Genomic DNA, 56,507 nt, shown 5'->3' with positions numbered 1-56,507 from the left:
GGCGGGGGCAGTTCCCCGGGCGGCGGCAGCGTGAAGTCCGGCTGGGTCGGCGTCGGGGACGTCTGCGGAGCCGGCGGGCCCGCCTCGGGGGCGGGCGGCACCTGCGGCGCACCGGCCGCGGGGTCGCCCGGCAGCCGCGTGCCCGGCACGGGCGGCGGGGGCGGGGGCGGCGGAACGGGCGCGGGCATCGACGGCAGCGTCGGTGACGGCGGGACGGGCAGCGGCGGTTGCGGGCCACCACCCTCCGGCGCGGGTCCGGTGGACGGCGGGTGCGCGGGCGGCGGCGGCACGTCGATGCCGTTGATGGCGAGAGTCGGCCGGTCCTCCCCCGCGGGATCCGTCCCCGAGGCGGCGGCCAGGTCGATGCCGCAGGCACCGCAGAAGCGGTCCCCCGCCTCCAGCGGCTCCTCGCACCGGGGGCAGGCGGACAGTTGGTCGAGCTGTGGCATCGTCACACCCACGTCCTGGGGCGGAACCGGTTGGCCCGTTCCACCAGTTCGATCCTCTCGGTACCCGACTGCGCGAGACGTGCGAGCAGCCGGTACGAGCGCTCCAGGCCGAAGCGCAGTCCTTCCTCGTCCAGCCGGCTGCCCAGCAGCGCGGGCGTGCCCGGCACCGTCTGTGCGCCCGGTGGCGCTCCGGATGGTACGCCAGCGGGTTCGCCGTTCCGTCCGGCAAGTACCCAGTCAAGGGCGCTGCCCAGCACCTCGGCCGTCAACTCCTCACGTCGCAGGGCGTCGAGGCCGACCTCGCGCAGCTGTTCCGTTTGCCGTGCGGCAGCGTACAGGTCGTCCAGCAGCGGCTCCTGCGGGGAGCGTTGCCGCAGGCGCGCGCGGATGGCGGCGACCCGGGCCGCCGTGTAGTGGATCGACACCTCCGGCACCGACTCCAGTGTCTCCACCGCGCCCTGCCGGTCGCCGCCCGCCAGTCGTACGCGGGCGAGCCCGAAGGCCGCGCTGACGTACGACGGGTCGGCGGTCCACACGAGGCGGTAGTACTCGGCGGCGTTGTCCAACTGGCCCAGCACTTCGGCACAGACACCGAGCGCCAGCTTCGGCGCGGCCTCCCCCGGGAAAGCGTCGTACACCGCGTCGAAGGCGTGCGCCGCTGTCTCGCGGTCCCCCGTCACCAGCGCGGACAGTCCGCGATACCAGACCACACGCCAGTCGTCCGGGTGGCCGGACTCCAGCGCGGCGAGGGCCTGTTCGGCGGCGAAACGGTCGTCCGCCGTGTCGAGCTCCAGACGGGCGCGCAGTTCGCGCAGCCTCCGTTCGACGGAGTCGGCGGGCGCCAGGCGGAGCGCGCCGAGGACCTCGGCGGGGGCCGACGTCATCAGCCCCGCGAGGAAACCGGCGTTGGGGTCCGCCGGGTCGGCGTGCGGCACGGGCAGCGCGAGCGCGGTGGCCCGCGCGTGCAGCGGCGCGAGCTGTACGGGCGGTGCGGCGGGCGGTGCGGTCCCCTCGGCGGCGGGCTGCCCGGAAGCCGGCTGAACGGTCGCGGGCGGTGCGGTCGTTGCCTCGGCGGCGGCCCCGTGCGCGGTGCCGGTCTGGCCGGGGAGCAGCACATGGGCCGGCGTACTGCCCGACGCCCCGTACTGTCCGGCAGCTCGGCTCTGTGCCGCCAGGGTGGTCGCCGGCGGGCCGACCGTCAGCGGTGCACCCGTTTGCTGTGCGCTCTTCCGCGTACGCCGTGACGTCCGCGGCGGCCGGGCCCCGAGCACCGACGCGTCGCCGCGCGTCTGCGCGAGCAGCTCCGTGTCCACCACCCGCGCCTCCGTGCCGAAGAGTGTCGACAGGGCGGGGCGGGGCCGTCCCGTCTGCAGGGCGACCACTTCCCGCAGGACGCCCAGCAGTTGCTCGGCCATCTCCTGCGCCGAGGCGAACCTGCGCTGCGGATCGGGGTCGGTGGCGCGGACCAGGAAGCGGTAGAAGGACTCGTACTGCCGGAAGACCTCGATGTTCCCCGGGTCGGGCAGGCTGTCCACGAAGACGTTGGTGTAGCCCTGGAAGTCGAAGGTGAGCACGGCCAGCGTGCGCGCCACCGTGTACAGGTCGGAGGACACGGAGGCGCCCTCTTCGGCGACTTCGGGTGCCTGATAGCCGACGGTGCCGTAGATGGCGCTGTCGACGTCGTCCATCCTGCGGACCGCGCCCATGTCGATCAGCTTCAACTGGTCGTCCTGCTGTATGGCATTGTCGACCTTGAAGTCGCAGTAGAGCAGATTGCGGCTGTGCAGATGGCCGAGCGCCTCCAGCGCCTCCAGCCCGTACGCGCAGGCCTGTTCGACGGGCAGCGGGTCGCGCTTGCCCGTGGGGGTGCGCCGCTCGTTGGCGATCTGCTTGAGCGACTTGCCGCCGACGTACTCCATGACGATGTAGCCGTCGAGACTGCCCGTACGGCGGTCGAGGTGCTCGACGAAGTTGTAGATGCGCACGATGTTGGAGTGCTCGATCTCCGCGAGGAAACGGCGCTCGGAGATGGCGGCGGCCATCGCGTCCTCGTCGCCGGTGTCCAGCAGCCCCTTGAGCACCACCCAGCGGTCGGACACCGCGCGGTCGACGGCCAGATAGACCCAGCCGAGCCCGCCGTGCGCGAGGCAGCCGGCCACCTCGTACTGGCCGTGCACGATGTCGCCGGGCTGGAGCTTCGGCACGAAGGAGTACGGGTGGCCGCACTTGGTGCAGTAGCCCTCCGTACGGCCCGGCCTGTCCCCCCGGGCACGGCCCACGGGCGCACCGCATTCGCCGTGGCTGCAGAATCGCTTCCGCTCGGGGACCTCCGGCTTCTCCTGCACGACTGTGCCCGGGTCGGCCTTCGGTACGTCCGGCACGCGCACCAGACCGGCGCCCAGCCTGCTCCTGCCCGAACGGTCGCCCGCGGTACGGGACGAACTGCGCACGGACACCGCGCGGCCCGCCGTCCCGCTCCCGGACAGCTCACGGGACAGCCGGCCGGAGACCGAACGGCGGGAGGACTGCGAACGCGCCGACGTGCGCGACGACGCACGCGAGGACCGCGCACTGTCCGAACCCTGCCCCGCTCCCGATGACTTGCTGTCGCGCCCCGGGCTGGTCATGCCCGTCGGCGCGGCGCCGAGCAGTCCGTCCGAGGCGACGACGGGAGCGAGCCCGCAGGTGTCGCAGTACAGCTCGCCGTCGCCCATGTCCGCGTAGTGCCCCTCGCAGGACGGGCGTTGGCACGGCTTGTGCAGGGCTCCCTCGCCCTCCGGACCGTTCTGCGTGCTCACGAATCCCCCTTGTGCTCAGCGCCCCCGAATTCGACGCCCCTGTGCTCACCGTCGCCGTGCTCGCCGTCCCCGTGTCCGGGGTCCCCCTGTCCGGCACCTGTCTGCTGATCCGGTGCGAGCACCTGCTGTGCGGCCTGCTGGAAGCGCAGTACGGCCTCCTCGGCGGCCTGCAGGTCGCACGGGGCGCTCCACAGCCTGCGGCGCGCCACGTCGTACCGCTCCATCAGCAGCCGGTCCTCCGCCTTCCCGTGCTGGGCCACCTTCGCCTTGTAGGCGTCCAGCCTGCCGCGGAGCTCCGCCCGTACGGCCAACGGCGCCGTCACGGCCGACAGTTCCGCGCGCGCCCTGTCCAACTCGTCCTCCGCGCGCTGCTCCAGGCTCTCCAGCAGCGGCGACAGCCGGTGCCACTGTCCGTGCCTGCGGTAGTCGGCGGCGGCCCGCACCTGCTCGTGGAGCGCGCTGGGCGGCCCGCTCACGGCGGGCACCTCGGACGCGGCGATCTTCGCCAGCACCTCACCGCGCGCCTCCCGGGCCTCGGCCAGCGTGCGGTCCGCGCGGGACAGTACGTCGCGCAGCCTCATGAGGCGCTGTTCGGAGTCCTGACGGACGTTCAGCACGGCGTCGATCTCGCGCTGTACGTCCTCCAGGGCGCGCGCCTCCCTGTCGTACCGCGAGGTGTCCGTGCTGCCGCCGCCCGGGGCACTGCTGCCGCCCGCCGGCGTCCAGAAGGCGAGCGGATCGGATATCACCTCGGCGCGCAGGGCTGTCAGTTCGGCCGTGATGCGTTCCAGGTCGTCACCCGCCGGGTGCTCCCCCGGGCGTACGCCCACGGAGTGCGCCCGGGAACGCACCCTGCCCAGCTCGGCGGCGAGCATGTCGATCCGGGCGGGCAGCGCCGACCAGACGGAGTCCGCGACGGCGACGACGTCGAGCGCCTGCGCGTACCAGCCGTTCATCCGCTCGACGAGGTCGCCGAGCGTCACCTCCTCGGTCAGCCGGGCGCCGGAGGGCGAACCGGCCGTACCGGCCAGGGCGTTGCCCGCGACGGTCAGCGTGCCGCGCAGCAGGCCGGTCAGCTCCGCCAGGTCGTCACGGCTGGGCCAGCGGCGGCGGGCACGCGTCTCCCGTGCCTGCTCCAGGGTGCGGGAGTAGACCTCGAAGTCGTTCCACAGCCGGGTGATGGCCTGTTCGGCGTCCGCCCAGCGCTGCGCGGTGGCACCGCTCAGCTCGGCGCCCTCGAGCAGCCGGCGGCCGGCGTGGTCCTGGAGTGCGAACAGCGAGGACTCGACGGCCTCGTACTCGGCGCCGAGCCGCTCCAGCGCACGGTCCACCTCCTCCCGGCTCATCACCGGTCCGGTGGGTCCCGCGGGGCCCATCGATCACCTCACTGCTCTCGGTCGGCGGCGGCCGGGCCGGTCGTGCCCGCCCGCCGGGCTCGTCAGTCGCGGTATTTCGGTTTCGGTGGTGCCGTGTCCATCATGTCGTCGGCAAGCCACTTGTCGAACGATGCCCGCCACTTGCTGCCCTTGCCGCCCGAACGGTAGTCGTCCAGCACCTTGTTGACTCTGCTGACGAGGTCCTTGTCCTTCAGGTTCATCGCCACGCCGTACGGCTCCGATGTCACCGGGCTGCCGATGAGCCGTACGGACGGGTCCTGTGCCGCCTGTCCCGCGCCCAGCGCGCTGTCGGTGAGCACCGCGTCGGCCTCGTCCAGCTGCAGCCGTACGAGACAGTCGAGCTGGTTGGGGACGACCACGGGGCGTGCGCCCAGCGCGCGGTAGTCGTCGGTGCGCATCAGCTCCTGCGCGGTCGAACCCTCCGCGTAGCACAGCCGTTTGCCCCGCAGCGAGCCGTTGAATCCCGTCACCCGGGCGTTCTCCTTCGGGGCCAGCAGCTGCTGGCCCGCCTCGAAGTAGGCCGTGGAGAAGGCGACGTCCTTGATGCGGTCGCAGTTGACGGTCATGGTGCGCACGACCATGTCGACATCGCCCGACTGGACGGCGGGGATGCGCTGGTCGGTGGGGATGGTCTTGTAGGTGACCTTGGCGTCCGACCCCAGCAGGTCCTTGGCGATCGCCCGCACGAGGTCGATGTCGAAGCCGTCGATGCTGCCCGTGGCCGGATCGCGGTAACCCCACAGGTAGCTGTTCTGGTCGACCCCCACGACCAGCCGGCCCTTCGAACCGTCGCTGTTCTTGCGGCCCTTGATGCGGTCGACCGCCGGACCCGAATCGCCGGACGGCTTGAGGCTCGCCGCCGGGTCCTTGCCGTCCTCGCACTTCTCCGGGCGCGGCTCGGCGAACTGCCGGGCGGGCGCCTGGCCCGCGGCAGCGGTGTGCGTACGGCCGCCGGTGACACGGTCCCCGCCCGTGCCGCCGTTCTGCGGGCCGCTCACCGACAGCACGGTGGACACCAGCACGGCCGCGACCACACCCAGCCCGCCGGCCGCCACGGCCAGCGGCCTGCTGTGCCGCCGCAGCTCCGCGCGCAGCGGCGGCCTCCGCCCGCGGCTCTCCCCGGACGCACGCTTCCGTCCCGGTGTGGCCGGCTGCTCCCCGCCGCTCAATTCCGTCCGCCCCCTCATCGGTACTCCGAGAGCCTGCGCCCGATGCCCAGCACCGCGGCGGCCGCACCGAGCACGGCAAGCACGCCGGCACCCACCGCCAGGCCCGTCAGCGCGGACCGGCCGTCACCCGCGGCCTGGTCGAACTCGGCCTGCTCGTGCTGCCGCGCCTTCTCCAGCCCGGCCTCGACGCTGTCGAAGCACTCGCCCGTGCTGCCCGAACGGCCGATCACGTCCCGCACCGCGGTCTCGTAGTCCCCGTTGTCGTCCTCGGCACGTACGTGCTTGTGCCGCTTCTGCCAGACGCCGACGGCGTCCTTGGCGTCCCGCACGGGAGCGCTCCCCGCCGTGTCGTCGGCGAGGGCCAGCGCGTCGTCGAGCTGACCGTTCTCCACACGCCCGGGGCCGCGCCCCGCGACGTCGCCCATCTGCTTCTTGTAGCTGTCCTCGTACGCGCTGCCCGCGCCCCGCGCGACGAGCGTCATGTTCTCGTCGCCGCGGGCCTGCAGGGCGCCGATCCACGCCTCGTTGAGCGCGTGCAGGGAACGGGCGCCCTTGTCGTCGGACTCGTCGAGGTTCACCACTGCCAGCGCGTGCCCGCCCACCAGCCATACGGTCGCGGCCAGCGCCACCGCGGTGGCGCCGAGCAGACCGGGGTTGAACACCCGGTTCGTACGGTCGTAGTTGCGCCGCTGCGCCCAGCCCAGGGCGGCCAGCGCGAGCACGCCCGCGCCGGTCGCGAGCCAGGGCCAGGAGCTCGCCGCGTCGTAGTCCTCGCGCAGCCGCTCCGTCTCCGCGGTGTACAGCGCCTTCGCCGCGGGCAGCAGGTCCGTGCGCATCTGCTCGTTGGCGTAGCGCAGATAGGCGCCGCCCAGCGGCAGCCCCTGGCGGTTGTGGGCACGCGCCGACTCCACCAGGCCCGTGTAGCGCGGGAGTTCACGGTTCAGCCGGGCGATCTGCAGCTGCGCCGAGGGGGAACTGCCGGAGTTCGCCGCGGCCTTGGCCAGCAGCGACGACGCCGCGTCGATGTCCTTCTCGTACCGCTCCCGGACGCTCCGCGGTTCGTCGCCGCCCGCCAGGAACCCGCTGGACGCCGTCGTGTCCGCGTCCGCCAGCGAACGGTAGATACGGGCCGCGTCCGCACTGAGCACCTGGCTGTGCTCGGTCACCGCGTCGGCCGCCGTCTGCCGGGCCGACACCTGCCACGCCGTCACCAGGCCGAACAGCAGGACCAGCGCGGCCAGTACGGCTCCGATGATGCGCAGCCTGCCCGGCTCCGTGGTGGCGGCGGCGCGCACCCGGTGCACGCCTTCGGACCAGGCCGTACGGCGCGGGCCCACGGGCGGCGTTCCGCCGGGCTGCGGTGCGGCGGGCGGGAGACCCGAGGGCTGCGGAGGCACGGGCGTACCCGGCCGGCCGGGCGGCGGCGACGCCGGTCGCACGCTCGGCGGCTGTGTCACGGTCGGGACCTCCCCCTGGTCGCTGAGGGCCCAGACCGCACGGCACCCGTGCGGATCCCGCGCTCCGGGCGGCACTGCCGGGACGCGGAACTGAAGCCCACGGCAAGCAGTATGGCCTCAAGGACCGACAGAGGCACCGATTTGGCCGGGATCTTGTTCGGATCGCGATCTGGGGAACGCTCTTCTCCCCGTCATCACGCGGCAGTTGGACAGCCCAGTTCCCTGCCCGCTCCCCGTACGGGCCCCGCTCACTCCCCGTGCGCCTCCGCGGCGCCCCGTTCGCCCAGCGGCCACACGTGCTCGCCGTCGGGGTCGTCGAGCCAGCCCCACTGCTGCGCACCGCGCACCGTCACGCCGTACCGCTGACGCGCGGGCCGGCCGGCGTCGTGCCACAGTGTGTACGCCTCGTACGCGCCCAACCGGCCGCCGCTGAGCGCCAGCAGGAAGCGGAACGAGTCGTCCCTCCGCACCCACCTCGGCACCTTCGTCTCCGGCCCCGGTATGCCCGGTGACCCGTGTGCGGGTGCGCCTCCGCGCAGCGGCACGAAGAACGCGGGCGTCGACAGGAAGTGCCCGCTCGCGTGCGCTCCGTCCGTCACCCGGAGGGACAGCAGTCCTGTCGCGAGGGGCAGCAGGACAAGCGCTCCCTCCGTGCACTGCGGCAGCCAGGCCGATGGCACCTCGGTCAGCGCGCAGGTGGCGATGATCCGGTCGTACGGGGCGTGTGCCGGACAGCCGAGCGCCCCGTTCCCCGTGACGACCCGCGGGCGGTATCCGGCCTCGGTCAGATGGCGTTGCGCGGACTCCGTGATGTCCGGATCGAGGTCCATGGTGGTCACCCGCTCGCCGCCCAACCGGTGTGCCAGCAGAGCCGCGTTGTAGCCGGTTCCGGTGCCGATCTCCAGCACCGTCATACCGTTCCGCACGTCCAGGGCCTCCAGCATGCGGGCCATCAGTGACGGCTGGCTGCTGGAGGAGATGAGCTCCCCGTCGCGCATCCGCGTGGCCAGCGGCATGTCGTCGTACACGCCTTCCAGCCAGCGCTCCCTGCGGCGCGGATCGGTGTCGTCGCGCCACAGCCGTTCGTCGCCGCCGCCCGTTCCGGACACGTAGTAGTAGGGGACGAACAGTTCGCGGGGCACCTCTTCGAACGCCGCCCGCCAGGCGGGGTCGGTGAGCGCGCCGCCCGCGACGATCTCCCGTACGAGGTCCGCCGCTGCACCCATGCCCCCACTGTCCTGCGCACAGCCCCGGGAAGCGAGCGCCGCCGCGACAGGCCGGGCTCCGGCGTACATCTGCGACCATGGACGGGTGATGGAGATTCCGCGCGGCAGCTTGCAAACGCAGACCTTCTACGAGCAGGTCGGCGGGGAAGAGACGTTCCGGCGCCTGGTGCACCGCTTCTACCAGGGCGTCGCGGAGGACCCGCTGCTGCGGCCGATGTACCCGGAAGAGGACCTCGGCCCCGCCGAGGAGCGGCTGGCGCTGTTCCTGATGCAGTACTGGGGCGGCCCCCGCACGTACAGCGACAACCGCGGCCACCCGCGGCTGCGGATGCGGCACGCGCCGTTCAAGGTCGACCAGGCGGCGCACGACGCGTGGCTGAAGCACATGCGGGAGGCCGTGGAGAGCCTGGAGCTCGCCCCCGAACACGAGCGGCAGCTGTGGGACTACCTGGTCTACGCCGCCGCCTCCATGGTCAACTCGGCGGACTGAGCCGACTCTGCGGGCTGGGCCAACTCGGCGGACCGGCCCGCCCGTACAGCGCGACGGCGAAGGGCGCCGGGGTGTCCGCCCCGGCGCCCTTCGCCGTTCTCGCACTTCCGTCCCGGCCGCACCGGGAGTCACTCGCTACACCGGGGTCACGCTGAGGCCCTGCCCCGAGTCGCCCTTGCCGCGCACCGCCACCGAGCCGTAGGGCGTCCGCAGCCGCAGCCAGGAACCGGCGCGCAGCAGCACGACGGGCTCGTCGCCGCGCAGGAAACCCAGCGCGTGCGCCGCGTGCGCGGCGCGCAGCGGCAGTTCGGTACGGCCCAGCGGCCGCGACCAGATCTCCTCGGCGAGCGCGTCCAGCGTCTCCCGGGTGCGCTTCTGCTTGTCCAACCGCTCGGCGCGCTCGCGGAATTCACCCACGGCCGCCGCCGCGACGGAGCGGACCGCGTCCGGCGGCACCTCCCCGAACGCCTGCCAGCCGCCGCGCGGCGGAAGCACTCCCGCCCACGGCGGTCCGGTCACCGCGCCCGGCACGGTCACCGACTCGGTCTCCTCCTCGATGCCCTCGAGGAGCTCGCCCGCGGAGACCGTGACGTCCACCTCGGCACCGGCCGGCTCCAGCAGCCGACCGGTACGCACCGCGAGCACCTCGAAGCGCGCCGGCTTGGCGAACACGGCGGCCACGCCACCGCCCGCCCGGATCCGGACAGCCGCGTTCTTCTCCCAGCCCAGCAGCCGCCCCAGGAAGGCGGAGAGGCCCGCCGCCTCCCCCGGGTCAGCGAAGGTCAGGCGCTGTCGCACCGGCTGCTGCGGCACTGTCATCGAAGTAGTCCTCCAGGAACGCCCGTTCGACGGCGGTCAGCCGCCGCGGCCGCTCCGACTCCAGGTCGTACGGCACGACGAGAGTCGCGGCGCGCGCGTACACCGTGCCCGTCTCCGGGTCCTTCACCTCGTACGCGAACGTCACCGACGCCGCGCCGAGTTTGGTCACCCACGTCTCTATGGTGACCGGGGCATGCCGGTGCACCAGCGGACGCAGATAGTCGATCTCGTGGCGTGCCACGACGGAGCCGCCCGTGAAGGCGCCGGCGTCCGCCTGCCGCGCCAGCCGGAACATGAAGTCTATCCGCGCCTCCTCCAGATACCGGAGGTAGACGACGTTGTTGACGTGCCCGAAGGCATCCATGTCCGACCAGCGCAGCGGGCACTCGTAGCTGTGACGCACTGCCGCTCCGCTCTCAGCCGCGAGTCAGCTTCTTGTATGTCGCACGGTGCGGACGGGCCGCGTCCGGACCCAGCCGCTCGATCTTGTTCTTCTCGTACGACTCGAAGTTGCCCTCGAACCAGAACCACTTGGACTCGCCCTCGTAGGCGAGGATGTGGGTGGCGACGCGGTCCAGGAACCAGCGGTCGTGGGAGACGACCACGGCGCAGCCGGGGAATTCCAGCAGGGCGTTCTCCAGCGAGGAGAGCGTCTCCACGTCGAGGTCGTTGGTCGGCTCGTCGAGGAGCAGCATGTTGCCGCCCTGCTTCAGGGTGAGCGCCAGGTTGAGGCGGTTGCGCTCACCGCCGGAGAGCACACCGGCCGGCTTCTGCTGGTCCGGGCCCTTGAATCCGAACGCCGAGACGTACGCGCGCGACGGCATCTCGACCTGGCCGACGTTGATGTAGTCCAGCTCGTCGGAGACGACGGCCCACAGCGTCTTCTTCGGGTCGATGTTCGCGCGGTTCTGGTCGACGTAGGAGATCTTGACCGTGTCGCCGACCTTGATGGTGCCGGCGTCCGGCTCCTCCAGGCCCTGGATCATCTTGAACAGCGTGGTCTTGCCCGCGCCGTTCGGACCGATCACTCCGACGATGCCGTTGCGCGGCAGCGTGAAGGAGAGGTCGTCGATCAGGACCTTGTCGCCGAAGGCCTTGCTGAGGTTCTCGACCTCGACGACGACGTTGCCCAGCCGCGGGCCCGGCGGGATCTGGATCTCCTCGAAGTCCAGCTTCCGGGTCTTCTCCGCCTCGGCGGCCATCTCCTCGTAACGGCTCAGCCGGGACTTGGACTTGGCCTGCCGGCCCTTGGCGTTGGAGCGCACCCACTCCAGCTCGTCCTTGAGCCGCTTCTGCCGCTTGGCGTCCTTCTGGCCCTCGACCTTGAGCCGGGTCTGCTTCTTCTCCAGGTACGTGGAGTAGTTGCCCTCGTAGCCGACGGCGCGGCCGCGGTCGAGCTCCATGATCCACTCGGCGACGTTGTCCAGGAAGTACCTGTCATGGGTGATGGCCACGACGGTGCCCGGGTACTGCGCCAGGTGCTGCTCCAGCCACTGCACGGACTCGGCGTCCAGGTGGTTGGTGGGCTCGTCGAGCAGCAGCAGGTCGGGCTGCTCCAGCAGCAGCTTGCACAGCGCGACGCGGCGCTTCTCACCACCGGAGAGGTTGACCACGGGCCAGTCGCCGGGCGGGCAGCCCAGCGCGTCCATGGCCTGCTCCAGCTGCGACTGGAGGTCCCACGCGTTGGCGTGGTCCAGCTGCTCCTGGAGCTTGCCCATCTCCTCGAGCAGCTCGTCCGAGTAGTCGGTCGCCATCTGCTCGGCGATCTCGTTGAACCGGTCGAGCTTCGCCTTGGTCTCGCCCGCGCCGTCCTCGACGTTCTGCAGCACGGTCTTCGACTCGTCCAGCGGCGGTTCCTGCAGCAGGATGCCGACGCTGTATCCCGGCGAGAGGAAGGCGTCGCCGTTGGACGGCTGCTCGAGCCCGGCCATGATCTTGAGCACGGTCGACTTGCCGGCGCCGTTGGGTCCTACGACACCGATCTTCGCGCCGGGCAGGAAGCTCAGGGTGACGTCGTCGAGGATCACCTTGTCGCCGTGCGCCTTGCGCGCCTTGCGCATGGTGTAGATGTACTCAGCCAAGAGGAACCGTCCGGCAATCTGTAGGTGTCGAAAAGCGGCTGCGCAGCGTCGCTGTGCTGGGTCGCCGAGCGGAGGCACCGCAGCCGCGTGGAGGCATACGCACCCCATCTTGCCGCACGCCCCCGCCGGGCCCGAAATGGGGCGGCGGCCGGCGGCCCCCGTGCCGCCCCTCCCGGCCGCCCTCGCCCCTCTGCGGCTACTCCTCGCCGTCCGTCCCGCCCGGCTCCGGGGAACCGGCCTCGTGCCGGCGCACCAGCAGCACCGCGCCCGCGCCGACGACGACCAGCGCGATGGCCACGCCGATGACCATCGGCGTACTGCCGGAACTGCCCGTCTGCGCGAGGTCGGCGGAGTCCTCCGCCGGGTGCGCCGCACCCGCGCCGCCGACCGTGGCCGGCCGGGTCAGCTGCGGAACGGCACCTCCCGCGCCGCTGCTCTGCTCCGCCTCGCCCTGGGTGGAGCTCAGCGTCGCGCAGTCGAGCACGCCGCTGAAGGCGCGGCGGAAGCCGTGCGGCCCGGTGATGCCTATCCGGTACGCCTGGTCCTCCCGCACCGCGACCGGCACCGTCTTCGTCCCGCCCGGGGCGACCTCGTGCTTCTGTCCGGCCAGCCCGAAGGTGAACGGGCGGTCGCCGCCGTTGCGGACGGTGGTGTCCACGACGCCCTTCGCGCAGTCCTTCCGCGCGGTGACCGCGGGGATCGCGCCGTGCGCGGCCCACTGCGCGGTCGCCGTGGCGGAGACCGTGGACCAGCTGGCCCCGGCGAGTATCTGGGTGGGGCTGCGCACTTCACCGCCGGCCGCGGAGAGGACCCGGCCGACGGGCACCTCGGTGGCCGCCTGCACCGTTAGCGAGGTGCTGCCGGGAGGGGCGTCCCCGGGCACGGCGAAGTACAGCTTGCTGCCGTTGCGCACCTGGTCGACGGGCTTCCCGCCGCTGTCGACGACCTTGACGCCGCGGGTGGCGGCGCCGGGTGCGGAGGAGACGGACACGCTCCGCTCGCGGGTGTGGACGGTCACCGGGCCCAGCAGGCCGCCCGCCTTCCCGGCGACGGCCGACCGGTCGAGGGTGAGGGAGGCGGCGGGCTCGGCGGCATCGCGCGCCGCCTTCACGAGCTGGTCCGCGAGCTTCTCCGCCGACGGGTCCGCCGCCTCGACGGAGCCGCCCTTCCCGCCGCGGAAGCGCGGGTCGGAGAACCGCCAGATCGCGACCTGCGTGCCGGCCGCCGCGGCGCCGGGGGTGAGCTGCTTCGCGCCCGCGCGCTTCGCCAGCTTCTGCAGGTCGTCCAGCTGCGGGTAGGAGTGCCGGAGGATCCAGCGGATCTTCCCGGCGTTCCGGTTGCCGTGCAGCGACGAGGCCGCTGCCGGGGACTCCTCGTAACGGGCCTGCGCCTGCGTGGGGTTGTCGATGTCCACCGAATACGTCTGGAAGGTGCCGCCGCCGTCGACCGCCATCTGGAAGAGGCCGGCTCCGGTTCTGCGTGTGGTCGTGCCGCTCCCTGCCGTGTCGCTGCTCCCGGCCGCGCCGTCCGTCGCGCTGCCGCTTCTTCCGGCGCCGCTCTCCGCCCCGTTCCGGGCACCGCTCTCCGCGCCGCCTCCCGTGGCGGGCTCGCGGACGACGGCCTCGCCGTACGTTCTCAGGCCGTCCAGGGTGGCGGTGGCGCCGCCCGGGGGCTGTGCGTCCTGGCCGGACGGCCCGGCCGCTGCCGCCGCCGGCGCGGCACCCGCCAGCGCACCCGCGGTGAGCAGCCCGCAGGCCACTGCCGCGGCGGCACGACGGGCTGCACCCCGCCTGCGTACAAAGGTCATGGTCTTCCCCTCTGGACGGGGCGGACAGACTGGTGGTCGAGCGATCGCGACGACCTGCGCGGTCCGTGCGATCGGTGTGGTCGGTGTCTGGCCGTCCCGCCGGTCGAGCTCTCAACCCCCGTCAGCTACGCGGAGGATGGTAGAGAGCAGGCGTCACACCTTCCCCATCAACCCCGCCGCACAAGCGTTCTGACGCTGAATCGTTATCACCGAATCCGGCGGACCGGGATGATCAAGGCGGGTGCTGGTCCGCGCCGTTCTGCGGACCGAGGGGGTCCGGTTCCGCGGCGAGAGCGGTCCGGGACGCGGCTCTCCCGGCACCTCCCCGGACGAACGCGGCGGTGCCCCGGGAGAGATCGTGGCCGACCGTCGCGGCGATCAGATCGGCCGAGAAGAACTTCCGCCCGTCCCGCTCCCCCTCCTTGAGGCGCAACTGCCCCTGCACCACGACCGGCTGACCGACCATCACCGACGCGGCGACGTTCGTGGCGAGCGTCCGCCACGCCCAGACGGTGTAGAAGCTCGTGGAACCGTCCACCCACGCCTCGCGCTTGGCGTCGTAGCGGCGGACGGTGCTGGCCAGCCGGAAGCGGGCCAGCGGATGCCCGTTCGCCGAGAGGCCGCAGGTGACATCGGTGGCGACATTCCCGACGACCGTCATGTGCGCCTCGTGCATACGGCTCGCCTCCCCCTCACACGGATCTGCCGGCGGGAAGTCCGCCCCGCCGGCCCGGGCACTGCCGCCCCGGAGACACCAGCGTGCACTGCCCTTGCGGATCCCGCTCGGACGCGCTCAGATCCGTGGATAACCCAGCGGTTGTGGACAACTCCGCCACTCACAAGGGGGAGTTGACGGCCGTACGGAGCGCCGGCCGGCCTGCCGCGGCGCCGGGCCGGGCCGGGCAGCCGTCCACGTCCCCGCCTCTGCCGCGCGTCGCCCCGCCCCGCGCCGCCCGCGCCCCGCTACACGCCCGGTCCGCTACGCCCGGTCCGGGCCGCCCGCGGCGATGACGTACTGCTCCCGCACCTCGCGGTAGCGCAGCAGTTCGGCCGCCACGGGCTCCAGTACCCGCGCTCTGCCGCACCCCGCGGCCAGCCGCCGCAGCCGCTGCTCCTTCTGCAGCCCGTACGCGCGTGCCGGTCCGCGCGCGGCGGTCCGGCACGCCCAGGCCAGCAACGGCGCGCCGGCCGCGCAGCCCACCGCGAGCACCACCGGCAGCCGGCCCACTCCCCCGCCCAGGCCCAGCAGTTCCGCCAACGTCCAGAGCACGCCCACCACTTGCAGCGCGAACAGCAGTCCCTGTACGGCCGCCGTCACGCCCCACCACGTCGGCCTCGGCAGCTGTGCCCCTTCGCCGCCCCGCGCCGTGTCCTCGGCCACCGCGTCGTCCAGCGCCTCCGGGAGCCCCTCGGCCCCGCGCCGTGCCGCGTCGCGCACCGTCCTCCCCCACGCCTCCGGCAGCCCGTCCGACGCCTGTTCGGTCAGCTCCCGTACGGCGCGGTCCACCACGGGCCGCGCCACGTGCCGTTCCTCCGGCCCCGCGCTGTCGGGCCCGCCGGGCCGGACCGCCACGCCCGTGCCCCGGAACCCCGGGAGGCCGCGGAGTCCACGGGGCGCCCTGGCGCCGAGAGCACCGCGGAGCCCGCCGGCGGCGCCCGGTCCGGCGGTCCTGCCGGCCCCGACTGCCCCGGCAGGAGCGGACGTTCCGGCTGCCGACGACTCCGCCGCTTCCGCCCGCATGCCGAGCAGCGTCTCTCCCGCCGGCTCCGTCTCCCCCGTACGCCGGGCCGCGCGCCATCGTGCGAGCCGCGCCCAGGTCGTCCCGCACGCGTGCTCCGCGTGCCGCAGCCAGGCCCGTTCGGCCGACTGTCCGGCCGCCGCGGCGCCGGCCGCCGACGCCAGCCGCTCCTCGAAGTCCTCGCGTGCGTGCTCCGTCAGCCCCACGGGGCCGTCGGCCGTGGCGTCGGGGCCCGGTTCCGCGTACACGGGGCGCAGCCGCCGTACGGCGCCGTCCAGGTCGGCGGTCAACCGCAACGCGGCTGCCCGCCTGCCGGCCACGAAGTCGCCGAGTTCCTCGCGCAGTCCGGCCACACCGTCCCCGGTGACGGCCGAGGCGCCGAGAACACGTGCGCCGGGTTCGCCGTGCTCGCCGAGCGCCATGCCGTCCTCGTCCAGCAGCCGCCGCAGGTCGTCGAGCACCGTGTCGGCCGCCTCGCCGGGCAGCCTGTCCGTCTGGTTGAGGACGACGAAGGTGACCTCCGCGTAGTCGGCGAGGGGCCGCAGATAGCGGTCGTGCAACACGGCGTCCGCGTACTTCTCCGGGTCGGCGACCCACACGACGGCGTCGACGAGACGCAGCAGCCGGTCGACGTGTTCCCGGTGTTCCACCGCGACGGAGTCGTGATCGGGCAGGTCGATCAGTACGAGCCCGCCCAGTTCACCGTCGTGCACGCCGCCGTCGCGCTCACCGTCCTCGTACGGTCCGCCCGCCGTCCGGCCTGCCCCCTCGCGGCCTCCTTCGTACCGGCCGCCGTTCTGTCCGCCGTCCGGCTGTGCGCCGGGGGCCCGCAGCCGGCGGCGGGCGGCCGGCGGGATGCCGAGCCGGTCCAGCAGTCCTCCGGCGCCGCCCTCCGCGGAACCGGCCTCCCATGTGCACGCGACGGGTGCCGCCGTGGTCGGCCGGCGCATGCCGGTCTCGGAAAGACGTGCGCCCGCAAGGGCGTTGAAGAGGGACGACTTGCCGCTGCCGGTGGCCCCGGCGATCGCCACCGTCGTGTACGCGCGCGGCAGCCGCCCGCGGGCGCTCGCCTCGTCGAGCACCTGCCCGGCCTCGGTAAGGGTCTGTCCGTCCAGCCGGGTGCGTGACAGTGCGACGAGTTCGCGCAGTGCGCCCAGCCGCTGCCGCAGTCCGTCGTCCGCGGGGTCCGTCGCCTGTGCGGCTGTGTGGCCCGTCGCACCGGCCGGCACGGTCGCCGGTCCGCGTGTGCCGCAAGACCCGCCTGCCGCGTGCCTGTTGCCCGCACCGGCCGTCTGTTCCGGCACACCGGACGGACCGTTCTGCTCGTCGTCCGTGCCACAGGCCGGCCAGGTTTCCGTCTCCTCTGTGAGCAGTCCGCCCCTGCCGCCGTCCGGCCGGGACTGTCCGTCCCGCTCCGGTGCGCGGCGTGCGATGAGTCCGTCTCCCCAGAGGGCGCGCTGCCTGTCCCGGCTGTCGTCCCCGCCGGTTCCTCCGGCCGCCGGGACGGCCGCGTCGTCTGCCGTGTGCTCCTCGTCCGCGGGCGGCATCCCGGTCACCTCTCCGTCTGCTGGTGGGTCAATTCCCGTACGTCCCGCCCCTGCTGGACACGGAGCAGCCCGGAGTACGCGGCGATCATCTCCACCTGCGGATCGGGCTCCGCCTCCAGCCGCTCCAGCGGCAGCAGCAGCCGGTCCCGCTCGCTGTACAGCACCCGTTCGACATAGGTACCGAGCAGCCGCTGCCCGCGGGCCCGCAGCCGCTTCGCGGCACGTGCGCCCAGGACGCCGGTCAGTGCCGCGCGTGCGTCCCCCGTACGGTCGCCGCCGAGCAGGGAGGCGGCGAGCAGTCCTGTGAGGCCGTCCACGTCGGCGGCGGAGTGCCGTTCGGCCGCGCGGGCCTCCTCCTCGGCGAGCTCCTCCAGGCAACGCCGCCAGCGCCGCACCAGCACGCCCGCACGGCCGTGCTCTTCGTCGGCCCCGTCGCCGTCCGCGCCGTGCGGCTCGCCGGCCATGGTCAACGGGCCGCCCGGAGCGCCCGGTTCGCCCTGCCAGGCGGTGCCCGCACGCTCGTCGGCCTCCGCGACCGCCTCGCCGAGCAGCGCGGTCAGTCCGTCCTCGAAAGCGTCCAGCAGTTCGTCCACGCTGCTGTCCACGGGGAAGCCGTGCCAGTGTGCGGCCGCGTCACCGGCGAGCAGTTCACCGGCCGCGATGCGCCTCCGTACGTCCTCGCCCGCCGTCTCGTACGCCTCTTCGACGTGCAGCATCAGCCGCTGTGCGGCCGCGTACTGTGCGGACGCCGCGTTCGCCAGAGCGGCGACCCGCGGACGGAGCGACACGAGCGCACCTGCTGCCGTACGGGCCGCGGCGACCGACCGTGCGACGGGATCCTGGGCCCGCCGGGTCAGCCAGTCCCGCAGTCCGGCCACGGCGGTGAGCGGCAGCAGCCCCGACCCGCCCGCGGATTCGGGCAGTTCGGGGATGGTGAAACGGGGCACCTCCGACAGTCCCTCGCTGTCCAGCAGCAGTCCGTACTGCCGTGCGACGTCCGGTGCGATCTGGTGCGGCACCCGGTCGAGCACGGTGGCGAGGGTGACGTCGTACTCCTTCGCGGTACGCAGCAGGTGCCACGGCACGGCGTCCCCGTACCGCGCCGCTGTCGTGACGAGCACCCAGATGTCCGCCGCGCAGATGAGTTCGGCCGCCAGGTCGCGGTTGCGGGCGACGAGGGAGTCGATGTCGGGGGCGTCCAGCAGGGCGAGGCCGACCGGCAGCGAGGAGTCCGTCTCGATCCGCAGCGCCTGTACGGCGCCGGCCTCTCCGTCCTCCTCGCCGAACGGATCGTCCTCCGTGCCCTCTCCGTCCGGTACGCCGTCGTCCGGCGCACTGCCCGACGTGCCCTCCTGACGGGGCATCCAGACCCGGCCGAGCCGGGGCAGCACACGCTGTCCCCCGAACCAGTGATGGTCTTCCGGATGGCACACCAGCACCGGGATGCGGGTCGTCGGGCGCAGCACGCCCGCCTCGCTGATCCGGCGCCCCACGAGGGAATTGACGAGTGTCGACTTCCCCGCACCCGTCGATCCGCCGACGACCGCGAGCAGCGGTGCCTCGGGCGAACGCAGCCGCGGCAGCAGATAGTCGTCGAACTGTGCCAGCAGTTCCTCGCGAGAACGGCGCGCCCGTTCGGCGCCCGGCAGCGGCAGCGGAAAGCGTGCGGCAGCGACGCGGCCGCGCAGAGCGGTCAGCGCGTCGAGTGCTTCGGGCCGTACGTCCAAGATCGCCACATGGGAAGAATGCCCAATTCTGTTGGCTTTTTGAAGCGCATTCGGGGTCCTTCGCGCGGAAAACGGTGGCATTCGCTCGCCATTCGCCCCATTCACCCCATCTGGCCCACACAACGAGGCCGCCGCAGGGGCCGCAGCCATAACGACTGCGCAACACCATCCGCCGACACGGCCAAAACCGCTGCACAAATCGCACCCGCCTGCGATTATCGGGACCGCTTCACTGAACCTCCACATGGTGTCGCGGACGTGAAGCAGGGGAAGCGTGCCGACCGGGCCCCTATCCTTGACCGGGCCGAGGTCACCGGAAGACGCGCCCGCCCCTCTCCGCGACCGAGAGACCGGCCCCCGTAGCTCAGTGGATAGAGCAGGCGCCTTCTAAGCGCTTGGCCGCAGGTTCGAGTCCTGCCGGGGGCACCTTCCCTCCCCCTGTCGGCCCCTCCCCCGCGGAGGGGTCTTTTTGTTGGTCAGGGCGGGTGACACGCGACACGACGTAACCCCGGCCGCTCCCCTCATGATCAAGGGAAGGGTCCGGGACTGTCCGGCTATCACCGGGTTTTCGCGGGTGGCCGTGTCGAATACGTGTCGAAGCTTCCAGCAGGAAGGTCAACCAGCGTCAGGGTGCTCGGGCAGGTCCCCAGCAGCTTCGAGCCGCTTCTTCAGGTCCGGGAGCTGCCCCTCGACACACCGGGCGTAGGTGGCCAGCAGAACGAGCACGCTGTTCCCTGCCCACTCCGCTACCTGCGCCGGCGGGATCCCGTCGTTCAGCCACTTGGTCAGGCGAGTGTGCCGGTTGTCGTACACGCGCTTCCCCGTGGGGGATTCGACCACGTGCGCGGGCAGTACAGCCTTCCGGGCGTTCCGCCACGCCCGCCTGATGACGGAGCCGGCGAGGATGCCGCCGTTCTCGCCCTGGAACAACAGGTCACCAGGCTTGAGCTGTTCCTCCTTGATGTGCCGCCGCAGGATGCGCGTCAGAGCCGGATGCCCCGGCACAGTGCGCGTGTCCCCTTCAGCACGGCCTTTCAGGTTCCGTTCTTCGTGAACCTCTCCGGTGTCGGTCCACTGCTTGCCGACCTCAGGGGTCGCCGTGTGGATCAGCAACTCAGACCACTGGTCACTCGCGTCAGGCTCCGGCAGCCTCACGTCCCGCACGCGCATGGCCACGACTTCCTCGGGACGCGGCCCGCAGTAGTACAGCGTGGCGAAGAAGGCATGCAGCCTCACGCCCCCGCGAGGACGCCGGCGGATGCAGTCGAGGATCGCCGCCGCCTGCTCGGGGTTCATCAGGCAGCGCTTGTCCACCGCGTTGGTGGTCTTGGTGGCCGTCGACAGCTCCTTGCCCTTGGGCAGAGGGTTGGTCCGCAAGATGCGCTGTCGGATCGCGTACTTCATCGCGACATTGAGAATCCGGCGATGGCGTTTCCGTGACCAGGCAGCCGCCTGCTTGCCATCGAGCCGCATATCGATGGCTTGCAGCACCTCATCAACCTTCTCCGGAGCTTCCCAGGCCGAGACCGGAAGGGAGTTCCGCTCAACCCACTTGAGGATGACCGCCACGTCCCGCGGCGCTTTCTCTCTGCGGTTCGCGTTGAACGCCCATTCGCGAAGTGCCGTGCGAACCGCCATGGGATCGAACAGGGAGGGCTGTACGCGGAGCAGCGCGATGGTCACTGCCGTGAGGGTCTTGGCCACGTTCTTACGGCTGTTGCCGCCGAGTTGGGCCCAACGGGCGTCCACGTACTGAGTGGCGAATTTGTACCAGCTCATCGCGGCCGACTTGGACCGATGGGAGACCGGCAGCCCAGTCGCCACGACGAACGCCTCTCCCTTGCTCATGGCCTGGATGAGGCTGGAGCGGAACCCTTCAGCCAGCGCGGCTGTTTCGAAGGGCTCACGCCAGCGCTTGCCTGCGGCCACCCAGCGCACGGTGTACGTGGTCTTCCGCGAACCCTTGTACGTCAGGATCTTGTAGACCTTGACGTCGTAAGTCGTCTCCATCAGGCAGCCTCCTCACGGTCGTCAAGCCAGTGATCCAAGTCGCTGCGCCTGATCCTGAGATCACCGTTCGGAAGCTTGATGCAGCGCGGCGCACGCCTCTTGGCCCGCCACTCGTAGAAGGTCGAACGCGAGATGTTCAGCTCTTCGCAGACCTCAGGAAGGGTGAGCATCCGGGGCGAGCCGACGGCCGTGGTCATGCTGAGCTCCCTTCGTATTGCAGGGCTTCGCGTGCGGTGTCGCGGTTGATCTGGAGGTCGCGGGCGATGCCGGCGACGAGGGCGGATTCACCCGGTGTGTGGCCGTGGCCGGCGTAGTGCCAGTCGGCGAGGACCAGCACGGTGTCCGGGTCGGTGTCCTCCAGGCCGAGAGCTGCGGCCTGTTCAGCGGCGCGGTAGTCGGCTCGTACCTGACGCAGGGCGCCCAGGGTTGTCGAGTACCGGCGCGACTTCGTGGAGAAGTGGTCGCGGAAGCCGAGCATGTGCGCCCACGCCCACAACCGCCGCTCCGGGTAGTGAGGGTCCAGATCCCAGCAGGCGCGGATGAGCCGGCGGGCGTGGTCGGGCACGTGGTGCGTGTCGAGTTCGGCCAACTCACCGATCTTCCGATCCAGAGTCCCCGTGTTCTCTGCTGCTTTGGTGGCGTACTTGGCCACGTAGGAAGCAACGGCCTGTTCGGTCAGCTCCGAGCCGTCCCCGAAGGCCCGTACCGGCCGGATGTCGAGCTGGGCACCCCAACGCAGGGTGCGGGACGGCTCATTGCCGGCTGCAGGTACTTCAACGCGGGTGTAGCTGTGGTGGGCGGCCGACCGGATCGCGTCGTCCAGAAGGTCAGCGGAGTCCCATTTAAATGGGCATGGACTGTGCGGACCGTCGGGTCCGTCGAGGCGGATGACCGCGTGGAAGTGGCTCGCGCCGCGCTTCTGGAACTCTGCGACCTTGCCGTAGGAGAGCCGGCACACCTCCCGCAGCCGGCCTTGCGGCACCCCGAGGCGGGCGGCGAGCTCGCGGCGCAGCCGGTTGGTGAAGCGTGCCCACAGGTCGGAGGCGTGGTTGTTGAAGAGCACCGCGCCCGCGTAGTCGTAGCTGGCAGGGTCCAACGGGGTGCCCAACTGCGGGTCGTCTTCGGTGTGGTGGGTGCCGCAGCGGCAGCGTCCGGTGTCGGGTCGGTTATGGACCGGGCCGAAGCTCGGGGCGGTGAGGGTGACGAAGGCCCGCAGATGTTCGCGCACGGTGGCAGGGATGTTCTTCGTCTCGTCGCCGGCCAGGCCCGCGCGGATCAGGTGGTACGTGTCCGCGGAGTACGTCCGAGCGCACGAAGAGCACCGGGAGGCACGGCGGTTGCCGCAGGCGATCCGCAGCCTGCCGCCCGGCTCATCGGTGATCGCGTACCGGTGCAGGACGGCGCCGGTGGCCTTGCCCTGGGTGACCTTCCAGCCCTGGAGGTGAATCGGGTTGGTGCAGCCGCCAGTGCGGCGGATCTGGTCTTCCCAGCGGCCGAAGTCCGGGTCCGAGGCGACCCGCAGAACGTCGGCGAGGGTGACCGGATCCAGACCGCCCACGGTGTCGAGGTTGGCCTCAGGCATCGGCGCTCACCGCATCCAGTGCGAGGGCGAGTGGCTTGGTGGCCAGCAGCTCCGCCGGAGGCGCCCACAGCCCCCGTTCACCCGGATACGGGATCGGCTGGGACAGCGGGATCACATCGGCCAGGTGCCAGTGCCAGCCGCCGGGCTGTGCCCACAGCGAACACCAGCCGTCATCCGGGTGGCAGCCGATGAGCCGGGCCACGGCGAGGATCGCGCCGAAGGGCAGCCGCCGGCGCAGGAACGGACGCGTCAACGGCACCTGTTGGGCTCGCAGGTCGAGGGACTTGCCGGCATGAATGAGAAGCAGGCCGCGGTAGTCGGTGCTCCAACTGCGGTTCTCAATCCGCTTCGTACCGCGCGCTATGCAGGTAGCCCAAGGCTGCCAAAGGGTGAGTGCGCGCACGGGCCGTGCTGCAGTGTGGTTCACGTGAAGCACCGCCCGGAGTCGCACAGGCCGGTCTCGTCCCACTCGTCGAAGGGGAGAGTGTCCCAGCCATCGGGGATGGCTTCGTTGAGTGGCTTGCCGAAGCGGGTGAGGTAGACCGAGTCTTTGCCGAGGTGGGCACGGCGCTCGTTGAGCTGGCGTTCGAGCTGGCAGGACTTGGCGAACAGGTCCGGGGCGCTGCGGCGTTGTTCACGCCAGGCTTCGGGACGGTGGAAGGGGCAGAAGAAGCAGGCCGACTTCGGCGGTACGGGCAGGCCAGCCCCTCGGATGATGCGGTGGCAGTCCGTACGGCGCAGGCCGAGGTCAAGCAGCGGATAGGTGATGTGCTCGTAGGGGTTGCTGCGACGGTTGTTGGCGCGCTGGATCTCATCGACGCTGATGCCAATGCCGACCGTGGCGGGGTTGTCTGCGCTGGCTCCGTGCTGCTTGAGCCATTTGCCGACAACCTTGATTTTGAAGTCAGCAGTGCAGTTGCGGGTGCCGGGGGCGCCGTTGGACATCCGTACGGGGATGGGCAGGGACCGGGAACCTTCCTTGGTGAGGCGGCCCCAGAGGGTTTCAGTGCTGCCGTCTCGGCGGGTGCGGTGCAGCTCTTCCAGGCGAATGCCTTGGGCGGCGGCGTACGGGGCGGCGTGCTGGCGGAAGTAGTCCAGGGTTCGGGGGTCTTCAGAGTCTTCACCGACGTTGGCGAAGAGGAACGCGTCATAGCGAAGCTGGCCCTGTGCGGCGAGCACGAGGCAGGCCACGGACTGCACCCCACCACCGAAGCTGAAGGTGCGCAGAGGTTGCGTGGTCATGCGGTCACCGCCGTGTGCCGCACGACGCGAGATGCGATCACTACGGGGACAAGGCCGGTACCCCGGCAGGCCCGGCAGGTCACGGAAACGGTCTGACGGCTGCCGTCCGGGTGGTGGGTGCCGGTGGTGACGTGGACGGTCGAAAACCCGTCGCAGTCGTTGCAGCGTCGCCGGGCAGGGGTGGGCTGGTTCATGATGGAGGCTCCTTCTGATCTACGGATTGGGAAGGTGCAGGCGCTCGGGACGGCGTGATGCTTGGCGGTATCTGGGCCGTCCCGAGGGCCGTTCAGCGCTTGGGCTGGGAGTTGAGAAGCGAGCGCAGGACCACCGCGCACACCGCGATGGAGATGCCGCAGACGGCTACGGCAAGTAGCAGCGAGACGAGGACCGAGCCGAGGACCAGCACCACGGCTGTTCCGCCGCCGACGAGCAGCGCGAGAGAGCCCGGAGTGAGCTGCACTGCGGGCCGGGTCGGTGCCGGGGCCTGAGGCGGCGTGTAGGCCGGCTGTGGGGCCGGGGCAGACGCCGTTGCGGCCGGGTGTACGGCGCTCGGGGTAAGGGCCTGTGTGGGTGCCGGTGGGGCGGGGTTGCTGGGGTACTTGGGTCGCAGCATGAGCGTTTCTCCCTAAGGTCACTTGGCGGTGTCGTTGACGATTTCGGTGCCGGTGCGTGCGCTGTCCTCGATGGCGGGGGCGAGGAAGGTGTCGGCAAGGAGGAAGCCACCGAGCAGGAGCACGATCACGAGCCAGATGGGCGGGTGCATGAGGCGGATGCCGAAGTAGCCGACGAGAGCCAGCAGCAGCACCAGCGGAATCGTGATGGTCATGGCGGGATGTCTCCTCTCAGCGGATGCGGCAGCGATGCGTGCGGGCAGCGAGTTGGGCAGCGGAGCGGTTGCCGTAGTCGGCGGACCAGCCGCACTCAGCCGAGGTGCACACCGCGGCATGCCGGGTGCGTCCGGTGCGCGGATCGCGGTGCGTGCCGATCTGCACGGGCCCGATCCGTTCGACCGAGTGGAAGCGATCGCGAGCAGGCATGACGGATCTCCTTGTCTGGTCAGGTGAGTTGGTCGGCGATGGCCTCAGCCATCGGTGCCGGCACGCCCAGGCGAGCGCGCAGGGTGTCGGTGTCGATAGCGGTACCGGTCTGGGCTTGGTGGGTGTCGGCGACCTTCCGGGCGTGCTCGACCAGAGCCGGCGGAACATTCGGCGCGGCCGGTGCCGGAGGCTGGGGAGGCGCGGACGGTGCTGGCTCGGCGGGCAGTTCGGGGCGATCCACGTGCACCGTCGGGGCAGGCTCGGAAGCCGATTCCGGAGCCCTGTCCGATGTCGGTTCGCGGTCGGGGCGTTCAGCAGGTGCGTGGGCCAGGAGGGTGCCGCCGAAGAACGCGAGCGCAGGCCATCCGGCAACGAGGATCCGCAGCCAGGCCGGCACGTGGTCCAGGTCGAGCAGGCCCGCGGTGGCGACGTTGGCCCCGAGCGAGGCAACGAGAGCGATGAGGAACCACGTCCACGCCAACCGGGCCGGGACCTGTGCGGCTTGCAGGGTGCGGATCCGATGCCAGGCCGCGACCAGCAGCAGATCCACGCTGATCGGGTAGGCCCAGGCCTTCCAGCCGTGCTGTCCGGCCGCATACGCGAGGTCGTGCAGGTGCGCGAAGGAGAGGGCACCAGCGATCACGGCCTGAACAAGTACGGCGTCGATCCGCAGCGAACGGAACATGATCCGGATTCCTCCTTCCCATGGTTGGGCCGGCGGCCGGACGGGGCTTGGTGTGCCTGCCGTCCGGCCGCGGGCAGTCAGTCGGTGGCGATGCCGGAGCCGAGGCAGGTGAGACACAGCCCGGTTTGCTGGTCATCGGTCATCCGCTTACGGCGAGAGCCGACCTGCACGTGAACGGCGACTTCGCCCGTGCCCTTACACGGCTGGCACTGCTTCGTGGCCGGCTTCTTCGCGGCGGGTTTGCGGGCGGTAGCCATGGCGGTCACCAACCCTGTCCGGGCGCAGGCGGGGCGGGCGGGAAGCCGCCGTCACCGGGCGCCGCCGCGGGCAGGGACGCGGCCAGCGCGTAGCCGGCCACCTCTGCGAACTCCGCATCCGCATCCGGCCGGTTGGCGTACAGGGCCAGATCGTTGAGCAGGTTCACTGTGCGGCGGAAGTCCTCACAGCGGTTGCACATGGCAGTCCACTCCTTCGGATTCAGGCATGGGAGGGGTAGGGCGTTGGCGCGAAGGCGGTCACACCGGCCGGTGAAGCAGGGAGGGTCAGGCCGTCTCAGAGACCGTTCGCACCACCATGCCCGCGGCGTGCTGCGAGACCTTGTACAGCTCTCAGGGCAACGCACCCCGACTCAGCTTGCCGAACTGGCCGAACGATGCGGCGTGTCCTGATCCATGGACGCAGCGCGGTCAGAGTTTCTCTACTTCATCAAGGCGCCCCGCACAGCGGGGCGCGCGCCGCTTCCGGCGCTCTGCGCTCCATGTCTCCGCCACCGCGCGACGCGCCACGCAGCGCGCCAAGCGTGCGGGGAGACGAAGAGGGGGCCGTACGGGGCTGGGTCCGGCCGGCTCCACGGCTTTAGGCAGCCACTTTGGGGCGAGCCTCTAAGATCGGGGGCCACGCTCGGGCGGTTCCGGGCAGGCGAGGTGCTGCCCGAGTCGCAGGCAGCTTAGTGGCCCCCGATCTCTCGCCCCAAAGCAGCTCCAGCCCAAAGCCGCTCCACCGACCTAGCGACGCTTGCCGCGAGCACGAGGCAGACAACGCCGGCAGCTACCTCAGGAGACTACCGGCATCGCTCGCCCTGCCGAACTAGCTTCGTGCGCGCTGGCGTGCCCTAGAGCAAGATCACTTCCACGCAACACGACGAGACACGAACGCTCAGAGCACCAGGTCATGTCCGGAGGCATCACCGAGGCGCAGCCCAAGCCAAGTGTCAGGTCGTCACCAAAGCAAGTTCTGACCGGAGTTGACCTTACGCCGTGACAACTGGGGCCTACCATGAACGAAGCTCAAAGCCATGGACGTTCGTCATGTCCACGAGCTAGCCAGACCCCGCCTCTTGAAGGAGCAGCAGTGGCAACAGAGAGCATCCTTGAGCAGTTTCGGGTTCATGATTTCCTATCCTGGCATGACACGGGAAGCCTGGTGCTGAATCCTGTTTTTCAGCGACGGGAAGTTTGGCGACCTGAGGCAAAAATTTATCTGATTGACTCTATCCTGCGCAGGATGCCAATTCCAAAGGTGTACATTCGAACATCAGTTGACCCGCGAACACGTAAAAGCAAGCGCGAGGTTGTTGATGGCCAGCAGCGCCTACGGGCAATCATCCAGTTCGCTGAAGGCGGGTTTTCACTTACGCGTCGAACCGGGGAATTTGCTGGAATGCAGTACTCTACAATGCCAGAGGAACTACAGCGAGATTTCCTAGACTACCCCATCGCAGTTGACACTCTGCAGAACGCCACAGATAGTGATGTTCTAGAAGTGTTCGCGCGACTGAACAGTTACACGGTCTCCCTAAATGCCGCCGAGAAGCGACACGCGAAATACCAGACAGCATTCAAGTGGGCCGTCCACGAGGCTGCCAGGGATTGGAAGGCCCTCTGGGAAAACCTAGGTGTCATCAATGGGAGGGGTCGTCTCCGAATGGGCGATGACAGCCTAATGGCGGAGATGTTCTCAGTAGTAATGAGGGGCGTAACCGATGGCGGTTCAGCGGCGATCGATCGCCTATACGGAGAAAATGACGACGACTTCCCCGAGGAAGACTCGGTTCGCAGCCTCCTTGATAAGGCCCTGACCTCGATCATCTCTAACCATGAAGCGCTAATTTCTTCGACACAGCTTCAGCGAGCTCCACAATTTCTGATGCTCTTTGCAGCATTCTGTCACGGACTTCATGGCCTTAAACAAGGAGATGTCAACCAAGAACTGCCACCTGGCGGGCGTGGCTTGAGGGATAAATCGCAGATCGAGAGTTCCCTTACGAAGCTAGCTGCCGCACTGGCTGAAGGCTCTACTAGTGGCGAATACGCCGAGTTTGTGTCGGCTAGCGGCGTATCCACTCAACGCATTTCAACACGCGAGGTTCGCCTAAAGTACTACATTGACGCCGTCTGCCGGCGCTAAAATGAAAAGTCTCCTGCGAATAGCGCAAGAATTTTCCGCCACTACGATGGGCCTCGACAGATCCATCGAATCGGTCCTTCTTGGCGCAAAGGACGTCGATCCACGCCACTCAAGCGCAGTAAAGAGAATCGCAACCATCAACCTGTACTCCAGCTGGGAAGAATTCACTCGAAAAATCCTTGCTGCTAGCGCATTCAAGAAGGCCTACACGGCTAATGGTGTGCAACTTCATCGGGCCGCGGGGATTCGCAGCTATGCGGACTTCAATACGGCCTGCAAATCCGCATACGGGAAACCACCCAACGCACTTTGGTCTCCAAACTGGGGAATATCCCGGACAGTAATGAAGTTAACAGGTAACATCTGCCTACAAAATTCCCAAACCTTACGCATAGCTTTCTCGTCCGCAACTTCTCCGGCTGATGAAATTAGACTGTGCCGAAACTTCTTTGGCCACATCAATCCAGGTACCGCTCAACAGGTCCAGCGACTCCTACAATTCCAGGGCGCCCCATCACTTGAGGCATGGATATGCCAGCGTGACAGCAACGGTGACACTCGTTTCACGCAATGGGCATCGGACCTCCGAGACATCGCATTCGCCGCTGCCCAATAAATACTATCTACCTATATCGCAATTACGCTACTCCGGCTCTAGTTCGTGGTCACATCCCCAAGTAGAAACCGTCCCGTGTCGCCGCTTAAAATTGATCACAACGATGTTGCAGCCGCGTTGTACCGTTAAATACGTGACATCACAACCAGACATGCTCCAGGTAGCTCTTCAAGGCTTTCGTTCTGCACGTACGCGTTACTACGACCAACTTGCCATCGGACACCCGGAAGCCTTGATGGTTATCCCTACTGTTGAGGTGATCTACTGGGCATGCGTCCTTGATGAACAGTTGGAGGATAGGGACTCCAACTATCGAGCAAGCAACGAGTGCGGTCGCATGGTCACGTTGGGAACTCGTTTCGCGAGGAATCGTGCAACGCATCAGCTCCCCATGCTCATCGAGAAAAAATCCGGAGCGATCTTCCCAATCAAGCTTCCCCAGTGCTTCGAAGAGATGCTCTGGCTTCCCATCAGCAGCATTCCCCCTGGCCGTCCCGCTCCACGACAAGAAAAGCAGTACACTCAGTACCTCGCAGGGAAGCCAGTACGACATACGATTGAAGAGATCACGAACTGGTTCGCTGCCGAACAGCAAAAGGGCGACTCCTTGCTTTAGGCAATAGGTACTTGACTCACCTCCTAGGAGGTCCTACCTGCTCGCGTACTCCCGAAGGCTTCTCCAACTTTCACTATCGACTATGAGCAATGAGTCGAATACGTGTCGAAGTTGAGCAGCACAGCAGAGGCGGCCCTTCACCCGCCCAGGTCAACGCCATGATCACGGCAGACCAGATGAGGCCCTTCTAAGCGCTTGGCCGCAGGTTCGAGTCCTGCCGGGGGCACCTTTCCTCCCCCTGTCGGCCCCTCCCACACGGAGGGGTCCTTTTGTTGGTCAGGTCCTTGTGCGGGCGTCGGCTGTGAAGTGTTCGCCGTTGGCCGGGACGCCTATGTCGCTCCAGGTGAAGGGCGTGCCGCGGCCGATGTCCGGGTCGGGGTGGTCCATCAGCTGGAAGTGGACGTGCGGTTCGGTGGAGTTGCCGGAGTTGCCGCAGCGGCCGATCTGCTCGCCCGCGGTCACCTTGTCGCCCGCGCGTACGGACAGCGAGCCGCGCTGTACGTGGGCGTACAGGGCGTACGTGCCGTCGCCGAGGTCGAGGACGACGTGGTTGCCGACGACGCAGCCCGCGCCCCCGATCTCCCGCGCGAGCCCCTCGAACAGCAGATAGACCAGCGCCGCCCAGGAGTTGCGGCTCAGGTGGTCGCGGCGGTGGCCGGACGCGTGCACGACGGTGGCGTCGGCGACGGCGAGGAGCGGCGCGCCGAACGCGGGGAAATCACGGTTCCGGCGTACGAGGGGCCACCAGCCGAACGGCGGGCGGTCGCCGTCGGACGGTTCGGCGACGATGTCGATCGCGTACGTCTGGCCGTACGCGTGCGTGCCGTGGCTGGGCACCTTGTCGGCGGGACTGTTGAGCGCGGCCCAGCGGCCACGTACCGGGGCGCCGGTCTCCGTCGGCTGCGCGCCTGTGACCCGGAGCGCACTTTTGCGGGGACGGCGGAGGACGGTCACCAACAGTGCGAGGGCGAACGGTGTGAACGTCAGCAGTTGGGAGTAGTCGGCGAAGAAGCCCCCGACGATCAGAGCGACGAACAGGAACAGGCAGCACCGGTAGAAGACCGAGCACGCTTTGAGCAGAGCGGGGTTCGTGATCACGGTTTGTCCTTTCTCGGGTCCGGCGGAGGTCCGGCGGACGGGACATCGGCCGCATTCAGCAGGCCGGCCCGGCGGCAGACCGGCGGCGTACAGCGGGTCAGCGGCGTACGGCCGCGAGGATCACCAGCAGCGGGACGACGCGTTCGGGCGGCACCTCGTAGCGGCCGCGGGAGACGGTGCGCAGCCAGCCTGCGGAGGTCAGCTGCCGCAGGTGGTGGTAGATCTGGCCGGTCGTGCCGAGGTCTTCGAGCGCGGCCAGTTCCGCGACGGTGCGCGGCTGTTCGTGGAGCTCGCGGAGCAGCCGGAGCCGCACGGTGTGGCCGAGGGCGGCGAGCGAGTCGACGGCCGGCGACCAGTCGCCTTCCGTGAGGTCCTCGGTGGTCGCGCCGTACTGCCATTCGTACGTTCTGCCGTCCTGCGTCCCGACGGATCCGGTGAACAGGACGCCGCCCCGTTCCAGGCCCTCCGCGGTCAGCTGTTCCTTCCAGCCGCGCAGCACCCAGAACGCGTCCTCGCGCCCTGCGGACAGACCGTCCTCCCGGTTGTCCTGCGGGCCGTCGGCCCGCGGGGCCGCCGACTCCAGTGCGGCCAGTCGCCGTTCGAGCTCGGCGACGCGCTCCTCCAGCTCCATACATCGAGACTACGTAATTACGGAATTTCCGCAAGTCCGTATCCGGGTCCATGCCCGGGTCCGGTCGCCGCACCGGAAGGGGCCGGGAAAGGCGGACGCGACACAGCCCCGGCCGGCCAGAAGGCAGACGGACGGCGCGCGGTCACAGCCCTCGCATCCCCCGGAGCGGCAGGCGTGTGTGACGGGCGGTCAGCTCACTTGTCGTCGCCGCCGGGTTCCAACGGCGGGGAGGACACGCCCAGATGCTTCGTGCACTGGGGGCGGGCCACTTCGTGCCCCGGGGTCTCCCGCAGGACGCCGGACGGTACGAGCAGACCGGTCAGCAGGGAGCCGACGACGCACAGTCCGGCGCAGAGGAACATGGCGGTCCCGAACGCCTGGTTCACCTCGACGGCGGAGGTGTAGCCGCGGTCCGACAGGCCGATCGCGAGCGGCAGCAGGGCGACGATCAACAGCTGCGCCGAGCGCGCCGCCGCGTTGTTGATGCCGCTGGCGATGCCCGAACGGGAGACGTCCACGGAGGCCAGCACGGTGGCCGTGAGCGGCGCGACGAACATGCTCATGCCCAGGCCCTGCACGAGGACGGCCGGCAGGACGTCGAGCCAGTACGAGGAACTGTCCGGCCCCGTCCTGCGCAACAGCAGCAGCCCGGCTGCCGTGACCAACGGGCCGGCGACGAGCGGCAGTCGGGGGCCGATGCGCTGGGCGAGGGCGCCGGCCGGCGCGGAGAGGCCGAGCATCAGCACCGTCACGGGCAGGGTCGCCATGCCGGCCTGGAGCGCGCTGTAGTCCAGGGCGGTCTGCAGCTGGAGGGGCAGGATGAAGAAGACGCCGCCGATGGCCGCGTACAGGCACAGCGTCACGAGGTTCACGGCGCTGAACACGCGCGAGGCGAAGATGCCGGGCGGCACCATCGGGTGTGCGATGCGCCGTTCGACAGAGACGAAGGCCGCACTGCACAGCAGCCCGACAGCGGCCGGCACGGCGACCGTCAGGAAGGACGGGTCGCCGGACGCGACGATGAGCGCGTAGGTGAAGCCCGCCAGCCCTGCCGCGGCGAGGATCGCACCCGCGCTGTCGAAATCGCCGACAGCTTCGCTGTCACGGCTCTCGGGCACATGGCGCAGGGCGACCACCACGACGGCGGCCGCGAGCGGCAGGTTGATCAGGAAGATCCAGCGCCAGCCGGGCCCGTCCACCAGCCAGCCGCCCAGGAACGGGCCGACCGCACCGGCCACCCCGCCGAGCCCCGACCACGCGCCGACCGCCTTCGCCCTGTCCTCCGGGCGGAAGGTGGACTGCACGAGCGCGAGGGAGCCCGGGGTGAGGAGCGCGCCGCCGACGCCCTGGAGCGCCCTGGCGGCGATCAGCACCCCGCTGCTGGGGGCGAGTCCGCACAGCGCGGACGCCACCGCGAACCAGACGACCCCCACGACGAACACCCGTCGCCGTCCGTACCGGTCGCCCAGTCCGCCGCCGAGCAGGATCAGTCCGGCGAGGGTCAGCATGTAGGCGTTGACGGTCCACTGGAGACTCGCCAGCGAGGCGTCCAGGTCCTCGCCGAGGCGGGGCAGTGCGATGTTCACGATGGTGCCGTCCAGCAGCGCCATGCCGGACGCGAGCACCGAACAGCTCAGCGCCCAGCGGCCGGACGGTGACGCGAGCCGGACAGTACCCGGGACGGAACCGGCGCCACCGGTCATCTGGAGCCTCCCCTGCGGGATCTGGGGGCCGTCAGGCCCCGGCGCCATCCTGCCCGGTGAACTCCCCGGAGTCCGCGTACTCCTCAAGTCCTTCGAACCCTTCGGCCCGTTCGGACTCCCCGTCCTCCCCTTCCGCCCCCTCGACCCCCTGAATCCCCTCTTCGCCCCAGTCGCGTTCGATGTGCACGGCTGCCTCTTCGGCGCTCGCGGCACCGCCGTCCACGCCCTCGTCGTACGCGTAGGTCTCCGGTTCCGCCGTCCCGTGCGTCCCTTCGTCCGAGGCGACCAGCCGTCCCGCACGGGGGCCGGGCCCGTCCTGCCACGTGTCGCTGACCGACCCCTGGACCTCCGGGACCTCGGCGGCGAGCAGTTGGTCGAGCGAGGCGCCCTCGTGCGCCTCGCGCGCCGTCGTGCCGAAGGACTCGGCCACCGACCAGCGGTCAGGCGGGACGATCCCGGTGTCCAGCGGGTCGGCGTCCAGGACGTCGGTCTCCAGCGAGTCGGAGGGCTCCAGTACGCCGTCGTCCTCGGGCAGTTCTGCGTAGTCGTCGGACATGTCTGCGCTCCGGTGTGTGAGCGGTACGGGGCCGGCCCCTGCCGGGCCGGCCCCTGGTGTCAGCCTTCCGGTGAGAAGCGGAGGAGTCCGCCGACGCCGTCGGGGAGTCCGGTTCCGGACGGCGTCAGACTGAACGACGCGCTCGTCTCGGCGGCCGCCTTCAGCAGCAGCGCCTCACGCTTGGCGGCCGCGCCGTCCTCGAACAGCAGCGTGCCGAGCGCGCCCGTCTCCGCGGCCTTCACCACCTCGGGATCGCCGCGCGCCGCCCGGCCGTGTGCGGCGCTCTCCTCCAGCCGGGACGCGGCCTGCCGTGCGGCGTCCTCACTGAAGTCGCCCGCGATGCGCAGCACTTCGTCGGCCAGTGCCTCCTCGGCGCCGGTCTGGCCGCGGCCGCCCTTCTCGGTCTCCACCAGGATTCCGGCCGGCTCCGCGTGCAGCTGTTCGCGCACCGCCGTGCGTCCCTGCACCTCGCCGGCGAGCACGACGACGTCCGGTCCGAAGTCCGACACCGCGCGGGCCACCGCCTCGGCGATCTCCTTGGCGTTCTGGCCGACCGCCTCGTCGGCGCGGCGCTGGATCCTGCGGTGCGCCAGTGCGCCCTCGCGCGGATGGTGCGGCCCCTCGACCGAGCTGCCCCGCACGTCCTCACGGAACACCTCTTCCGGGGAGTGCTCCTGAGCGACAACCAGGTGGCGCAGCTGAGCGTCCTCCTGTCCGGCGACGACCAGCAGCACACGGACCGCGCGTGCGGCCTCCCGTACGTACGCGCCGAGTTCGGGCAGCACGCCCCAGTGGGCGTCGTCGCCGCGGCCGAGTGCCGCGTCCCAGGGGGCGTCCAGGGCGACACCGCCGGCGGAGGCCACCAGCACGCGGCCGTTGGTCTGTTCCTCACCCGGCTCGTCGCGGGCGAGCGCGCGCTCCGCGGCGTCGAGTGCGGCACTGTCGGCGTTCTCGCCCTCCAGCCGCTCGCGCAGAGCCTGCCAGCGGAGCCTCACCTGCTTCTCTGCGTCCTCGCCCGGGGATCGGCCCTCAAGGTAGACCGTCGCGAACGGCCCCTCGTGGGCGTACACAGGCTTCAGCTCGTTCAGCTCCATGACCAACCCCAATCCGGTGCGGTTCCAGCCCTCCGCGTACCCGTACAGATCGGCGTAAACACGCAGGTGACAGGGGCATGCGACGGTGCGTGACGCGCAGCCGCCGCGGCTCGGCCGCGCGCCGGACGGCCTCAGCGGCGCATGCCGTCAATGCCCGTGACCGGCGCTCCCTGTTGCTAGCTTCGCCGCATGGGACACGACCACGGCCCCGGCGCGGGGGCGCTGTCCGCGGGGGCCCGGCACCGTAAACCGCTCGCTGTCGCGTTCGTGCTCACCGCGCTGTACATGGTCGCCGAACTGGTCGGCGGTGTGGTCTTCGGTTCGCTCGCCCTGCTGTCCGACGCGGCGCACATGGGCACCGACGTACTGGGGCTCGGGATGGCGCTGGCCGCCGTCACGCTCGCCGCGCGCGAGGGGCCGCGGCAGCGTACGTACGGCACATACCGGCTGGAGGTCCTGGCGGCGCTCGCGAACGGTGTGCTGCTGTTCGCCGTCGCCGCGTACGTCCTGTGGGAGGCGGTGCGCAGGTGGGGCGACCCGCCGGAGGTGCCCGGGCTTCCACTGCTGCTGGTGGCGGCCGGTGGTCTGGTCGTCAACCTGATCAGCTTCCGGCTGCTGTCCGTGGGCGCGCGGGACAGCATCAACCTCAGGGGCGCCTATCTGGAGGTGCTCGGCGATCTGCTGGGTTCGGTCGCTGTGATCGTCGGCGCCGTCGTCATCCAGTTGACCGGCTGGCGGTATGTCGACCCGGTACTCGGTGTGGCCATCGGGCTGTTCATCCTCCCGCGCGCGGGACAGTTGATGCGGCAGGCCGTACGGATCCTGATGGAGGCCGCGCCGTCCGGCATGGACGTCGCCGCGGTGGAAGCGGAGATCGAGGCACTGCCCGGCGTCGCGCATGTGCACGACTTGCACATCTGGACGGTCACTTCGGGCCTGGACTCCGCCAGCGGACACGTCGTACCGGAGTCGGGCGCGCAGCCGGGCGCGGTGCTCGACCGGGTGCTGGGACTGCTCGACGAGCAGTACGGCATCACCCACGCCACCATCCAGATCGAAGGTCCCGAAAGGAAGGACGAAGAGCCCGGCCATCCGTCCCACTAGCGCGCGCTCCGGGGCGTGTTGGGGACATGACCACGCCGGACGGATGTCCTGACGCAGCGCATCCGGGTCCTCACGAGACACGCCCGGACCATGTGACGCTTCTCTCTCGCCATCCCCTCCGTACCGTCTTGTCCGAATTTCGCCGCATACTGTCTGACCTGCGGAAATGAAGCTCTTTGAACGGCCGAATGAGCAATTTGAAGCCTCATGACGGATTTTGGAGCTTCCACGGCGGTCTGCTTACGGTCCTCCCGCTCGACCCGTTCACCGCGCCCGACGGTGAACCGCCGCGACCGTAAGGAAGAAAGACCATGCAGCTCTCCGGCAAGGGACGCCACCGCCGACCCGGCAAGACCGCTCGCATCGCCGCCGTGACCGGTGTCGCCGGCGCCACCGTCGCCATTCCGCTGATGTCGGCCACAGGCGCGCAGGCCGCCTCGGTCGACACCTGGGACAAGGTCGCCCAGTGCGAGGCCGGGGGCAATTGGTCCACCAACACCGGCAACGGCTACTACGGCGGCCTGCAGTTCTCGCAGTCCAGCTGGCAGGCTGCCGGCGGCACGCAGTACGCGCCGCGCGCCGATCAGGCCTCCAAGCAACAGCAGATAGCCGCCGCCGAGAAGCTGCTCGCACAGCAGGGCCCGGGCGCCTGGGGCTGCGCGGGCGCCGGCAACCTCCGCGCCGGCGGCGCCCCGGCGAACGTCAGCCCGGACAGCGGCAGCACGCAGCAGACCGAACAGCGCACTCAGCAGCAGTCGCAGCCGCAGCAGCACACCCAGCCGCAGCGCCAGGCGCAGCCGCAGCAGACCCAGCAGGCTCAGCCGCAGCGGCAGGCCGCTCCGGTGCAGCAGCCGCAGCAGCAGACCCAGCAGCAGTCCACGGGCGGCAACTACACCGTGAAGTCCGGTGACACCCTCGGCTCCATCGCGGCGGCCCACGGCGTCAACTGGCAGACGGTGTACCAGAACAACCAGTCCGTCATCGGCGGCAACCCGGACCTCATCCTCCCGGGCCAGCACCTCCGCATCGGCTGACCGTACGGCCCGCACGGGCCGTGCCCCTGAACCGCCGCGGCCCGCGTCCCCTCCCCCGAGGACGCGGGCTGCGGCTACTTGTGCGCAAGCGGCGTGCCCGCGCCTCGCTCAGCGGGAGTCCGTCATCGCGTAGTCCGTCCCCAGCACGCGCGGCCGTCCTGCGGGCGGCAGGTAGGCGGCGGCCTGTCCCGCGTGGGTGTCGGTCACGGTGCGGCGCGGGTCGGGGTCGTAGACGGCCTCGCGGGACGACGGGGTGACGGAGCGGCCCGGGCGGCCGGCTGTCGTACGGACGGTGTGGGCGAGCGGTACGACGGCGAGGGTGCCGCCGTCGCTGGTGCGCAGGGCGTGCACGCGGGGCAGCTCCGGGCGCGCGGGCGCGAAGGTCTTGCGGACGCCGAGCTTTCCGAGGGCACGGTCGCGCTCGCGGTGGATCTTCAGGGCGCGCTGCACGGACTTCGTACGGGCGAGTTTCCCGCCGGTCTTCTTGCCGCCCGTCGCGTACAGGTCGGCCACCGCGGCGGTCACCTGGCGGGGCGTCAGACTGCCGCTCGCCGCGTCCGGCTCCGCGGTGGCCGCCGCGCCCCGGCTGCCGGAGGCGATCTCCGGGACCTTCTCGTCCAGGTGGACCACGCCGGTCATCTTCCATGTGTCCTTGTCGCCGGCCCCACTGCCGCTCTTCTCGAAGACGAGTATCCGGCGCTGTCCGTCGTCGGCCACCCGGGCCGTGGCCGCGAACCAGTCGCCGCCGGACGGGATGTGGAACGTCAGGTCCTCGTAGCGGAACGCGCCCGCGTACTCGTCCTTCTCCTTCGGCGAGCGGGTGGCGAACTGCCGGTACTCGGCGGTGCTCCGCTCGTGGACCGGGCCCGCCTCGACCGTGCCGAGCAGCTTCGCGTCCTGCCGGGCGTTGGCCCGGTTGTTGACGTCCACGTAGTGGTCGACGACCTGCTGTGCGGCGTCCGTCGTGAGGACGGGCTTCCCTGCGGCCTCCGCGGTGGCTTCCGCGCGCGCCTTCCTGTCGCCGCCCCCGTCCCCGGAACCGGCGGACGTGCAGCCGGACAGTGCGAGGGCCGCCACGGAGAGGCAGGCCACAGCTGTGACTCCTGCGGCCCTCCCGCTGCCCGGCAGGGTCAACTGGCGCATGCGTACTCCCCGTTCAGCTGTTCGCCTGTACTGCGTGCCGCTCTCCGTATGATCGCGTGCCGACGGGACGAGGGGGAGACCGGAGGCCGTGGGGATGTGCGCGGCTGTCGCACAACTGTCGTACGTGTGCTCAGGCGCGCCGCTGTGCAGACAGATCACAGGACGACGACTCAGGGGGTCGACACTGATGACCGGTCAGCTCGGCGCGGCAGGCGGGCCGCACCGCTCCTCGCCGCTCGACAGGGCGAAACGGACCGCCGTACACGCTGCTCTGCGCACTGTGGGACGGGTGAGCAAGGGTGTGCGTATCGGCTGGCGGGACGGTTTCGACAGCGGCACGGCGGCCGACTACGTGTACGCGAACGAGCCGCACGGCCTCCGGGTGCTGCCCGTCCTCGGGGAGTTCGTCGACCGCAGGTACCTCGCCACCACAGGGGCGCGCGCTGTCCGGGCACGCGGCGAACTGCTCAAACAGATGCTGCGCGAGGAGATCGCCGGCCGCGGAGGGGAGATCCGCGTCCTCGACGTCGCCGCGGGGCCGGGCCGCTGTCTGCAGGATCTGCTCGCGGAGGAACAGCCGGGCGGTCAGTTGCGTGTGTTCTGCCGCGACCGCGCACAGTCCGCACTGGAGGCCGGCCGCAGTCTCGCGCAGCGCCGCGGACTGCCCGACGGCTCGCTCACGTACGAACTGGGCGACGCTTTCGACCCCGCTCCCCTGCCGGAAGGTACGCCGCCGGACCTCGTCGTCGTGTCCGGACTGTACGAACTGGTGGCCGAGGACGCCGCCGTCGTCACCTCCCTGGAGAGACTGCACGACATGCTGGCGCCGGACGGGGCGCTGCTGTTCACGACACAGACCCGCCCGCCGGAACCGGAGTTCCTCGGCGGTGTGCCCGGCCGGACGACGTGCCGTCCGGTGGAGGAGGCGGAGGCCTGGGCGGCGAAGGCGGGCTTCGCCGCGGGAGCCGTGGACAGCAGGCGCGAGGATGTGGGGCTCTTCACGGTGACCCGGTGCCGTCGCACAGGCGGGTGAGGTTCCGGTGCGTCCAGCGGCACGGTTAGGGTGTCAAAGAAGCGTCAAGGCATAAGGTCACGGCGCTGAGGGTGTGCCGGGAAGTCTGGTCGGCGGAGCCGTCTGCCTGCCCGATTCCGTCCCCGGAGCCCACTCGTGAATTCTTCCCCGGACCCCGCCGCGACCCCGCAGAACAAGCTGTTCGCCCGCCCCTCCGCCAGAGAGCGCAGACACCTCGCGGACGCGCTGCGCACCGAGACGGTCGGCGGAATGGTGCTCCTCGCCGCCGCGGTGCTCGCCCTCGTGTGGGCCAACACTCCGGTGATCAGCGACTGGTACGAGTCGCTCCGCGGTGCCCACTTCGGCATCCCGGCGCTCGGTCTGGACCTGTCGGTGGAGCACTGGGCGTCGGACGGTGTGCTGGCGGTCTTCTTCTTCGTCGCCGGCATCGAGCTCAAACGCGAGCTGGCCGTGGGCGAACTGCGCAAGCCCGCCGCCGCCGCGCTGCCCGTCGTCGCCGCACTGTGCGGCATGGTCGTGCCCGCACTCGTCTACCTGGGCACCGCCCTGGCGGGTGGCGGACAGACGCACGGCTGGGCCGTTCCGATGGCCACCGACATCGCCTTCGCGCTCGGCGTCCTCGCGGTCATCGGCACCAATCTCCCGTCCGGCATCCGCGCGTTCCTGCTCACCCTGGCGATCGTCGACGACCTGGGCGCGATCCTGGTCATCGCCGTCTTCTACACCTCCGGGCTCAACTGGTGGGCGCTCGCGGGCGCGTTCGCCGGACTGGTCCTCTTCCGCGTCCTGCACGTCAATCTGCGGGTGCGCGGCTGGTACGTGTACGTGCCGCTTGCCGTGGTCATCTGGGCGCTCATGTACAACAGCGGCGTGCACGCGACCATCGCCGGCGTGGCGATGGGCATGCTGCTGCGCGTGCTGCCCGACAGCGGGGACGGCGAGGACGCGACCTCCCCGGCCGAGCGCGTCGAGCACCTGGCCCGCCCGCTGTCGGCCGGTTTCGCCGTCCCCGTCTTCGCGCTCTTCGCCGCGGGGGTCGGCGTATCGGGCTCCGCGCTGGCCGAAACGTTCCGGCAGCCGGAGGCCCTCGGTGTCGTACTGGGCCTGTTCGTGGGCAAGTTCGTCGGTGTTCTCGGCGGTACGTATCTGACGGCACGGTTCACGCGGGCGCGGCTCAGCGACGATCTGACGTGGCCGGACGTGGCCGGCGTCGCCATGCTCGCGGGGATCGGGTTCACGGTGTCCCTGCTGGTGGCCGAACTGGCCTTCACGGATCCGTCGACCGTCGAGCACGTGAAGGCCGCCGTGCTGATCGGGTCCCTCCTCGCGGCGGTCGTCGCGTGCGTCCTGCTGAAGGTGCGGGACGCCAAGTACCGCGCGGTGTGGGAGGCGGAGACGCGGGACGAGGACACCGACACCGTCGCTGACATCGACCAGGAAGAGGACCCCGTCCGCCGTCCCGCGGAAGCCGCACGGCGCGCAGCGGAACGGGAGCGCGACAGCGGATCCGGCCGCTGACCCTCCCGGGCGCGCGGCTCACTCTCCGACGGGTGTGAGCTCCAGCCGCAGGAAGCGCGGCCGGTACAGGGCGACGTCCTGGTGGATCGCCGCGGTGCCGGTCAGCACGTTGACGTCGTAGCTCATCAGCAGCGAGCTCCCGCCGCCCGCCCGCTTCCCGTCGGCCGGCGCGCCCGTGAAGCCGACCTTCCCCGACGTGAACTCCCCGTGCCCCTGCGGGTTGTACGGCACGGCGCCCGCCTGCCGGCCGCCCGCCGGCAGCGGCGGCCTGGCCACCCGGGACGGCCCGTGCCACGGTCCGGACGGGGAGCACGACCAGTACGAGGCCACGTCGGACATCCCCCGGCCGTCCGGGCCGCCCGCGTCCATGGTGAGCAGCAGCCAGCTGCCGCTGTTGCCGTCCCGCACGACCGAGTACGTACCGGTGGCGCCCCGTTGTGCCGTCTTGCCGACCAATATGGGGGCGGATCTGTCCGGGTCGCGCTGCCATCCGCCCGCCTGTTCACCGGCCCAGTAGCGCCACGCGTCCGGATCGCCGAGCCGCCCTTCCGGTACGCGGGCGACGTGCGCGCGTGACGCCTGCCCGCGGACGCTGCCCTCGTCGGCGCCGTACACGTATGTCCAGCCGCCCTCGGTGACGGCGGATGTCCCGTACAGCACGCGGCGCTCCAGCGTCTGTTCACCTGTCGCCCGGTGCACAGTTCTGACGCTTTCCACCCGGAGGCCGGGCAGCGACAGTGTGGCCACCTCGGTGGCACGCGGGACACCGAACGCCCAGGGTCCGCTGCCCGCTTCGCGCTGCCACAGCACAACCCGTACGACCTTCTCCCGGCTTCCCGGAGAGCGGGGTTCGACGACCGCCTGGACGGGCCACCGCCACACTTCGCGCCCGCCGGGGCCCGCCGTCCCGGGGAACAGGGCTGTCGGGCGGCCGCCGGACGAGCCGAGCAGAGTGCGCTCGATCCGCCCCTGAGGGGACATCACCAGCCCCGCGTTGCGCACCCAGACGGGGTTCCCGCTGCGTGAGCGGCCCGCGGCCACCTGGTCGAGGAACGTGTCGGCGGACATCCACAGCGTGCGCCCGTCGGGCAGCCGTACGGAGCGGGTGCCGTCCCCGCCGGTCCAGTCGTCGAGACGGCTGTTGTCGTTGCCGTACCGCTCGAACTCCGCGTTCATGGCGGTCTCGTGACGCCATCCCACGGCCCGCACGCCGGCGCACGAGGGTTCGCCCTCGTCCCCGGGCACACCGACGAGCACCGCGAGCACGACGAGCCCGGCGAACAGCACCAGGCCTGCGCTCGTGCGTCTCCGCGGCACACGCGACGACGGTCTCCGCCCCTCCATCACCGGCCAGACTAGGGCCTGTTCGCCCCGTACGGGCCCCGGCCGCACCCGGCGCGGCCCCGGTAGGCTGCCGGTCCATGGGGAAGCGGAACGGAGCGGGGAGGCCCCGGCACACCGGCTGGCATGCGCCGACGGACGTCGAACGGGCCCTGTACGAGGCCAGGGAGCGCGGCGACTGGCCCGCCTATCTCGACACCCTCGGCAGCACCTGGCTGTACTACGCCGTACCGCGCGGCCCGTACGACTCCCTCGGCCAGGTCGACCGGTACGCCTACAAGGACCGCAGGTCGGGCCGCTACTGCTGCGCGGTTTTCACCCACGGCATGCTGCCCGCGCCACAGTCCGACCCGGTGTATCTGCGCAGGAGACTCAGGGACCTGGCGGCCGACTGGGGCAACGATCTGTGGTGGCTCGCGGTCAATCCGGGGTCGCCGTGCGAGGCGTACTTCCCCGGCACGCTCGACAGCCGTGTGACCTGGCGGCAGCACGGCGAGCGGGCGTGGCGGAGCCAGCGGCACACACTGCGCACCCTCGCGACCGGTGCCCCGCTGCACGGCCCCGTCGCCCACGGGCTCGCCTGCGGGGCCCTTCTCAGCGTGAGCAACGGATCGCTGTGGAACGCGATGGCGTGGCACGGGACGGGCTACGGGAGCGAGGTCGGCCGCCTCAGGGACGCCTGGGGAATCCGCAGCCGGCCGGACTGGGTACACCGACAGTACGAACTGCTGGAGGCCGAACAGCACGACAGCACATGGGAGTTCGTGCTCCGTGTGCGCAGGGAGCTGGCCGACTCCGGTGACGGTTGTGACGCGGACGGCGAGAGCGGTGCCCTCAGTTCGGCAGCGGGCGCGCTGCGCTGGAGGGAGGCGACGGAGCGCGCCGTACGGGAGCGCGAGGGTGTGCAGACCTCCGGCTCCGCGGCGCCGGGCGGCAGCACCGACCGGGCCGGTTCCGCGGTCGACCGGAGGGTGCACGCGCTGCAACGGGTCATCAGCCGTATCGCACGCTACGAGTCCCGGTTCCGTGCCGACGGGCTGCTCCCAGAGGGGGGTTACGTGCGGTCGGTGCTCGCCTGGGACTACGGTCGCGCCGCCAAAATGGCCCGCTGGGGACTCGGCGCCCGCTACTGCGAGCTGCCCGAGGCCGAGCACGCCGTCGTGCGCGCGGGTGAGCTCAGCCGACGGGTGTACGGCACGTGGGAGGACTTCTCCGCCGGCTTCGTCCTCGGGCGCTGTCTGCACTTCGACAACGAGGAATTCGGCGACTGGTACACCGACATGCTGGACGCGCACCGCATCCTCACCACCGACCCCGGCAGCCCCTGGCGGAACCTCCCGTTCACGTGAGCCGCGCCGTCCGGGCGTACGGGCGGCAGCGCTAGAGTGCGTCGCCATGGGGATGTGGAACAGCAGTACCGCAGGTCACGGGCCGGTGGGGGGACACGCAGGCAGCAGCGGACCGGTCCTGGCGCCGGCTGCACCGCAGGGGCAGCCGTGGCAGGCACCGTCCGCAGTCGAACAGGCCCTGTACGACGCCAAGATGCGCGGCGACTGGGCCGGCTATCTCGACGTCCTCGGCAACACCTGGCTCTACTACACCATCGACCGCCATCCGTACGACGCTGTCGGACAGCGGACGGTGCACCCCTTTCTGCACGGCGGTTCCGGACCCGCGTGCTTCGCCCTCCAGACGGCCGGTATACTCCCGGCCCCCATGGCCGATCCGGTCCACGTGAGCGAGGACTTGGAGACGCTCTCCCGCACCTGGCCCGACGACGACTGGTGGATGGCCGTCAATCCGGGCACCCCGTGTGAGGCCTACTTCCCGGCGACCATGGCCCAGCGGGCGGTGTGGAAGCAGCACGGTGAACGGGCCTGGCGTCCCCAGGACATGACGCTGCGCACCCTCGCGACCGGCGGCCCGCTGTACGGCCCCGTCGCGCACGGGCTGGCGTGCGCAGGACTGCTCATGGTGCGCAACGGTCACTACTGGAACGCGCTCGCGTACCACGGTCACGGGTACGACTGTGAGCGGCGCACGCTGGAGCAATGGTGGGGCGTCACCGACCGGGCGAAGTGGCAGAAGTATCTGGAGGAGCTGCTGCGGGCCGACATGGTGGACCCGCGCTGGGAGTTCGTCCTCCGCGTGCGCAACGCCCTGTACCGTTCCGCCGCCGAGGGCGGCGGGCCCGCCCCGGACGCGGACCAGTGGCGCGCCGCCACGGAACGCGTCACCCGCGAACGGCTCGCGGAGGCGGCGGGCGAGCACCCGCACGGGGCCGCGGCGGACGCCGAGGTGACGGCGCTTCACCAGCTGATCGGCAGCATCACGCGCTACGAGTCGCGCTTCCGCGCCGACGGTCTGCTGCCGGAGAGCGGGCACGTACGGTCGGTGCTCGCCTGGGACTACGGGCGCGCCTCCGGCATGGCCCGCTGGGGTCTGGGCGCACGGTTCTGCGAGCTGCACGAGACCGAGCAGGGCGTCATCCGGGCGAGCCGCGTCAGCCAGACGGCATACGACTCGTGGGCGGAGTTCGCCGCGGGGCACATCCTCGGGCGCTGTCTGCACTTCGACGAAGAGGAATTCGGCGACTGGTACACCGACATGCTGGAGGCGCACCGGATCCTCATGACGGACCCGGGCAGCCCCTGGCTGAACATCCCATTCAAGTGACGGGGTCTCAGGAGGACGGCGGGGCTCTCGAATTCACACGGGTGCACGCGTGCTGCGCCCGCGATGCGGTGGGCTGCGTCCTTAGGGTGGACCGGCGACAGTACGGCTCCGCGGACGAGAGAGGTCCTGCCCCATGTCCTTCGCCATGTCAGCCGCCGCCGCGTCACTCGCCGCGGCAACGGCCCTGGGAGGCGCGGACGTGTCCGCGACGTTCCAGCAGGCTCTCTTCCAGCCCGCCGGCACACGGGGTGCCGGTGCCATGACGTACGACAAGGCGGCCGTACCGGAGTTCAGCCGGGTCGGCGTCCAGCAGCAGGCCGGCGGTGAACGCGGCGGCACGCGCATCAAGCTGAAGGTGGGCGGTCTGCAGGCGAATCGGGACTTCGGCGCACACGTGCACACGAAGCCGTGCGGCGCGAAGCCGGACGACTCCGGACCGCACTACCAGCACCTCGCCGACCCGGCGGCGGGCCCGGACAAGCCGTCCACCGACCCGGCGTACGCGAACCCGCGGAACGAGGCGTGGCTCGACTTCACCACGGACAAGCACGGCAACGGTTCCGCCGACTCGTCGGTCCGCTGGCGCTTCCGTGCGGGCGAGGCCCGTTCCGTCGTCCTGCACGCGCACAAGACGCACACGGGAGCGGGTCACGCGGGTGACGCGGGCGACCGGCTGGCGTGTGTGAACGTCCCGTTCCGGCACTGATCACCGTTCCGCACTGAGCCCCCTTCTCCAGGGGGCTCAGTCGTCAGAGGGCTCAGTCGTCTCCCTTGCCCGAGCCCGAATCCGCCCCCGGCCCCGAGCCCGCCTCCGCTTCCGATTCGGCGCGGGGGCGCGGGTTGACCGCGTCGGCCAGGTCGTCCAGTGCGTCGGTCAGCAGGTCGGCCGTGCGCAGGGCGACGGGAGGCGGATCCTCGGCGTGCGCCCACCAGGCGGACAGCGCCTCGTGTACCGGGACTGTGTCCACCGCGCCGCCGTCCCGGACGGCCTGCGCCGCTTCCTGCACGGCCGGCCCGAACACTGTCGTGAACTCGGCTGCGTCGCCGTTCGGTTCGGCGTCCCGTCCGGGCAGGTGCGGCTCCAGCAGCATGGTCACCCGGCCCATCGTCAGCATCGCCGACTGGGCCTCCGCCGCGGAGCGGCGCGACAGCCGGCCGCGGTGCCGCACCGGTTCGGCGTCCGCGCGCGTGACCAGCTGGTCCCACTCCTGGCGCGCGGCGCGGGTGTCGAGCAGCGCCTCGCGGACCTGCCGTGAGGTGCCCTCCGAGGGGCGGGCGAACCGGTCCAGGACCGCGCAGGAGTAACGGCCGTTCGCGGCCAGCCAGTCGGCCAGCCTGTCGCGCAGCTGTGCCGTCTCCCATGCGGGGAAGACGGCGTAGCTGAACATGGCGAGCAGGCCGCCGAGTGCGGTCAGCCCGATGCGTTCCACCGCGGTCTGCGACCAGACGGACCCCGCGATGTCGAGCAGGAACACGACGTACGCGCCCGTACAGGCGGAGGCGATGGCGTACCCGGTGCGCATGAGCAGGTACATGGAGCCGATGCTCAGTACGGCCAGTCCCGCGCTGAGCCAGGCGCCGGGGGCGAGCAGGGCTGTCAGCAGGGCGCCGACCGCGACGCCCACGAGCGTTCCGGAGAACCGGGCGACTCCGCGCTCGAAGGTGCGGGAGAAGTCCGGCCGCAGCACCATCACGGCGGTCAGTGCGATCCAGTAGCCGTGTTCCGGGGGGAGCGCCTTGCCGATGATCCAGCCGAGGCTGGTCACGGCCGACGTGCGGACGGCGTGCCGGAACACCGGTGAGGAGAGGTGGAATTCACGCCGGTAGGCCCGCATCGCGACGGGTACCAGGCCGGCCAGTGTGGGCCGGTAGAGGTGCCGCGGCCGGCGTGCGGGCTGCGACCCGCCGGACGGTGCGCCGTCGCCGCCCTGCCCCCCGTTCCGCTGTCCGTCCGGCTGACTGTTCTGCCGGCCGTCCTGTTGCCCGTTTCCCTGCGCGCCCTGCTGTCCGTCCCGCTCCTTCCGCAGTGCGCCGGTGTGCGCCTGTACGGCTTCGGGGCTCACGTCGATGCCCGAGGTCTCGGACAGCGTGTGCCAAGTGGTGCGCTGCAGCACCGGGATGGGGCGGGTGACCTCCACCGGTTCCTCGGCCGCGTCCACCGCGTCGTCCGTCAGCGCGATGAGCCGCATGGCGGCCTTGCGTGCCGGACCGCGCAGCACCGGGCCCGAATCGGGCACTTGGAGCACGCTCAGTGCCTCTTCCGGGATCCGTACCCGTTCGCTGTGCCGGATGGCGTGCGCCGTGGCGTCCAGGACGGTGGCCGCGGCGGCGAGCAGCGCCCGTACCCGGTCGCGCTCCGGTCCTTCCGTCGGCGCACCGCCGACGACCGGGTCGGCGAGCGAGGCGAGTACGGGGCGGAAGCGTTCCGCCATGGCCCGGTATCCGCGCAACTGGCGGGGGCGGCGGCGCGCCTGACGGGGTGTGACCGCGGCCGCCTGGCGGGCCTCGATGAGCGGCTCGGGGTCGAAGGGTGCCGTGGGGTCGTAGCGCAGCCTGCGGGCGTAGTCCGCGACACCGGCCAGCGCGTCGGCGAGCGCGTCGCGCGCGTCGCCCCAGCGGCGGATGGGGAACAGCACGATCAGCGTCGCCTGGACGACACCGCCGCAGGCGATCAGGGCCGCGTGCACCAGGGCGCCCAGCACGCTGGTGGGCAGGGTGACGGTCACCAGCATGACCGCGATGGTCAGCGCCGCGACCACACCCGAGGTCGGCCCGATGCTCCACGCCATGCCGGCCGCGAACGCCCAGACAGCGAGCAGTACCACGAAAGCGGGTGGCCAGGCGGCCAGCAGGTAGCCGAAGAACGTGGACACGGCGAGCCCGCCGGCGGCGGCCAGCGCGAGCACGGGGCGGGGCCGCCAGCTGCGCTGGAAGGTGGCCACACCGGACGCGAACGCGCCGAACGCGGAGGCCACCGCGAGCTGCGGCGAACCCAGTCCGAGCGTCAGCCCGATGACGATGGCCACCCCGCACGCGCCCCGCAGTGCGAGCAGCGGGGTCAGCGAGGCGCGCTCGACCGACAGTCCGGACCGCGCGGTCTCCTTGAGAGCCCGGAGCCAGGGCAACGGCGTCATGCCCACGAGACTAATGGGGCGCACGGTACGTCAGCTCCCTGCGTCGCCGGTTGTGCCGGAGACGGTACGGAGGAGCCCCTGCCTGTTCCGTGCAGGCAGGGGCTCCGGTCCGGGTGTTCTGCGACGTCCGGGTACGTCCTACGAAGACGTGGGGAAGCCGAGGTTGATGCCGCCGCTGTCGGCGGGATCCGGCCAGCGGGTCGTGATGACCTTGCCGCGTGTGTAGAACTGGATGCCGTCGTTGCCGTAGATGTGCAGATCGCCGAAGAGCGAGTCCTTCCAGCCACCGAAGGAGTGGTAGCCGACCGGCACCGGGATCGGCACGTTGACGCCGACCATGCCGGCCTCGACCTCCATCTGGAACCTGCGTGCCGCACCGCCGTCGCGGGTGAAGATGGCGGTGCCGTTGCCCCACTTGCTGCTGTTGATCAGCTTGATGGCCTCGTCGTAGGTGTCCGCGCGCACGACGCACAGCACCGGACCGAAGATCTCGTCCTTGTAGGCGTCCATCTCCGGGGACACCTTGTCGAGGAGGGAGACGCCGAGGAAGAAGCCGTCCTCGTGGCCGTCCACCGAGAAGCCGGTGCCGTCCACCACGACATCGGCGCCCTGTTCGCGGGCGCCGCCCACGTAACCGGCGACCTTGTCGCGGTGTTCGCGGGTGATGAGCGGGCCCATCTCGGAGGCCGGGTCGTCGCCGGGGCCGATGCGCAGCGTGTGCGCGCGTTCGGCGATCTTCTCCACCAGCGCGTCGCCGGTGTCGCCGACGGCGACCACGACGGACACGGCCATGCAGCGCTCACCGGCGGACCCGTAGGCGGCGTTGATGGCGTTGTCCGCGGCGAAGTCCAGATCCGCGTCGGGCAGTACGAGCATGTGGTTCTTCGCGCCGCCGAGTGCCTGTACGCGCTTGCCCTCGGCGACGGCGCGGGACTGGATGTGCCGGGCGATGGGCGTGGAGCCGACGAAGGAGACGGCCTCGATGTCGGGGTGGTCCAGGATGCGGTCGACGGCCACCTTGTCGCCGTTGACGACGTTCAGCACGCCGTCCGGCAGGCCGGCCTCGGAGGCCAGTTCGACCAGCCGGTACGCGGCCGACGGGTCCTTCTCGCTGGGCTTGAGGACGAAGGTGTTGCCGCAGGCGACGGCCAGCGGGAACATCCACATCGGCACCATGCAGGGGAAGTTGAACGGTGTGATGCCGGCGACCACGCCCACGGGCTGCCGGATGGAGGACACGTCGACGCGGGTGGAGACCTGTGTGGACAGTTCGCCCTTGAGCTTCTCGGGGATGCCGCAGGCCAGTTCGAGGATCTCCATGCCGCGCGCGACCTCGCCCAGCGCGTCCGAGTGCACCTTGCCGTGCTCGGCGGTGATCAGGGAGGCGATCTCGTCGCGGTGCGCGTCCAGCAGCTCGCGGTACTTGAACAGTACGGCGGTGCGCTTGGCCAGCGAGGACTGCGACCAGGTCGCGTACGCGTCCTTGGCGGAGGCGACAGCCGTGTCCACCTCGTCGGTGGAGGCGAGCGAGACCCGGGTGGGCTGCGCGCCGGTGGCCGGGTTGTAGACGGGGCCGAACGCGCCGGATGCGGACTCGACGGGCTTGCCGCCGATCCAGTGGCCGAGAGTCTTCATGAGGGGGCCTTTCGCTTTCCTTAAGGACGTGCGGAGGAATCACATCAGCCGGCGGGGCCCGTGCGGACAGCAGGCCCGCCGGCCTGTGTGCGGCTAGAGGTGGCGCCGCCGGGTGGCGGCGTGCCGTTCGTAGTTCTCGCGTGCCTTGCGCGCGGCGGGGCGCTCGGAGGTCTCCGCGACGACCACGTCCCACCACGCCTCCGGCGCGGGCGCCGTGGGGCTGGTGTCCGTCTCGACGTACACACACGTCGGACGGTCCGACGCGCGGGCCGCCGCCAGTCCGTCGCGCAGCTGCGCGACGGTCTCGGCGCGGATGACGTCCATCCCCAACGAGGCCGCGTTCGCCGCCAGATCGACCGGCAGCGGGTCACCGCTGTACGTGCCGTCCTGTGCGTCGCGGTAGCGGTACGCGGTGCCGAAGCGCTCCGCGCCGGTCTCCTCGGACAGTCCGCCGATGGAGGCGTAGCCGTGGTTCTGGAGGAGCACGAGATTGATGTTGATGCCTTCCTGAACCGCCGTCACCAGTTCGGTGGGCAGCATCAGATAGGTGCCGTCGCCGACCAGCGCCCAGACCGGGCGGTCGGGTGCGGCGAGCCGTACGCCGATGGCGGCGGGGATCTCGTAGCCCATGCAGGAGTAGCCGTACTCCAGGTGGTACTGGCGGGGCGACCGGGCGCGCCACAGTTTGTGCAGATCGCCGGGGAGGGAGCCGGCGGCGTTGATGACCACGTCGTCGTCGCCGACTGTCGCGTCCAGCGCGCCCAGCACCTGCGTCTGTGTGGGCCGTACGGAGTCGTCCTCCGCGGCGTACACGGAGTCGACGACGCTCTCCCAACGGGCCTTGCCCGTCGCGTACTCGTCCGCGTAGGCGGCGTCCACACGGTGACCGTCCAGCGCGCCGGTGAGTGCGTCGAGTGTGGCCCGCGCGTCACCGACGACAGTCGTGCCGCTCAGCTTGTGCGCGTCGAACGGTGCGATGTTGAGGTTCAGGAAGCGTACGGACGGGTCGGCGAACAGGGTCGCGGAGGCCGTCGTGAAGTCCGTGTAGCGCGTGCCGACACCGATCACCAGGTCGGCCTTGCGGGCCAGTTGGTCCGCGACGGCTGTGCCCGTGTGGCCGATGCCGCCCACGTCGCAGGGGTGGTCGTGGCGCAGGGAGCCCTTGCCCGCCTGAGTGGAGGCGACGGGGATGCCGGTCGCCTCGGCGAAGCCGCGCAGCGCGTCCTCCGCCTCGCTGTGGTGCACGCCGCCGCCGGCGACGACGAGCGGCCTGCGTGCGGCCCGTACGGCGGTGACGGCCTCTGCGAGCTCCTCCGCCTCCGGCGCGGGACGCCGTACGCGCCACACGCGTTCGGCGAAGAACTCCTCCGGCCAGTCGTACGCCTCCGCCTGTACGTCCTGCGGCATGGCGAGCGTCACGGCGCCCGTGTCGACGGGGTCGGACAGGACGCGCATCGCCTGCAGGGCTGCCGGCATCAGGGCCTCGGGGCGCATGACCCGGTCGAAGTAGCGCGAGACCGGGCGCAGCGCGTCGTTGACCGACAGGTCGCCCGCGTACGGCACTTCGAGCTGCTGGAGCACCGGGTCGGCGACGCGGGTGGCGAAGATGTCGCCGGGCAGCAGCAGGACGGGCAGCCGGTTGACCGTGGCGAGCGCCGCGCCTGTCACCAGGTTGGTGGCGCCGGGTCCGATGGACGTGGTCACGGCCTGCGCCGACAGCCGGTTTTTCTGCCGTGCGTAACCGACGGCCGCGTGCACCATGGCCTGTTCGTTGCGGCCCTGCAGATAGCGCAGCGGTGCGTCGGGGCCCTGCCCGTTCTCCAGGAGGGCCTGGCCGAGTCCCGCGACGTTGCCGTGGCCGAAGATGCCCCAGCAGGCGTCGACGAGCCGGTGCCGCTGTCCGTCGCGCTCGGTGTACTGCGCGCCGAGGAAGCGGACGAGCGCCTGAGCGACCGTCAGCCGTCGTGTCGTGCTCACTGTCCCGGGTTCCCTTCCGCCGGTGCGCTGTAGAGCGGGAGCCTCGCGTCCACGGGCTGCTGTGCCCAGCTGTCGCGGATCCAGGCGTGCTCGGGGTGATCGCAGATGAGCCAGGCGCGGTCCTCGCCGGGCCCTGCCATCACGTTCAGGTAGTACATGTGGTTGCCGGGCTGGGCCATGGACGGGCCGTGCCAGCCGTCCGGGATGAGCACCGCGTCGCCGGTGCGCACCTCGGCCAGTACGTCCGTGCCGCGCGCGCCCTGCTCGGAGGGGGACACGCGCTGGTAGCCGAGGCCGGGGGTGCCGTCGTGCGGGGCGATCTCGAAGTAGTAGATCTCCTCCAGTTCGGCCTCCTCCCCCGGCCGGCACTCGTCGTGCTTGTGCGGCGGGTACGACGACCAGTTGCCGCCCGGCGTCAGCACCTCGACAGCGATCAGTTTGTCCGCTTCGAAGACGCCGGCAGCGCCGAAGTTGTTGACCTGGCGGGAGCAGTTGCCGCTGCCGCGCAGTTCCACGGGTACGTCCTCGGCCGCCCCGTACCGTGCGGGGAGCCGCCGTTCGCAGCGCGCACCCGTCAGGGCGAACCGGCCGCCCGCCGCACTGTCCACCCGCACCTGTGCGTCCCGCGGCACGTACGCGAAGTCGGTGACCCCGCTGAACACGCTCTCCCTGCCGTTCAGTTCGAAGACCGTGTCCTCGCACCGCACCGTGCAGCCGCCGGTCAGCGGGAGCACGATCCACTCGCTGTCGCCGGTGGCGAAACTGTGCGACCCCCCGGGCTCCAGCTCCAGCACACGCAGCGAGGAGTAGCCCCATCCGGCGCGCTTCGGGTCGATGTCCAGCGCGTACGGGCCGGACGCCGCGCTGCCCGCCGGTACGTAGAACTCACTGTCCGTCATGTGTCCCTCATCCTTCTCAAGCAGCCCTCTCGCAGCGGCTGTTCACAGCGAGCGGCTTCCACAGCAGCAGAGCACAGCGGCTCTCACAGCAGCCCGACGGCCGCGTCCACGGCCTCGGTGACGTTCCCGTCCGCGGGGTAGAGCAGTGACCGGCCCACCACCAGACCGCGCACGGTGGGCAGCCGGAGCGCCTTGCGCCACTTCTCGTACGTGCCGTCCTGGTCGCCGCCGACCTCTCCGCCCAGCAGCACTGTCGGCAGGGTGGACGTCTCGCACACCCACGCCATGTCGTCGGGGTCCGCCGTGACCGGCAGCTTCAGCCATGTGTACGCCGAGGTGCCGGCGAGTCCGGAGGCGATGGCGATGGAGTGGGCGACCGCTTCGGCGCTCAGGTCGTTCTTCACCTTGCCGTCCACTCTGCGCGAGATGAACGGTTCGACGAAGACCGGCAGCCGGCGTTCCGCCATGTCGTCGATGGCGCGCGCGGTGGAGAACAGGGTGCTGAGCGAGCCCTGGTCCTCGTAGTCGATCCGCAGCAGCAGCTTCCCCGCGTCGAACCGCAGCCGATCGATGTCCTGCGCGCGGTGACCGGTGAAACGGTCGTCGAGTTCGAAGGACGACCCCGCGAGACCGCCGCGGTTCATGGAGCCGAGCACGACCTTGTTCTCCAGGGCGCCCAGCAGCAGCAGGTCCTCCAGGATGTCGGCGGTGGCGAGCACGCCGTCCACGCCGGGCCGGGACAGGGCGAGGACGAGGCGCTCCAGCAGGTCGACGCGGGAGGCCATCGCCATCTTCTCGCCGCCGACCGCGAGGGCGCCGCGCGCCGGATGGTCCGCGGCGACGATCATCAGCCGGCCGCTGTCACCGACCAGCGGGCGGCGGGCACGCCGGGCGGCGGCCTCCGCGATCGCCTCGGGGTGCCGTGTGCGCACTTCCACGAGGTCGGGAATGCTGATGCTGCTCAAGGGGGCTCACTTTCGTGGCAGTTGAGGGTGGTGGGCGCCGGCCGGCACCGCGGAGGCGTCAGCCGCGCAGCAGCTCGTCGACCTCGTCCGCCGTCGGCATCGCGGAGGAGCAGGCGAGCCGGGAGGCGACCAGGGCGCCCGCCGCGTTCGCGTACCGCATCAGCGGCTCCAACTCCCAGCCGGCGAGCAGGCCGTGGCACAGGGCGCCGCCGAACGCGTCGCCGGCGCCGAGCCCGTTGACCACCTCGACGGGGTGCGGGGGCACTTCGGCGGCCGAGCCGTCCCGGTGCATCGCCAGCACTCCCTTGGGGCCCTGCTTCACGACGGCCAGTTCGACGCCGGCCTCCAGGAGCCCTTCGGCGCAGCCGCGCGGATCGCGGGTCCCCGTCGCCACCTCGCACTCGTCGAGGTTGCCCACGGCGACACTGGCGTGCGCGAGGGCCTGCCGGTAGACGGGGCGTGCGGTCTCCGGGTCCTCCCAGAACATCGGCCGCCAGTCGAGGTCGAAGACGGTCAGCGGCTGCTGCGAGCGGGCCTCCAGCGCGGTGAGTGTGGCCGCACGGCTGGGCTCCTCGCACAGTCCGGTGCCGGTCATCCAGAAGACGCGCGCCGCGCGCACGGCGTCCAGGTCCAGCTCACCGGGGTGGATCTCCAGATCGGGTGCCTTGGGCCGGCGGTAGAAGTACAGCGGGAAGTCGTCGGGCGGGAAGATCTCGCAGAACGTGACGGGCGTCGGGTACTGCGCGACCGGCGTCACGAAGCGGTCGTCAACACCGAAGCCCTTCAGAGCCTGATGGATGTACTCCCCGAACGGGTCGGCCCCCGTACGGCTGATGACGGCGCTGCCGCGGCCCAGCCGGGAGGCGGCGACGGCCACGTTGGTCGCCGAGCCGCCGAGGAACTTCCCGAAGGTCTCCACCTGCGGCAGCGGGACGCCGGTCTGCAAGGGGTAGATGTCGACCCCGATGCGTCCCATCGTGAGTACGTCGAACGCGTCGCTGCTGGTCTCGGCTGCCATGGGTGGGATGCCCTTTCGTCTGCGGGAAGCTGGGCGCCCCCTCATCGTTATGGCAGCGCACGACCACTGTCAATACTTTGTCCTTACATACTGACGTCCAGCTTCTCGCGCATTACGTACGGATGAAATGTTGTCCTTACAAAGCCTTGACAGCGGACCTGTGCCGGGAGTTGGCTCACCCCCGACGGCCAACTCCCCACCCGCACACCGAGGAGCCCTCCGCCATGCCTTCAGCTCTCGACCGACTCCGCGTCGGCTCGGCCCCCGACTCCTGGGGCGTCTGGTTCCCCGACGACCCGCAGCAGGTGCCGTGGCGCCGCTTCCTCGACGAGGTGTCCGAGTCCGGCTACGAGTGGATCGAACTCGGACCCTACGGCTATCTGCCCACGGACCCGGACCGGCTCACCGAGGAGACCGCGTCCCGCGGGCTGAAGGTGTCGGCGGGCACCGTGTTCACCTCCCTGCACCACGGGCCGGACGTCTGGGACGCCACCTGGGAGCACGTCTCCCAGGTCGCCGATCTGACGAAGGCCATGGGCGCCGAGCACCTCGTCGTCATCCCGTCCTTCTGGCGCGACGACAAGACGTCCGAGGAGCTGGAGCCCCGGGAGCTGACCCGCGAGCAGTGGGGGCACCTCACGGGCGGCATGGAGCGGCTGGCACGGCAGGTGCGCGACACACACGGTCTCGGCCTCGTCATCCACCCGCACGCCGACACACACATCGACACCGAGGAACACGTCGCCCGTTTCCTCGACGCCACGGACTCCGATCTGGTCAACCTGTGCCTCGACACCGGGCATTACGCCTACTGCGGCGGCGACAGCGTGAAGCTGATCGAGACGTACGGAGAGCGCATCGGCTATCTGCACCTCAAGCAGGTCGACCCGGAGATCCTGGAGGAGGTCGTACGGGACGAGATCCCCTTCGGCCCCGCGGTCAAGAAGGGCGTCATGTGCGAACCGCCGCTGGGCGTCCCCGCGATGGAGCCGGTGCTCCAGGCCGCACAGGGTCTCGGCATCGACCTGTTCGCCATCGTCGAGCAGGACATGTACCCCTGCACGCCGGACGCGCCGCTCCCCATCGCCGAGCGCACCCGCCGCTTCCTGCGCACCTGCGGCGCGTGACCGGCCAGCGCACACGCACCCCCTTCCGCACCAACTCTCAGAGTCGAGGGACCCCATGACGAACCGTTCGGACCTGGGCATCGCCGTCATCGGCACCGGCATGATGGGCGCCGATCACGTACGCCGCATCAACGACGTCATCAGCGGCGCCCGCGTCGCCGCCGTCGTCGACATCGACGAGGGCCGCGCCAAGGAACTCGCCGACCGCTACGAGGGCGCGACCGCCTACACCGACCACGCCGCCGCGATGGACGACCCGGCCGTCGACGCCGTGCTCATCGCCTCCCCCGGACCCGCGCACGAGGCGCAGCTCCTCGACGCGCTGCGGCGCGACCTTCCGGTGCTGTGCGAGAAGCCGCTGACCCCGGACCCGGACAGCGCGCTGCGCGTACTGGAGGCCGAGCAGAAGCTGGGCAGGCGGCGCATCCAGGTCGGCTTCATGCGGCGCTACGACAAGGAGTACATGCAGCTGAAGGAGCTGCTGGGCGGCGACTCGCTCGGCCGTCCGCTGCTGCTGCACTGCCGGCACCGCAACGCCCGTGTGCACGACTACTTCACCAACGAGATGCTCATCAACGACTCCGTCGTGCACGAGATGGACAGCTCGCGCTGGCTGCTCGGCCAGGAGATCACCGCGGTCACCGTGGTGCGCCCCAAGCCGTCCTCCAACGCGCCGGAGGCGCTGAGCGACCCGCAGCTCGTGCTCTTCGAGACCGACGGCGGCTCCGTCGTCAACGTCGAGATCTTCGCGACCTGCGGCTTCGGCTACCAGGTGCAGGTCGAGGCCGTGTGCGAGAACGGCTCGGCGCGGATCGGCGAGGGCCACTCCCTGATGACCAACACGGCGGGCCGCTGGGGCGGCGACATCACCCCCGACTTCGTCGCCCGCTTCGAGGAGGCGTACGACCGCGAGGTCCAGCAGTGGGTCAGCTCCGCACGCCGCGGCGAGGCGGAGGGCCCCAGCGCCTGGGACGGGTACGCCGCGGCCGCCGTGTGCGCGTCCGGCGTACGGGCGCAGACGTCCGGCGAGCGCACGCCCGTCGAGATGATCGCGCGCCCCACGTTTTACGCATGAGCACGGCCTGCGCGTGAGCACGGCTTACGCGTGAGCAGGGCCCGCGCATGAGCACGGCCTGCGCCTGAGCGCCCCCCTCGCACCGCACACACGCCCCCGAGATCCAGAGGTACAACTCCCGTGAAGATCGCCCTCGACCCGCACATGTTCCGCAAGGTGCCGCTCCTCGAACTCCCCGCTCTCGTCGCGGAGCTGGGCTTCGAGTGGATCGAGTTGTCGCCCCGGGACGACTTCAACCCGTTCTTCAAGCACCCGCGTGTGGACGACGCGACGGTGCGCGAGTTCCGCAAGGCCCTGGACAGCGCGGGCGTCGGCATCTCGTCCGTGCTGCCGCTGTTCCGCTGGTCCGGCCCCGACGAGGAGGAGCGCCAGGCCGCCGTCCGGTACTGGAAGCGTGCCATCCGGGTCGCCTCCGACCTGGGCGTGGACAGCATGATCTCGGAGTTCAACGGCCGCCCCGAGGACCCGAGTCACAGTGAGGCACAGTTCTGGAAGTCGATGGACGAACTGCTGCCGCTCTTCGAGCAGGAGGGCATCCAGCTCGCCCTGGAGCCGCACCCCGACGACTTCATCGAGGAGGGGTACGAGGCCATCGACATGATCAAGGGCATCAACCACCCCAACGTGAAGTACCTCTACTGCGCGCCGCACACCTTCCACCACGGCAACGACGCGCCGGGGATGATCAGTTACGCGGGCGACCTGCTGACCAACGTCCATCTGGCCGACACGTTCGACCACACGGCGTCGTCCGGACTGCGCTACATCGTCAACCCGCCCGGCTCCACGGCCCGCATCCACCAGCACCTGGACATCGGCCAGGGCGAGGTCGACTTCGACGAGCTC

The 56,507-nt window shown here is 70.7% G+C and carries 51 protein-coding genes and 2 tRNA genes (2 of these 53 cut by a window edge); 15 read left to right on the top strand and 38 right to left on the bottom strand.

Translation table 11 applies throughout. From position 1 onward, the window contains the following. From AC3AGO_RS22535 to AC3AGO_RS22510, 6 genes are all read right to left on the bottom strand, one after another. Positions 1–449: the 5' end (the start) of a PP2C family protein-serine/threonine phosphatase gene (locus tag AC3AGO_RS22535; RefSeq protein WP_487824767.1), read on the bottom strand. It extends 1,318 nt beyond the left edge of the window; 449 of the gene's 1,767 nt are visible here — the first part of the coding sequence; the start codon lies at positions 447–449; the stop codon falls past the left edge of the window. 2 nt (positions 450–451) lie between these two features. Then, complete coding sequence (locus AC3AGO_RS22530) at positions 452–3,211, bottom strand: serine/threonine-protein kinase (RefSeq protein ID WP_487824766.1); 2,760 nt, start codon at positions 3,209–3,211, stop codon at positions 452–454. 32 nt (positions 3,212–3,243) lie between these two features. Further along, complete coding sequence (locus tag AC3AGO_RS22525) at positions 3,244–4,623, bottom strand: coiled-coil domain-containing protein (RefSeq protein WP_487822032.1); 1,380 nt, start codon at positions 4,621–4,623, stop codon at positions 3,244–3,246. 62 nt (positions 4,624–4,685) lie between these two features. After that, positions 4,686–5,831 carry a glutamate ABC transporter substrate-binding protein gene (locus AC3AGO_RS22520; protein WP_487822031.1) on the bottom strand — a complete coding sequence of 382 codons (1,146 nt, stop codon included), beginning with the start codon at positions 5,829–5,831 and terminating at the stop codon, positions 4,686–4,688. After that, positions 5,828–7,210, bottom strand: coding sequence for a hypothetical protein (locus AC3AGO_RS22515; protein ID WP_487822030.1), 1,383 nt, complete (start codon positions 7,208–7,210; stop codon positions 5,828–5,830). The genes AC3AGO_RS22520 and AC3AGO_RS22515 overlap by 4 nt, the downstream gene beginning before the upstream one ends. 308 nt (positions 7,211–7,518) lie before the next feature. Beyond that, positions 7,519–8,496 (bottom strand): methyltransferase domain-containing protein, encoded by a 978-nt coding sequence (locus AC3AGO_RS22510; RefSeq protein ID WP_487822029.1) that lies wholly within the window; start codon positions 8,494–8,496, stop codon positions 7,519–7,521. A gap of 85 nt (positions 8,497–8,581) precedes the next feature. Between AC3AGO_RS22510 and AC3AGO_RS22505 the strand changes: the two genes are divergently transcribed. Beyond that, positions 8,582–8,986, top strand: a complete 405-nt coding sequence (locus AC3AGO_RS22505) for a globin (protein WP_487822028.1) — start codon at positions 8,582–8,584, stop codon at positions 8,984–8,986. 135 nt (positions 8,987–9,121) lie between these two features. Here AC3AGO_RS22505 and AC3AGO_RS22500 read toward each other — a convergent pair whose 3' ends face one another. The 7 genes from AC3AGO_RS22500 to AC3AGO_RS22470 form a co-directional block, all read right to left on the bottom strand. After that, the gene (locus AC3AGO_RS22500) at positions 9,122–9,805 is read right to left on the bottom strand and encodes a DUF8185 domain-containing protein (RefSeq protein ID WP_487822027.1); all 684 of its coding nucleotides are present in this window, start codon (positions 9,803–9,805) and stop codon (positions 9,122–9,124) included. Next, positions 9,759–10,208: an acyl-CoA thioesterase gene (locus tag AC3AGO_RS22495; protein ID WP_487822026.1), complete on the bottom strand. Its 450-nt coding sequence runs from the start codon at positions 10,206–10,208 to the stop codon at positions 9,759–9,761. Before AC3AGO_RS22495 ends, AC3AGO_RS22500 begins: the two co-directional genes overlap by 47 nt. Before the next feature lie 13 nt (positions 10,209–10,221). After that, a complete protein-coding gene (gene ettA / locus AC3AGO_RS22490; RefSeq protein ID WP_487822025.1) occupies positions 10,222–11,886 on the bottom strand; it encodes an energy-dependent translational throttle protein EttA in 1,665 nt (554 codons plus the stop codon). 196 nt (positions 11,887–12,082) lie between these two features. Further along, a complete protein-coding gene (locus tag AC3AGO_RS22485; protein ID WP_487822024.1) occupies positions 12,083–13,693 on the bottom strand; it encodes a TQXA domain-containing protein in 1,611 nt (536 codons plus the stop codon). A 232-nt stretch (positions 13,694–13,925) separates the two neighbouring features. Further along, on the bottom strand, positions 13,926–14,369 hold the full coding sequence (locus AC3AGO_RS22480) for a single-stranded DNA-binding protein (protein WP_487822023.1): 444 nt from the start codon (positions 14,367–14,369) through the stop codon (positions 13,926–13,928). A 303-nt stretch (positions 14,370–14,672) separates the two neighbouring features. Further along, the gene (locus tag AC3AGO_RS22475; RefSeq protein WP_487822022.1) at positions 14,673–16,979 is read right to left on the bottom strand and encodes a GTPase; all 2,307 of its coding nucleotides are present in this window, start codon (positions 16,977–16,979) and stop codon (positions 14,673–14,675) included. 5 nt (positions 16,980–16,984) lie between these two features. After that, positions 16,985–18,706 (bottom strand): dynamin family protein, encoded by a 1,722-nt coding sequence (locus tag AC3AGO_RS22470; protein WP_487824765.1) that lies wholly within the window; start codon positions 18,704–18,706, stop codon positions 16,985–16,987. Between the two features lie 353 nt (positions 18,707–19,059). Here AC3AGO_RS22470 and AC3AGO_RS22465 point away from each other — a divergent pair. Continuing rightward, a tRNA-Arg gene (locus AC3AGO_RS22465) sits at positions 19,060–19,132 on the top strand. A 189-nt stretch (positions 19,133–19,321) separates the two neighbouring features. Here AC3AGO_RS22465 and AC3AGO_RS22460 read toward each other — a convergent pair. From AC3AGO_RS22460 to AC3AGO_RS22405, 12 genes are all read right to left on the bottom strand, one after another. Next, positions 19,322–20,716 carry a tyrosine-type recombinase/integrase gene (locus AC3AGO_RS22460; protein ID WP_487822021.1) on the bottom strand — a complete coding sequence of 465 codons (1,395 nt, stop codon included), beginning with the start codon at positions 20,714–20,716 and terminating at the stop codon, positions 19,322–19,324. Then, entirely contained in the window at positions 20,716–20,913 is a 198-nt protein-coding gene (locus AC3AGO_RS22455) for a helix-turn-helix transcriptional regulator (RefSeq protein WP_487822020.1), read from the bottom strand. Before AC3AGO_RS22455 ends, AC3AGO_RS22460 begins: the two co-directional genes overlap by 1 nt. Beyond that, on the bottom strand, positions 20,910–22,298 hold the full coding sequence (gene repSA, locus AC3AGO_RS22450; RefSeq protein ID WP_487822019.1) for a replication initiator protein RepSA: 1,389 nt from the start codon (positions 22,296–22,298) through the stop codon (positions 20,910–20,912). Before repSA ends, AC3AGO_RS22455 begins: the two co-directional genes overlap by 4 nt. Further along, a complete protein-coding gene (locus AC3AGO_RS22445; protein WP_487824764.1) occupies positions 22,291–22,701 on the bottom strand; it encodes an ASCH domain-containing protein in 411 nt (136 codons plus the stop codon). The genes repSA and AC3AGO_RS22445 overlap by 8 nt, the downstream gene beginning before the upstream one ends. Before the next feature lie 20 nt (positions 22,702–22,721). After that, positions 22,722–23,540, bottom strand: a complete 819-nt coding sequence (locus AC3AGO_RS22440; RefSeq protein ID WP_487822018.1) for a phosphoadenosine phosphosulfate reductase — start codon at positions 23,538–23,540, stop codon at positions 22,722–22,724. Continuing rightward, positions 23,537–23,734 carry a hypothetical protein gene (locus AC3AGO_RS22435; RefSeq protein ID WP_487822017.1) on the bottom strand — a complete coding sequence of 66 codons (198 nt, stop codon included), beginning with the start codon at positions 23,732–23,734 and terminating at the stop codon, positions 23,537–23,539. The genes AC3AGO_RS22440 and AC3AGO_RS22435 overlap by 4 nt, the downstream gene beginning before the upstream one ends. A 92-nt stretch (positions 23,735–23,826) precedes the next feature. Continuing rightward, positions 23,827–24,000 (bottom strand): hypothetical protein, encoded by a 174-nt coding sequence (locus AC3AGO_RS22430; protein WP_487822016.1) that lies wholly within the window; start codon positions 23,998–24,000, stop codon positions 23,827–23,829. Positions 24,001–24,171: 171 nt separating this feature from the next. Next, on the bottom strand, positions 24,172–24,366 hold the full coding sequence (locus AC3AGO_RS22425) for a hypothetical protein (protein WP_487822015.1): 195 nt from the start codon (positions 24,364–24,366) through the stop codon (positions 24,172–24,174). Between the two features lie 16 nt (positions 24,367–24,382). Continuing rightward, a complete protein-coding gene (locus tag AC3AGO_RS22420) occupies positions 24,383–24,577 on the bottom strand; it encodes a mobile element transfer protein (protein ID WP_487822014.1) in 195 nt (64 codons plus the stop codon). Positions 24,578–24,596: 19 nt separating this feature from the next. Beyond that, the gene (locus tag AC3AGO_RS22415; RefSeq protein WP_487822013.1) at positions 24,597–25,262 is read right to left on the bottom strand and encodes a DUF2637 domain-containing protein; all 666 of its coding nucleotides are present in this window, start codon (positions 25,260–25,262) and stop codon (positions 24,597–24,599) included. Between the two features lie 77 nt (positions 25,263–25,339). Further along, complete coding sequence (locus AC3AGO_RS22410; RefSeq protein WP_487822012.1) at positions 25,340–25,519, bottom strand: hypothetical protein; 180 nt, start codon at positions 25,517–25,519, stop codon at positions 25,340–25,342. Between the two features lie 5 nt (positions 25,520–25,524). Continuing rightward, positions 25,525–25,719, bottom strand: coding sequence for a hypothetical protein (locus AC3AGO_RS22405; protein WP_487822011.1), 195 nt, complete (start codon positions 25,717–25,719; stop codon positions 25,525–25,527). 893 nt (positions 25,720–26,612) lie between these two features. On the opposite strand from AC3AGO_RS22405, the gene AC3AGO_RS22400 reads away from it, so the two are divergent. From AC3AGO_RS22400 to AC3AGO_RS22390, 3 genes are all read left to right on the top strand, one after another. Continuing rightward, positions 26,613–27,668 carry a GmrSD restriction endonuclease domain-containing protein gene (locus AC3AGO_RS22400; RefSeq protein ID WP_487822010.1) on the top strand — a complete coding sequence of 352 codons (1,056 nt, stop codon included), beginning with the start codon at positions 26,613–26,615 and terminating at the stop codon, positions 27,666–27,668. A 749-nt stretch (positions 27,669–28,417) separates the two neighbouring features. Next, positions 28,418–28,900, top strand: a complete 483-nt coding sequence (locus AC3AGO_RS22395; protein ID WP_487822009.1) for a hypothetical protein — start codon at positions 28,418–28,420, stop codon at positions 28,898–28,900. A 143-nt stretch (positions 28,901–29,043) separates the two neighbouring features. Then, positions 29,044–29,126 (top strand) — tRNA-OTHER (locus AC3AGO_RS22390). Positions 29,127–29,176: 50 nt separating this feature from the next. Here AC3AGO_RS22390 and AC3AGO_RS22385 read toward each other — a convergent pair. The 5 genes from AC3AGO_RS22385 to AC3AGO_RS22365 all read right to left on the bottom strand — a co-directional run bounded on the left by AC3AGO_RS22385 (position 29,177) and on the right by AC3AGO_RS22365 (position 33,982). After that, positions 29,177–29,995: a M23 family metallopeptidase gene (locus tag AC3AGO_RS22385; RefSeq protein WP_487824763.1), complete on the bottom strand. Its 819-nt coding sequence runs from the start codon at positions 29,993–29,995 to the stop codon at positions 29,177–29,179. A 100-nt stretch (positions 29,996–30,095) separates the two neighbouring features. Beyond that, positions 30,096–30,629, bottom strand: coding sequence for an ArsR/SmtB family transcription factor (locus AC3AGO_RS22380; RefSeq protein WP_487822008.1), 534 nt, complete (start codon positions 30,627–30,629; stop codon positions 30,096–30,098). Between the two features lie 194 nt (positions 30,630–30,823). Continuing rightward, complete coding sequence (locus tag AC3AGO_RS22375) at positions 30,824–32,332, bottom strand: MFS transporter (protein ID WP_487822007.1); 1,509 nt, start codon at positions 32,330–32,332, stop codon at positions 30,824–30,826. Between the two features lie 31 nt (positions 32,333–32,363). Continuing rightward, positions 32,364–32,888 (bottom strand): DUF5709 domain-containing protein, encoded by a 525-nt coding sequence (locus AC3AGO_RS22370; protein ID WP_487822006.1) that lies wholly within the window; start codon positions 32,886–32,888, stop codon positions 32,364–32,366. Between the two features lie 59 nt (positions 32,889–32,947). After that, complete coding sequence (locus AC3AGO_RS22365) at positions 32,948–33,982, bottom strand: baeRF2 domain-containing protein (RefSeq protein ID WP_487822005.1); 1,035 nt, start codon at positions 33,980–33,982, stop codon at positions 32,948–32,950. Positions 33,983–34,171: 189 nt separating this feature from the next. Here AC3AGO_RS22365 and AC3AGO_RS22360 point away from each other — a divergent pair, with 189 nt between their 5' ends. Together AC3AGO_RS22360 and AC3AGO_RS22355 are read left to right on the top strand one after the other, a co-directional pair. Further along, a complete protein-coding gene (locus AC3AGO_RS22360; RefSeq protein WP_487822004.1) occupies positions 34,172–35,086 on the top strand; it encodes a cation diffusion facilitator family transporter in 915 nt (304 codons plus the stop codon). Between the two features lie 311 nt (positions 35,087–35,397). Next, positions 35,398–36,120, top strand: coding sequence for a LysM peptidoglycan-binding domain-containing protein (locus AC3AGO_RS22355; RefSeq protein ID WP_487822003.1), 723 nt, complete (start codon positions 35,398–35,400; stop codon positions 36,118–36,120). Between the two features lie 108 nt (positions 36,121–36,228). Here the strand turns inward: AC3AGO_RS22355 and AC3AGO_RS22350 are convergent, their stop codons facing one another. Continuing rightward, entirely contained in the window at positions 36,229–37,263 is a 1,035-nt protein-coding gene (locus tag AC3AGO_RS22350) for a DUF8094 domain-containing protein (protein ID WP_487822002.1), read from the bottom strand. Between the two features lie 187 nt (positions 37,264–37,450). Between AC3AGO_RS22350 and AC3AGO_RS22345 the strand changes: the two genes are divergently transcribed. Together AC3AGO_RS22345 and nhaA are read left to right on the top strand one after the other, a co-directional pair. Beyond that, positions 37,451–38,296, top strand: a complete 846-nt coding sequence (locus AC3AGO_RS22345; protein WP_487822001.1) for a class I SAM-dependent methyltransferase family protein — start codon at positions 37,451–37,453, stop codon at positions 38,294–38,296. Between the two features lie 135 nt (positions 38,297–38,431). Next, positions 38,432–39,814, top strand: a complete 1,383-nt coding sequence (nhaA, locus tag AC3AGO_RS22340) for a Na+/H+ antiporter NhaA (RefSeq protein WP_487822000.1) — start codon at positions 38,432–38,434, stop codon at positions 39,812–39,814. Between the two features lie 18 nt (positions 39,815–39,832). Here nhaA and AC3AGO_RS22335 read toward each other — a convergent pair whose 3' ends face one another. Then, on the bottom strand, positions 39,833–41,131 hold the full coding sequence (locus tag AC3AGO_RS22335; RefSeq protein ID WP_487821999.1) for a DUF5005 domain-containing protein: 1,299 nt from the start codon (positions 41,129–41,131) through the stop codon (positions 39,833–39,835). A 104-nt stretch (positions 41,132–41,235) separates the two neighbouring features. Here AC3AGO_RS22335 and AC3AGO_RS22330 point away from each other — a divergent pair, with 104 nt between their 5' ends. The 3 genes from AC3AGO_RS22330 (at position 41,236) to AC3AGO_RS22320 (ending at position 44,537) form a co-directional block, all read left to right on the top strand. Then, complete coding sequence (locus AC3AGO_RS22330; RefSeq protein ID WP_487821998.1) at positions 41,236–42,504, top strand: DUF1266 domain-containing protein; 1,269 nt, start codon at positions 41,236–41,238, stop codon at positions 42,502–42,504. A gap of 85 nt (positions 42,505–42,589) precedes the next feature. Then, entirely contained in the window at positions 42,590–43,831 is a 1,242-nt protein-coding gene (locus AC3AGO_RS22325; protein WP_487821997.1) for a DUF1266 domain-containing protein, read from the top strand. A 133-nt stretch (positions 43,832–43,964) separates the two neighbouring features. After that, a complete protein-coding gene (locus tag AC3AGO_RS22320) occupies positions 43,965–44,537 on the top strand; it encodes a superoxide dismutase family protein (RefSeq protein ID WP_487821996.1) in 573 nt (190 codons plus the stop codon). Between the two features lie 52 nt (positions 44,538–44,589). On the opposite strand, the gene AC3AGO_RS22315 is transcribed toward AC3AGO_RS22320, so the two are convergent. The 6 genes from AC3AGO_RS22315 to iolC form a co-directional block, all read right to left on the bottom strand. Next, a complete protein-coding gene (locus AC3AGO_RS22315; protein WP_487821995.1) occupies positions 44,590–46,965 on the bottom strand; it encodes an FUSC family protein in 2,376 nt (791 codons plus the stop codon). Positions 46,966–47,103: 138 nt separating this feature from the next. Next, positions 47,104–48,600 (bottom strand): CoA-acylating methylmalonate-semialdehyde dehydrogenase, encoded by a 1,497-nt coding sequence (locus AC3AGO_RS22310; RefSeq protein WP_487821994.1) that lies wholly within the window; start codon positions 48,598–48,600, stop codon positions 47,104–47,106. Between the two features lie 93 nt (positions 48,601–48,693). Further along, positions 48,694–50,577 (bottom strand): 3D-(3,5/4)-trihydroxycyclohexane-1,2-dione acylhydrolase (decyclizing), encoded by a 1,884-nt coding sequence (iolD, locus tag AC3AGO_RS22305; RefSeq protein WP_487821993.1) that lies wholly within the window; start codon positions 50,575–50,577, stop codon positions 48,694–48,696. After that, entirely contained in the window at positions 50,574–51,476 is a 903-nt protein-coding gene (gene iolB, locus AC3AGO_RS22300; RefSeq protein WP_487821992.1) for a 5-deoxy-glucuronate isomerase, read from the bottom strand. The genes iolD and iolB overlap by 4 nt, the downstream gene beginning before the upstream one ends. 83 nt (positions 51,477–51,559) lie before the next feature. Beyond that, positions 51,560–52,441, bottom strand: coding sequence for a Cgl0159 family (beta/alpha)8-fold protein (locus tag AC3AGO_RS22295; RefSeq protein ID WP_487821991.1), 882 nt, complete (start codon positions 52,439–52,441; stop codon positions 51,560–51,562). 58 nt (positions 52,442–52,499) lie between these two features. Beyond that, complete coding sequence (gene iolC, locus AC3AGO_RS22290; RefSeq protein WP_487821990.1) at positions 52,500–53,459, bottom strand: 5-dehydro-2-deoxygluconokinase; 960 nt, start codon at positions 53,457–53,459, stop codon at positions 52,500–52,502. A gap of 224 nt (positions 53,460–53,683) precedes the next feature. Here iolC and AC3AGO_RS22285 point away from each other — a divergent pair, with 224 nt between their 5' ends. The 3 genes from AC3AGO_RS22285 to AC3AGO_RS22275 all read left to right on the top strand — a co-directional run. Beyond that, positions 53,684–54,586 (top strand): sugar phosphate isomerase/epimerase family protein, encoded by a 903-nt coding sequence (locus tag AC3AGO_RS22285; RefSeq protein WP_487821989.1) that lies wholly within the window; start codon positions 53,684–53,686, stop codon positions 54,584–54,586. A 55-nt stretch (positions 54,587–54,641) separates the two neighbouring features. Then, a complete protein-coding gene (locus AC3AGO_RS22280; protein WP_487821988.1) occupies positions 54,642–55,661 on the top strand; it encodes a Gfo/Idh/MocA family protein in 1,020 nt (339 codons plus the stop codon). Positions 55,662–55,781: 120 nt separating this feature from the next. Next, positions 55,782–56,507, top strand: the 5' portion of a protein-coding gene (locus tag AC3AGO_RS22275; protein ID WP_487821987.1) for a sugar phosphate isomerase/epimerase family protein. Its footprint extends 132 nt past the window's final position; only the first 726 of its 858 coding nucleotides appear in the window; its start codon is at positions 55,782–55,784; the stop codon falls past the right edge of the window.

The sequence above is a fragment of the Streptomyces sp. BL1 genome (assembly GCF_057628045.1).
Note: the sequence above shows the minus strand (reverse complement) of the source record. Positions and strands in the feature narration are given on the sequence as shown.

Excerpts from the sequence above, each read along its gene's own strand:
- AC3AGO_RS22330 (WP_487821998.1), top strand. The coding sequence starts at position 41,236 with ATGGGGAAGCGGAACGGAGCGGGGAGGCCCCGGCACACCGGCTGGCAT.
- AC3AGO_RS22510 (WP_487822029.1), bottom strand. The coding sequence starts at position 8,496 with ATGGGTGCAGCGGCGGACCTCGTACGGGAGATCGTCGCGGGCGGCGCG.
- AC3AGO_RS22365 (WP_487822005.1), bottom strand. The coding sequence starts at position 33,982 with ATGGAGCTGAACGAGCTGAAGCCTGTGTACGCCCACGAGGGGCCGTTC.
- iolB (WP_487821992.1), bottom strand. The coding sequence starts at position 51,476 with ATGACGGACAGTGAGTTCTACGTACCGGCGGGCAGCGCGGCGTCCGGC.
- repSA (WP_487822019.1), bottom strand. The coding sequence starts at position 22,298 with ATGCCTGAGGCCAACCTCGACACCGTGGGCGGTCTGGATCCGGTCACC.
- AC3AGO_RS22355 (WP_487822003.1), top strand. The coding sequence starts at position 35,398 with ATGCAGCTCTCCGGCAAGGGACGCCACCGCCGACCCGGCAAGACCGCT.
- AC3AGO_RS22415 (WP_487822013.1), bottom strand. The coding sequence starts at position 25,262 with ATGTTCCGTTCGCTGCGGATCGACGCCGTACTTGTTCAGGCCGTGATC.
- AC3AGO_RS22280 (WP_487821988.1), top strand. The coding sequence starts at position 54,642 with ATGACGAACCGTTCGGACCTGGGCATCGCCGTCATCGGCACCGGCATG.
- AC3AGO_RS22310 (WP_487821994.1), bottom strand. The coding sequence starts at position 48,600 with ATGAAGACTCTCGGCCACTGGATCGGCGGCAAGCCCGTCGAGTCCGCA.
- iolC (WP_487821990.1), bottom strand. The coding sequence starts at position 53,459 with ATGGCAGCCGAGACCAGCAGCGACGCGTTCGACGTACTCACGATGGGA.
- AC3AGO_RS22315 (WP_487821995.1), bottom strand. The coding sequence starts at position 46,965 with ATGACGCCGTTGCCCTGGCTCCGGGCTCTCAAGGAGACCGCGCGGTCC.
- AC3AGO_RS22320 (WP_487821996.1), top strand. The coding sequence starts at position 43,965 with ATGTCCTTCGCCATGTCAGCCGCCGCCGCGTCACTCGCCGCGGCAACG.
- AC3AGO_RS22440 (WP_487822018.1), bottom strand. The coding sequence starts at position 23,540 with ATGACCACGCAACCTCTGCGCACCTTCAGCTTCGGTGGTGGGGTGCAG.
- AC3AGO_RS22460 (WP_487822021.1), bottom strand. The coding sequence starts at position 20,716 with ATGGAGACGACTTACGACGTCAAGGTCTACAAGATCCTGACGTACAAG.
- AC3AGO_RS22285 (WP_487821989.1), top strand. The coding sequence starts at position 53,684 with ATGCCTTCAGCTCTCGACCGACTCCGCGTCGGCTCGGCCCCCGACTCC.
- AC3AGO_RS22405 (WP_487822011.1), bottom strand. The coding sequence starts at position 25,719 with ATGTGCAACCGCTGTGAGGACTTCCGCCGCACAGTGAACCTGCTCAAC.
- AC3AGO_RS22455 (WP_487822020.1), bottom strand. The coding sequence starts at position 20,913 with ATGACCACGGCCGTCGGCTCGCCCCGGATGCTCACCCTTCCTGAGGTC.
- AC3AGO_RS22525 (WP_487822032.1), bottom strand. The coding sequence starts at position 4,623 with ATGGGCCCCGCGGGACCCACCGGACCGGTGATGAGCCGGGAGGAGGTG.
- AC3AGO_RS22380 (WP_487822008.1), bottom strand. The coding sequence starts at position 30,629 with ATGGAGCTGGAGGAGCGCGTCGCCGAGCTCGAACGGCGACTGGCCGCA.
- AC3AGO_RS22410 (WP_487822012.1), bottom strand. The coding sequence starts at position 25,519 with ATGGCTACCGCCCGCAAACCCGCCGCGAAGAAGCCGGCCACGAAGCAG.
- AC3AGO_RS22480 (WP_487822023.1), bottom strand. The coding sequence starts at position 14,369 with ATGCACGAGGCGCACATGACGGTCGTCGGGAATGTCGCCACCGATGTC.
- AC3AGO_RS22520 (WP_487822031.1), bottom strand. The coding sequence starts at position 5,831 with ATGAGGGGGCGGACGGAATTGAGCGGCGGGGAGCAGCCGGCCACACCG.
- AC3AGO_RS22370 (WP_487822006.1), bottom strand. The coding sequence starts at position 32,888 with ATGTCCGACGACTACGCAGAACTGCCCGAGGACGACGGCGTACTGGAG.
- AC3AGO_RS22420 (WP_487822014.1), bottom strand. The coding sequence starts at position 24,577 with ATGCCTGCTCGCGATCGCTTCCACTCGGTCGAACGGATCGGGCCCGTG.
- AC3AGO_RS22500 (WP_487822027.1), bottom strand. The coding sequence starts at position 9,805 with ATGACAGTGCCGCAGCAGCCGGTGCGACAGCGCCTGACCTTCGCTGAC.
- AC3AGO_RS22360 (WP_487822004.1), top strand. The coding sequence starts at position 34,172 with ATGGGACACGACCACGGCCCCGGCGCGGGGGCGCTGTCCGCGGGGGCC.
- AC3AGO_RS22475 (WP_487822022.1), bottom strand. The coding sequence starts at position 16,979 with ATGCCGCCCGCGGACGAGGAGCACACGGCAGACGACGCGGCCGTCCCG.
- AC3AGO_RS22485 (WP_487822024.1), bottom strand. The coding sequence starts at position 13,693 with ATGACCTTTGTACGCAGGCGGGGTGCAGCCCGTCGTGCCGCCGCGGCA.
- AC3AGO_RS22425 (WP_487822015.1), bottom strand. The coding sequence starts at position 24,366 with ATGACCATCACGATTCCGCTGGTGCTGCTGCTGGCTCTCGTCGGCTAC.
- AC3AGO_RS22435 (WP_487822017.1), bottom strand. The coding sequence starts at position 23,734 with ATGAACCAGCCCACCCCTGCCCGGCGACGCTGCAACGACTGCGACGGG.
- AC3AGO_RS22345 (WP_487822001.1), top strand. The coding sequence starts at position 37,451 with ATGACCGGTCAGCTCGGCGCGGCAGGCGGGCCGCACCGCTCCTCGCCG.
- AC3AGO_RS22350 (WP_487822002.1), bottom strand. The coding sequence starts at position 37,263 with ATGCGCCAGTTGACCCTGCCGGGCAGCGGGAGGGCCGCAGGAGTCACA.
- AC3AGO_RS22375 (WP_487822007.1), bottom strand. The coding sequence starts at position 32,332 with ATGACCGGTGGCGCCGGTTCCGTCCCGGGTACTGTCCGGCTCGCGTCA.